At 72.4% G+C, this 56,133-nt stretch carries 50 protein-coding genes, 4 pseudogenes and 1 riboswitch (1 of these 55 only partly in view); of the genes and pseudogenes, 31 read left to right on the top strand and 23 right to left on the bottom strand.

The annotated features are described in order from the left end of the window. Positions 1–32: 32 nt before the first annotated feature. The 5 genes from AGRA3207_RS16480 to AGRA3207_RS16460 all read right to left on the bottom strand — a co-directional run bounded on the left by AGRA3207_RS16480 (position 33) and on the right by AGRA3207_RS16460 (position 4,364). Complete coding sequence (locus AGRA3207_RS16480; protein ID WP_231335518.1) at positions 33–1,928, bottom strand: hypothetical protein; 1,896 nt, start codon at positions 1,926–1,928, stop codon at positions 33–35. Next, entirely contained in the window at positions 1,925–2,356 is a 432-nt protein-coding gene (locus AGRA3207_RS39830; RefSeq protein ID WP_273700050.1) for a hypothetical protein, read from the bottom strand. The genes AGRA3207_RS16480 and AGRA3207_RS39830 overlap by 4 nt, the downstream gene beginning before the upstream one ends. Beyond that, entirely contained in the window at positions 2,340–2,672 is a 333-nt protein-coding gene (locus tag AGRA3207_RS16470) for a Rieske (2Fe-2S) protein (RefSeq protein WP_231335517.1), read from the bottom strand. Before AGRA3207_RS16470 ends, AGRA3207_RS39830 begins: the two co-directional genes overlap by 17 nt. Then, entirely contained in the window at positions 2,660–3,691 is a 1,032-nt protein-coding gene (locus AGRA3207_RS16465) for a DUF6687 family protein (protein ID WP_231335516.1), read from the bottom strand. Before AGRA3207_RS16465 ends, AGRA3207_RS16470 begins: the two co-directional genes overlap by 13 nt. A gap of 112 nt (positions 3,692–3,803) precedes the next feature. Next, positions 3,804–4,364 (bottom strand): 4Fe-4S cluster-binding domain-containing protein, encoded by a 561-nt coding sequence (locus AGRA3207_RS16460; RefSeq protein ID WP_231335515.1) that lies wholly within the window; start codon positions 4,362–4,364, stop codon positions 3,804–3,806. 192 nt (positions 4,365–4,556) lie between these two features. Between AGRA3207_RS16460 and AGRA3207_RS16455 the strand changes: the two genes are divergently transcribed. Then, entirely contained in the window at positions 4,557–5,375 is an 819-nt protein-coding gene (locus tag AGRA3207_RS16455; RefSeq protein ID WP_231335514.1) for an FHA domain-containing protein, read from the top strand. A gap of 28 nt (positions 5,376–5,403) precedes the next feature. On the opposite strand, the gene AGRA3207_RS16450 is transcribed toward AGRA3207_RS16455, so the two are convergent. Next, on the bottom strand, positions 5,404–7,212 hold the full coding sequence (locus AGRA3207_RS16450; RefSeq protein ID WP_231335513.1) for a serine/threonine-protein kinase: 1,809 nt from the start codon (positions 7,210–7,212) through the stop codon (positions 5,404–5,406). Between the two features lie 109 nt (positions 7,213–7,321). Then, entirely contained in the window at positions 7,322–10,573 is a 3,252-nt protein-coding gene (locus tag AGRA3207_RS16445) for an NACHT domain-containing protein (protein WP_231335512.1), read from the bottom strand. A gap of 296 nt (positions 10,574–10,869) precedes the next feature. Between AGRA3207_RS16445 and AGRA3207_RS16440 the strand changes: the two genes are divergently transcribed. Further along, a complete protein-coding gene (locus AGRA3207_RS16440) occupies positions 10,870–11,289 on the top strand; it encodes a DUF7144 family membrane protein (RefSeq protein WP_231335511.1) in 420 nt (139 codons plus the stop codon). 58 nt (positions 11,290–11,347) lie between these two features. Further along, positions 11,348–11,851, top strand: a complete 504-nt coding sequence (locus AGRA3207_RS16435) for a DUF1269 domain-containing protein (RefSeq protein WP_231335510.1) — start codon at positions 11,348–11,350, stop codon at positions 11,849–11,851. Positions 11,852–12,061: 210 nt separating this feature from the next. Here the strand turns inward: AGRA3207_RS16435 and AGRA3207_RS16430 are convergent, their stop codons facing one another. Next, on the bottom strand, positions 12,062–12,697 hold the full coding sequence (locus AGRA3207_RS16430) for a TetR/AcrR family transcriptional regulator C-terminal domain-containing protein (protein WP_231335509.1): 636 nt from the start codon (positions 12,695–12,697) through the stop codon (positions 12,062–12,064). A gap of 109 nt (positions 12,698–12,806) precedes the next feature. On the opposite strand from AGRA3207_RS16430, the gene AGRA3207_RS16425 reads away from it, so the two are divergent. Next, complete coding sequence (locus tag AGRA3207_RS16425) at positions 12,807–13,604, top strand: siderophore-interacting protein (RefSeq protein ID WP_231335508.1); 798 nt, start codon at positions 12,807–12,809, stop codon at positions 13,602–13,604. 23 nt (positions 13,605–13,627) lie between these two features. On the opposite strand, the gene AGRA3207_RS16420 is transcribed toward AGRA3207_RS16425, so the two are convergent. From AGRA3207_RS16420 to metE, 5 genes are all read right to left on the bottom strand, one after another. After that, positions 13,628–15,193 carry a DEAD/DEAH box helicase gene (locus AGRA3207_RS16420; protein WP_231335507.1) on the bottom strand — a complete coding sequence of 522 codons (1,566 nt, stop codon included), beginning with the start codon at positions 15,191–15,193 and terminating at the stop codon, positions 13,628–13,630. A gap of 237 nt (positions 15,194–15,430) precedes the next feature. Continuing rightward, positions 15,431–15,634 (bottom strand): cold-shock protein, encoded by a 204-nt coding sequence (locus tag AGRA3207_RS16415; protein WP_231335506.1) that lies wholly within the window; start codon positions 15,632–15,634, stop codon positions 15,431–15,433. Between the two features lie 390 nt (positions 15,635–16,024). Beyond that, positions 16,025–16,630 (bottom strand): GAF domain-containing protein, encoded by a 606-nt coding sequence (locus AGRA3207_RS16410; protein ID WP_231335505.1) that lies wholly within the window; start codon positions 16,628–16,630, stop codon positions 16,025–16,027. Positions 16,631–16,656: 26 nt separating this feature from the next. After that, positions 16,657–17,043, bottom strand: coding sequence for an STAS domain-containing protein (locus tag AGRA3207_RS16405; protein ID WP_231335504.1), 387 nt, complete (start codon positions 17,041–17,043; stop codon positions 16,657–16,659). Between the two features lie 399 nt (positions 17,044–17,442). Further along, entirely contained in the window at positions 17,443–19,689 is a 2,247-nt protein-coding gene (metE, locus tag AGRA3207_RS16400) for a 5-methyltetrahydropteroyltriglutamate--homocysteine S-methyltransferase (RefSeq protein ID WP_231335503.1), read from the bottom strand. 101 nt (positions 19,690–19,790) lie between these two features. Next, positions 19,791–19,996: riboswitch (cobalamin riboswitch) on the bottom strand. 364 nt (positions 19,997–20,360) lie between these two features. Here metE and AGRA3207_RS16395 point away from each other — a divergent pair. After that, positions 20,361–21,956, top strand: coding sequence for an eCIS core domain-containing protein (locus AGRA3207_RS16395; RefSeq protein WP_231335502.1), 1,596 nt, complete (start codon positions 20,361–20,363; stop codon positions 21,954–21,956). 65 nt (positions 21,957–22,021) lie between these two features. Here AGRA3207_RS16395 and AGRA3207_RS40235 read toward each other — a convergent pair whose 3' ends face one another. Both AGRA3207_RS40235 and AGRA3207_RS16390 read right to left on the bottom strand, forming a co-directional pair. Then, on the bottom strand, positions 22,022–22,393 hold the full coding sequence (locus AGRA3207_RS40235; protein ID WP_420830889.1) for a DUF397 domain-containing protein: 372 nt from the start codon (positions 22,391–22,393) through the stop codon (positions 22,022–22,024). Next, entirely contained in the window at positions 22,365–23,288 is a 924-nt protein-coding gene (locus tag AGRA3207_RS16390; RefSeq protein WP_231335501.1) for a helix-turn-helix domain-containing protein, read from the bottom strand. Before AGRA3207_RS16390 ends, AGRA3207_RS40235 begins: the two co-directional genes overlap by 29 nt. A gap of 391 nt (positions 23,289–23,679) precedes the next feature. Here AGRA3207_RS16390 and AGRA3207_RS16385 point away from each other — a divergent pair, with 391 nt between their 5' ends. The 8 genes from AGRA3207_RS16385 (at position 23,680) to AGRA3207_RS16350 (ending at position 29,992) form a co-directional block, all read left to right on the top strand. Beyond that, a complete protein-coding gene (locus AGRA3207_RS16385; RefSeq protein WP_231335500.1) occupies positions 23,680–23,943 on the top strand; it encodes a hypothetical protein in 264 nt (87 codons plus the stop codon). Between the two features lie 219 nt (positions 23,944–24,162). Continuing rightward, positions 24,163–24,729: a GAF domain-containing protein gene (locus AGRA3207_RS16380; protein ID WP_231335499.1), complete on the top strand. Its 567-nt coding sequence runs from the start codon at positions 24,163–24,165 to the stop codon at positions 24,727–24,729. A 49-nt stretch (positions 24,730–24,778) separates the two neighbouring features. Beyond that, complete coding sequence (locus tag AGRA3207_RS16375) at positions 24,779–25,477, top strand: GAF and ANTAR domain-containing protein (RefSeq protein ID WP_231335498.1); 699 nt, start codon at positions 24,779–24,781, stop codon at positions 25,475–25,477. Positions 25,478–25,644: 167 nt separating this feature from the next. Then, a complete protein-coding gene (locus AGRA3207_RS16370) occupies positions 25,645–26,127 on the top strand; it encodes an STAS domain-containing protein (RefSeq protein WP_231335497.1) in 483 nt (160 codons plus the stop codon). Positions 26,128–26,212: 85 nt separating this feature from the next. Continuing rightward, positions 26,213–27,142 carry a MerR family transcriptional regulator gene (locus AGRA3207_RS16365; protein ID WP_231335496.1) on the top strand — a complete coding sequence of 310 codons (930 nt, stop codon included), beginning with the start codon at positions 26,213–26,215 and terminating at the stop codon, positions 27,140–27,142. 104 nt (positions 27,143–27,246) lie between these two features. Continuing rightward, a complete protein-coding gene (locus AGRA3207_RS16360; RefSeq protein WP_231335495.1) occupies positions 27,247–27,756 on the top strand; it encodes an RNA polymerase sigma factor in 510 nt (169 codons plus the stop codon). After that, entirely contained in the window at positions 27,753–28,745 is a 993-nt protein-coding gene (locus AGRA3207_RS16355; protein ID WP_231335494.1) for a YbgA family protein, read from the top strand. Before AGRA3207_RS16360 ends, AGRA3207_RS16355 begins: the two co-directional genes overlap by 4 nt. Before the next feature lie 41 nt (positions 28,746–28,786). Continuing rightward, entirely contained in the window at positions 28,787–29,992 is a 1,206-nt protein-coding gene (locus tag AGRA3207_RS16350) for a metal-dependent hydrolase family protein (protein WP_231335493.1), read from the top strand. 92 nt (positions 29,993–30,084) lie between these two features. Here AGRA3207_RS16350 and AGRA3207_RS16345 read toward each other — a convergent pair whose 3' ends face one another. After that, on the bottom strand, positions 30,085–30,582 hold the full coding sequence (locus AGRA3207_RS16345; RefSeq protein ID WP_231335492.1) for a hypothetical protein: 498 nt from the start codon (positions 30,580–30,582) through the stop codon (positions 30,085–30,087). Between the two features lie 104 nt (positions 30,583–30,686). After that, complete coding sequence (locus AGRA3207_RS16340; RefSeq protein WP_231335491.1) at positions 30,687–31,367, bottom strand: hypothetical protein; 681 nt, start codon at positions 31,365–31,367, stop codon at positions 30,687–30,689. A 690-nt stretch (positions 31,368–32,057) separates the two neighbouring features. Here AGRA3207_RS16340 and AGRA3207_RS16335 point away from each other — a divergent pair. Next, positions 32,058–34,988, top strand: coding sequence for a WD40 repeat domain-containing protein (locus AGRA3207_RS16335; RefSeq protein ID WP_231335490.1), 2,931 nt, complete (start codon positions 32,058–32,060; stop codon positions 34,986–34,988). Here the strand turns inward: AGRA3207_RS16335 and AGRA3207_RS16330 are convergent. After that, positions 34,927–35,783: pseudogene (locus AGRA3207_RS16330) on the bottom strand (helix-turn-helix transcriptional regulator). The gene AGRA3207_RS16335 and the pseudogene AGRA3207_RS16330 overlap by 62 nt on opposite strands. Between AGRA3207_RS16330 and AGRA3207_RS40105 the strand changes: the two are divergent. Both AGRA3207_RS40105 and AGRA3207_RS40100 read left to right on the top strand, forming a co-directional pair. Next, positions 35,782–36,216 (top strand): annotated as a pseudogene (locus AGRA3207_RS40105) (SDR family NAD(P)-dependent oxidoreductase); the annotation flags it as partial. The pseudogenes AGRA3207_RS16330 and AGRA3207_RS40105 overlap by 2 nt on opposite strands. Positions 36,217–36,269: 53 nt before the next feature. Beyond that, positions 36,270–36,569, top strand: a complete 300-nt coding sequence (locus AGRA3207_RS40100; RefSeq protein ID WP_338028310.1) for an SDR family NAD(P)-dependent oxidoreductase — start codon at positions 36,270–36,272, stop codon at positions 36,567–36,569. Positions 36,570–36,735: 166 nt separating this feature from the next. Here AGRA3207_RS40100 and AGRA3207_RS16320 read toward each other — a convergent pair whose 3' ends face one another. The 3 genes from AGRA3207_RS16320 to AGRA3207_RS16310 all read right to left on the bottom strand — a co-directional run bounded on the left by AGRA3207_RS16320 (position 36,736) and on the right by AGRA3207_RS16310 (position 38,728). Further along, entirely contained in the window at positions 36,736–37,110 is a 375-nt protein-coding gene (locus AGRA3207_RS16320) for a hypothetical protein (protein ID WP_231335489.1), read from the bottom strand. After that, the gene (locus AGRA3207_RS16315; protein ID WP_231335488.1) at positions 37,101–37,328 is read right to left on the bottom strand and encodes a hypothetical protein; all 228 of its coding nucleotides are present in this window, start codon (positions 37,326–37,328) and stop codon (positions 37,101–37,103) included. The genes AGRA3207_RS16320 and AGRA3207_RS16315 overlap by 10 nt, the downstream gene beginning before the upstream one ends. Before the next feature lie 230 nt (positions 37,329–37,558). Next, positions 37,559–38,728 carry a helix-turn-helix domain-containing protein gene (locus AGRA3207_RS16310; protein ID WP_231335487.1) on the bottom strand — a complete coding sequence of 390 codons (1,170 nt, stop codon included), beginning with the start codon at positions 38,726–38,728 and terminating at the stop codon, positions 37,559–37,561. Between the two features lie 576 nt (positions 38,729–39,304). Here AGRA3207_RS16310 and AGRA3207_RS40095 point away from each other — a divergent pair. From AGRA3207_RS40095 to AGRA3207_RS16300, 3 genes and pseudogenes are all read left to right on the top strand, one after another. Next, a pseudogene (locus tag AGRA3207_RS40095) lies at positions 39,305–39,367 on the top strand (DUF397 domain-containing protein); the annotation flags it as partial. 77 nt (positions 39,368–39,444) lie between these two features. Then, a pseudogene (locus tag AGRA3207_RS40090) lies at positions 39,445–39,504 on the top strand (hypothetical protein); the annotation flags it as partial. Between the two features lie 414 nt (positions 39,505–39,918). Then, positions 39,919–40,944 carry a methyltransferase domain-containing protein gene (locus AGRA3207_RS16300; RefSeq protein WP_231335486.1) on the top strand — a complete coding sequence of 342 codons (1,026 nt, stop codon included), beginning with the start codon at positions 39,919–39,921 and terminating at the stop codon, positions 40,942–40,944. Here the strand turns inward: AGRA3207_RS16300 and AGRA3207_RS16295 are convergent. Beyond that, on the bottom strand, positions 40,934–42,178 hold the full coding sequence (locus AGRA3207_RS16295; protein WP_231335485.1) for a DUF3500 domain-containing protein: 1,245 nt from the start codon (positions 42,176–42,178) through the stop codon (positions 40,934–40,936). The genes AGRA3207_RS16300 and AGRA3207_RS16295 overlap by 11 nt on opposite strands. 28 nt (positions 42,179–42,206) lie before the next feature. Next, positions 42,207–42,854 (bottom strand): NAD(P)-dependent oxidoreductase, encoded by a 648-nt coding sequence (locus AGRA3207_RS16290; protein WP_231335484.1) that lies wholly within the window; start codon positions 42,852–42,854, stop codon positions 42,207–42,209. Positions 42,855–42,943: 89 nt separating this feature from the next. Between AGRA3207_RS16290 and AGRA3207_RS16285 the strand changes: the two genes are divergently transcribed. The 12 genes from AGRA3207_RS16285 to AGRA3207_RS16230 form a co-directional block, all read left to right on the top strand. After that, positions 42,944–43,357, top strand: coding sequence for a winged helix-turn-helix transcriptional regulator (locus AGRA3207_RS16285; RefSeq protein ID WP_231335483.1), 414 nt, complete (start codon positions 42,944–42,946; stop codon positions 43,355–43,357). Between the two features lie 141 nt (positions 43,358–43,498). Beyond that, positions 43,499–44,164: a GntR family transcriptional regulator gene (locus AGRA3207_RS16280; protein ID WP_231335482.1), complete on the top strand. Its 666-nt coding sequence runs from the start codon at positions 43,499–43,501 to the stop codon at positions 44,162–44,164. Next, positions 44,161–44,937 carry a nitrilase-related carbon-nitrogen hydrolase gene (locus AGRA3207_RS16275; protein WP_231335481.1) on the top strand — a complete coding sequence of 259 codons (777 nt, stop codon included), beginning with the start codon at positions 44,161–44,163 and terminating at the stop codon, positions 44,935–44,937. Before AGRA3207_RS16280 ends, AGRA3207_RS16275 begins: the two co-directional genes overlap by 4 nt. Further along, the gene (locus tag AGRA3207_RS16270) at positions 44,934–45,578 is read left to right on the top strand and encodes a DUF2848 family protein (protein WP_231335480.1); all 645 of its coding nucleotides are present in this window, start codon (positions 44,934–44,936) and stop codon (positions 45,576–45,578) included. The genes AGRA3207_RS16275 and AGRA3207_RS16270 overlap by 4 nt, the downstream gene beginning before the upstream one ends. Then, positions 45,578–47,026: a 4-hydroxyphenylacetate 3-hydroxylase family protein gene (locus AGRA3207_RS16265; RefSeq protein WP_231335479.1), complete on the top strand. Its 1,449-nt coding sequence runs from the start codon at positions 45,578–45,580 to the stop codon at positions 47,024–47,026. The genes AGRA3207_RS16270 and AGRA3207_RS16265 overlap by 1 nt, the downstream gene beginning before the upstream one ends. Before the next feature lie 32 nt (positions 47,027–47,058). Continuing rightward, complete coding sequence (locus AGRA3207_RS16260; RefSeq protein WP_231335478.1) at positions 47,059–47,403, top strand: cupin domain-containing protein; 345 nt, start codon at positions 47,059–47,061, stop codon at positions 47,401–47,403. Between the two features lie 11 nt (positions 47,404–47,414). Further along, positions 47,415–47,942, top strand: a complete 528-nt coding sequence (locus AGRA3207_RS16255) for a flavin reductase family protein (protein ID WP_231335477.1) — start codon at positions 47,415–47,417, stop codon at positions 47,940–47,942. 76 nt (positions 47,943–48,018) lie between these two features. Continuing rightward, positions 48,019–49,584: a CocE/NonD family hydrolase gene (locus AGRA3207_RS16250; protein ID WP_231335476.1), complete on the top strand. Its 1,566-nt coding sequence runs from the start codon at positions 48,019–48,021 to the stop codon at positions 49,582–49,584. Between the two features lie 299 nt (positions 49,585–49,883). Continuing rightward, on the top strand, positions 49,884–51,509 hold the full coding sequence (locus AGRA3207_RS16245) for an MFS transporter (RefSeq protein ID WP_231335475.1): 1,626 nt from the start codon (positions 49,884–49,886) through the stop codon (positions 51,507–51,509). A 95-nt stretch (positions 51,510–51,604) separates the two neighbouring features. Next, positions 51,605–52,648 carry a hypothetical protein gene (locus tag AGRA3207_RS16240; RefSeq protein ID WP_231335474.1) on the top strand — a complete coding sequence of 348 codons (1,044 nt, stop codon included), beginning with the start codon at positions 51,605–51,607 and terminating at the stop codon, positions 52,646–52,648. A 152-nt stretch (positions 52,649–52,800) separates the two neighbouring features. Then, the gene (locus AGRA3207_RS16235) at positions 52,801–54,510 is read left to right on the top strand and encodes a GH3 family acyl-acid amido synthetase (RefSeq protein ID WP_231335473.1); all 1,710 of its coding nucleotides are present in this window, start codon (positions 52,801–52,803) and stop codon (positions 54,508–54,510) included. Further along, positions 54,507–56,133 carry the 5' portion of a phosphotransferase gene (locus AGRA3207_RS16230; RefSeq protein WP_231335472.1) on the top strand. Its footprint extends 761 nt past the window's final position, so 1,627 of the gene's 2,388 nt are visible here — the first part of the coding sequence; the start codon lies at positions 54,507–54,509; its stop codon lies beyond the right edge, outside the window. Before AGRA3207_RS16235 ends, AGRA3207_RS16230 begins: the two co-directional genes overlap by 4 nt.

Here is a 56,133-nt window from a genome sequence, read left to right as displayed (position 1 = left end):
AGACGCGCGTCAAGAGGAGACGTGCGCCGGGCTCACCGCGGCACCGCCCGCGCCGCCGCCTGGGTGGAGGCCGGCGCCGGGACGAGGGCCGCAGGGCGCCGACCGCCGTCCGGGGACCGCCCTTCTCCGATGAGGCCGCCGTCGACCAGGGACGCCCAGAACCGCAGCTGGTCGGCGTAGTGGAGCAGCTCGGCGACGGCCGTCGCCTCCAGCCGCGCGTGGTACTCCTGCCAGGGGCCCGGCAGGGTCGGCCCCGCCTTCTCGGCGAGGGCTTCGCCGTAGGCGCGCACGTCCGGGTGCGGCGACCGGCGGGCCCGGCGGATGTCGGCGAGCAGCTCCGCCCGCAGCACCCTCCCGAGGGCGGGCGGCACGATGCCTCCCCGGCCCGCCCGCCCGGCCACGGCGTCCCCGGCCGTCCTGAGCCGGCCCGCGTAGCCGGGACCGCCGGCGGCCTCCTCTAGCGCCTCCCGGGCCGCGTGCAGCAGCGGCCACAGGATCTCCTCGCGGAAGAGGTACGACGACAGTTCCCCGCGCCCCGAGTCGGTGACCGTCCCGCGCGAGTGCCGCAGGCCCGTGCCCGCGACGCAGCCCGGGACGCCGAACGCCTGCATGAGGTCGCCGACCGCCACGTCCACCAGCCGCGCGGACGTCGCCCACATCGTCGGCGGGCCCGGCATCCGCCCGGCGGGCAGCCCCACGGCCGTGCCGAAGGCGGACGTCCACCTCCGCAGCGAGACCGTCGGCGGCGGGTCCGCGAGCAGCCGCCGCATGGGCAGCCCACCGGACAGCAGGCTCCGCCTGGCGGGTTCCGGGGTGCGGGGGTCGAGCACGAGATGGTGGCTCGCGCGCGCCCGGAAGTCCGGATGCCCGCACGTGTGGAAATGCACCATCCCCGGCAGCGGGTGGCGCCCGGACGAGGGCCGGCCGAGGACGGTGAAGGTCGTGTCCTCGTAGTCGGCCACCTGTTCCTCGACCGGGTCGGCCTCCAGGTGCGCCGCGTACGCAAGCCGGTCGATCACGTGGACGACGTCGACGGGCTCCTCCCCGGCGTCGGCGGGCGCGCCGTCCATCACGTCGACGAACGTCCGCGGGCCGCCTCCCGGGCGGTCGCGGGTCACGGGCGCCCAGGGCGCCGCGTCCTGTTCGAGCCAGACGACGTCGCGGCCCGCGAACGCCGCGAAGATCGCGTTCGCGGTGCCGGGCAGGCCGGGCGCGAAGGTGCGCTCCGCACACGCCCGCGGGACGTCCGGCCGCGCGGTCAGGCGCCGCCGGAACACCCGCTTCGGCCCGGCGCCGCCGCCGGCCGCCCACTCCCCGAACCGGATCACCTCGAAGCCGAAGGCGAGACCCGCCCACGCGCACACCTCGTCGAGCGCCCGCGCGGCGGCGGGCGCCGGCGCGTCGTCGGCGACGACGACCGTCAGCCCGGCGTGGCCGTACCGGCGCATCACCGCGCAGTGCGCGGCGAGGGCGTCGCGCACGTCGGCGGCCCGCCCGGCGGTGGGCAGGACGACCAGCGGCGGCTCCGGCGCCAGCCGGGACCGGCCCGCGGGCGGGTGGCCGCCCAGCAGGGCGTGCTCGTCGGCCGAGATCCCGCGGACCCGGCCGGCGGCCGAGGCCGCAGCGGGGCGGTCCCCGATCGGACGGCCGACGGGGTGGCCGTCGTGGGCGGTCAGCGTCCCGTCCGGCTCGCGGACGATCCGCAGGCGCGCGGCGAGCCGGACGTTCAGCGCGGACAGCGGCCCGCCGAGCGCCGCCGCGTCGCGCGCCGTCACGGGCAGCGCGGCACGGAGCCCGAGCAGGAACTCGAACAGCTCCTCGGCGCGGCCCTCGTACGCCGCCGCGAGGCCGCCGCGCGGGCGGACGCCGAGGTGCCCCAGGGTGACGGCCCTGCCCTGCGCCCTGACGTCCCGCCACCGTTCGATCACCCTGCCACCCCGCCGAGCACCGCGAACGGGTCATCGCCGTCCAGGAAGTCCTCGGCGTAGCAGTGCAACTGGGCGACGGGCTCGATCACGGCGACGTCGCCGAGACGCGTCCCCGCGAGGTCCTGGAGGTCGTCGGACACCGCGCAGTACAGCAGCAACCGGATCACGGCGCCGGGCGCGACGGCCGGGGACCGGCGGTCGCACCCGGCGGGGGAGGGCACCAGGGCCCGGTGGACGCGCGGCTGCGCGCCGGGCCTCCCGGACCGCAGGATCCGGGCCGCGATCTCCGCGGGCTCCGCCAGCTCCCACTCCCGGTAGCGGCGCTCCAGGCCGAGCCAGGCCGGGGTGCGCTCCGCCGCCGCGCGGTCGGCGAGGTCGAGCAGCCGCCGCGCCGCCGGACGGCCGCCCGCGTCATCCGCCGGTCGCATCGGCGGGCCCCTCCGTCCAGTCGACGACCAGGTCGGGGCCGTCGAAACGGGCGGGCACGACCGGGAGGTCCGCGCACGCCGGCCCGTAGACGGCCCGGCCGTCCGCGATCCGGAAGGCCGAGCGGTGCCACGCGCAGACCAGCAACCTCTCGATCTCGTAGGCGTCCTCCAGCGGCCCCCCGCGGTGCGGGCACAGCGCGTAGTGGACCACGGGCGCCCCCTCGACCAGCCGGACGACGTACGGCCCCCGGTCCGTCTCCACCGGGACCACCCGTTCCTCCGACAGGCGCTCCCGGAACCCGTTCAGCCGTGCCATGCCGTTCCCGCCTCCTTGGACGGGGGAGTCCCCGCCGCCTCGTGCACCCAGCCCGCGGTGGGACGCCACAGCAGCGACCCGTCCGCCCGCGCCGCCTCGAAGAAGGCCACGACCACCCGCCGGACCTCGTCCATCCCCAGGCTGCTCGGCGCGGGGACCTCGTCGCCGGCGTACAGCTGGAGCAGCGGCGTGGCGGTGGCGGGGGACTCGCAGAACCAGGTGCCGTCGCGCTCGCGCGCGTTGAGCTCCCGCGCGAGGAGATCGCCCCTGACCCGGGGCGCCGGGCGCCTGGACTGGAGGTCCACGAAGTTCTCGTAGCGGAAGCGCAGGCTGTGGCGCCCGTCGCGGCGCAGCCGGAGCACGTGGCCCGCGTCCGTCCGGGCGTGGACGGCGTACTCGTGCGCCGGCCGGTCGGTGTCGACGAACACCGCGAGGTCCCCGTGCTCCTCGAACTCCGTCGCGGACCGCAGCGACCGCTCGACGTCCTCCCACTCGCCGGCCCACGCGTCCCGCCAGGCGCCCGGGTCGAGCAGGCACGCCTCGGCGACGTCCAGCATCCCGCGGAACAGCGCCGTCGTGGCCTGCTCGACCGACCGGAACCGCGTCGCCCGGCTGATCTCCCGCTCGGCCGCCAGCAGCGCCAGGCACGCGCGGACGGCCGGGTCGCCCGAGTGGACGTCGAAGTCGCCGCACAGCGCCGTCGCCTCCAGCAGCCCCCGGTGCCGCCACGCGAACTCCGGATCGACCAGGCAGAGGACGCTCAGCAGCCCGTCCACGTCGTAGTGGTCGCAGGTCACGGCGGTCGCACCGGCCAGCAGGCGCTCCCGGTCCGCGGCGGGCCGCCCCAGCAGGCGCAGGACGGACTGCGTGCTGACGTCCGCCTTGAGCGGGGCGGGGGTGCGGTTGCCCGGCCAGTGGCTCAGTTCGAGGACCGTCGACGGGGTCCGGAGGCCGTCCACGAACACGTGCGGCCGGTCCCGCAGCCCGGCGCCGAAGGGGACGTACGGCAGCGCTTCCATCGGTGCTCCCCGGCGGGACGTGGGGCCACGGGTCCGCCGCCGAGGGAACACGCGGGCGGCGTCCTGATCACCCGTATCCCGTGGCGCCCCCCGCGAAACTCACCGCACGCCCTCACCCGCCCGGCGGCGGGGGATCGATGCCGGTGACCACGAACGTCCCGTCCGCGCGGATGACCACTTCGGCGTCCGGGACGGCCTGGAGATCGGCCGCCGAGTACCGGCCGGTGAACAGGTGCACGGTCCTCTCGGACGAGCCGCGCGGCCCCCCGCCGGGACGCCGCTCCCGCTCGGACCGGCCGGCGAGCAGCACGTCCACCCGCTCGCGCAGCGCCGCCGCCCCCGGCATCCGCACGACCTCGTCCCAGCCGTGGCCGGTGAGCAGCACGACCGACAGGGAGGTCTCCTCCCGGATCCGCGACAGCAGCCGCAGCACCGGCCGCAGCTGCCGGAGCGGCTCCCCGCCGCCGACCGTCACGCCCTCGATCAGGTCGCCGAGCATGGTGATGTGCGCGAACATCTCGTCCACGCCGGTCTCGTAGCCGCGGCGGCCCGGCGTGCCGTCCTGCAACCACAGCACTGCGCGCGTGCCGGGCCCGCCGACGCGGCTGAGCGCCTCGAACGCGTGCACCCACAGAGGACCCGGCTCCTGCGGCGCCTCCTGCCGGCGGGTCATGCGCGGTGCCCTCGCCGCTGCCCGTCCGCGGCGAGCCGTTCAGGGACCCCCCGCACTTCGACCTCGTGGAGTTCCATCCTCGCTCCTCGCGTAAGTCTCGCCATCAGGGATGTCCCGGTTCGTCCGTCGCACCGTGATTACACAGCGGTCCCGCCGGGACCCCTCCCGCGCCGTGGCGGCTAGCGTGAGCCCATGGGCACGGCGATGCGGAAGCCACCGGGCAAGGTCGACATCCTTCCGAAGGAGATCGGGAGCCTCGCCACCGGGCTGCCGCCGGCACGGCCCGGCACGCTGTTCGTCATGGGCGCGAACGGCGGCATGCGCGTGTCCCCCGACGCCGGGTTCGACGTCGTGTTCGGACGCTGCGAGCCCGACGTCCACGTCTGCGTCGGACCGGCCGACCCGCGCGTCAGCCGCCGCCACGGATACATCACCCGCGAGCACTCACGCTGGGTGCTGCACAACGTCGGAAAGCTGGCCATCCGGTTCCCCGGCCCGCGGCTCGTCCTCGGCGGGCACCGGGCGGAGCTGCCGGTGGCGTACACGCCGCTGTTCATCGTCGCCCCCGCGCAGGAGCACCTCCTCGAAGTGCGGATCGCCGCCGGGTCCGCGCTCGGCCCGGCCGACCTCCACGAGGTCGAGACCTACGACCCCGAGGACACCGCCGCCCGCGCCGCGCAGGCCGACAAGTGGCGGCTGGACCCGACGGAGAGACTCGTCCTGGTCTGCCTCGCCCAGCGCTACCTCCGGCAGGAGCCCTGGCCGCAGCCGCTCACCTGGGCGCAGGTCGCCGACGAGCTCGGACGGCTCCGCCCCGGCGAGCGGTGGAGCGACAAGCGCGCCGCCCGCGTCGTCACCGCCGTCCGGATGCGGCTCAGCACCGAGGTGGACGGCCTGCTGGAGGAGCAGATCCCGCCGCCGATCGGCAACTCCCTCAACCACAACCTGATCACCGCGCTGCTCATCGGCACCAGGCTCCGCGCCTCGGACCTCGCCGTCCTCGACGGCTGACGTCCCGCCGGGACCCGGTCGCCCCCGGTCAGGCCGCCGGAAGCCGCGCGGTGGCCGCGTCGGCGAGGGCCGTCGCCATCGCGCACAGCCGCCTCGTGGACGGCTCGCCCTGCACGACGAGGTACAGCATCTCGATCGCCTCGTCGCCGTCCTGGTCGGGGTAGGTGCGGTAGGCGACCCGGACCAGGCACGTCCCGTCCCCCTCCCCGTCCGGCGCGACGTACGCGCGCAGGCCCCGCAGCCGGGTCGGATCGCCGTCCTCGGCGGTGAGCGGGGCACCCCGGTCGAACCGCAGCTTGACCTGGATGTCCTGGGTGGTGCTGTGCCATTCGCAGTCCCAGCCCGCGAACCCCACGTCGGGTTCCGCGGCGTCGATGCCGGGGACCGTGTCCAGCGCCTTCCCGTCGAGCAGCCGGCACGCGTCGTAGTGCCCGAGGGACTCGGCGGGCAGCGGCGGCGAGCGCCGGGGGAGCGGCCCCCGTCCGAGCACCGCGACCGCCCGCGCGGCGGCCGTGCCGGCGATGGCGCACAGCGGCGCGGGCCCCTTGCCGGTCTCGTGCGCCAGGACGATGACGCTGGTCCCGCCGTCGGGGGACGGGAGGAGCACCCGCCTGCCGCACTCGTCGCCCTCGGCGCGGTCCTCGACCACGCGGAACCGCCCCGCCGCCCGCACCGGCCCGGTCGGCGCCGGCGGCGGCCCCGCACTGAAGTCGATCTTGAGGTCCACCACGCTCTTGCCCGCGTACACGAGCACGTCGCACCGGTCGAAGTTGCCGTAGTCGATGTCCAGCTCCGTCTTGCCGTACTTCCCGAGCGCGGCGGGATCGGCCAACGCGCAGGGATCGACCGTGTGCGGGTCACCGACCAGCGACACGGGATCCGCCTGCGCCCGGGACCCCTGCTCGTCCCCGAGGACGGACGCCACCAACAGCGCCACCGCCGCCGCCACGACCAGCGCCGCGCCCGCCGCGGCGAGCGGATGCCGCCGCACAGAGGCCACCGGACGCCGACCGGACCGGCGGACCTCCTCCTGCCCGGTGTCCGGGCCGTCCAGGGTCGGGACGGCGTGGACGGGCAGCTCCGCCTCCGCGTCCCCCGCCACCTCCGCCAGCATCCGCCGCGCCTCCACGGCCCCCGGCCGGTCGGCCGGATCGGGCCGCGATAAGACCGCCAGCACCTCGCTCAGCGGCCCGGCCTCCACGGACACCCGGCCCGGCGGCTCCCCGGTGGTCAGCGCGCCGACCGTGAGACCGAGCGAGTACACATCCGACGCCGGTTCCGGCGTGCCACGGAGGACCTCCGGCGCGGCGTAGGCCGGAGTATGGGCGACGGACCCGTTCCGCGTGATCGTCTCGCGTCCGCCCACCCGGTACGCGGCGCCGAAGTCCGTGAGCTTGGCCGTCCCGTTCTCGGTGACGACGATGTTCCCCGGCTTGATGTCGCAGTGCACGATCCCCTCGGCGTGCAGCGCGGCCAGCGCGTCCGCCACCTGCGCTCCGATCCGCGCCGCGGCCTCCGGCGAGGTCGCCGGCCACCCGTCCAGGCTCCCGCCCGGCACATACTCCAGGACGAGCCACGACGTGGACCGCCCCCGCGTCCGCACCCGGACGGCGTCGTACAACGTCACCACGTGCGGATGGCTGAACCGCGCCAATGCGCGGGCCTCCGACCGCAGCCGGTCGAATGACCTGGCCCCGTCGTCCCCGAACCTCGCCCGCTTGAGCACGACACGCCGCCCCAGCTCCGTGTCGTCCGCCAGCCACACCTCACCCGCCCCGCCGCGGATGGGCCCCTTGACCAGCCGGTACCGTCCGGCGACGTCCGCACCCAAGCGCACCGTGACTCCTCTCACCCGGGACGCCGGCCACCCGACGCAGAATCTACTGGGTGACAGGGCGGACACGTACCGTTTTCAGATTCTCCTCACAGCGCCCCGGCGCCCACCCTCAGTTCCGCACCAGGACCAGCAGCTTGTCCCGAGGCGCCGCGTCCTCCGGAAGAGTGCCCGGAGTAAGCGCGATCAACGCGCACAACACCCCGCGCAGGGCATGGCACAACTCCGACGCGGTGTCCCTGACACCGTTGAGGGCCGCCAGAACAGAGGTCGCCGCCCACACGATGTCGCTCTGCCGCACGGGGCGGCTCCTATCCCACAACGGAGAGGCCAGCCGCTGCGCGTTCACTATCAGCGCCGCCAACTCCGGATGACTGGACATTCTCGAAAGCACCACGGCGTGCTCCAGCGACACCGTCAGATCATCGGCGGAGGACCAGGTGGGAACCGGGTTCAGCTGTTCGCGCAGAAACTCCGAGAACGACAGTCCCTCTCCCACTCGCCTGCGCCTGGATGACCCTGGACTGGAGACCGGTTTGACGGAGTTCGCGAAACCACGCGCCAGGCGGCCGCACGCCTGACCCAGGATTGCCGCGACGTCCGCGTCCAGAGCGCCCAGGTCGCTGCCGGCGACCGCACGCGCGAAGGTCAGGTCCCGGTCAAGGGCGCGATCCCGGTCGAGGGCCCGGTCGAGGGCGAGGCACTCGCCGACATCCCGATCCCGATCGATGACGCGGTCGAGTTCGAGGTCCAGGACGCGAGCGGCCCCGGGGCGCAGGTCGAAGCCGACGTCGTGGGGAAGGTCGCGGTCCAGGTTGAGGATGTGGTCGAGATCGTCGACGCCGTTGAGGTCGAGCGCGAGGTCGAGGTCGAGGTCGCGGGCCAGATTGAGGGCCAAGTCGCGGGCGAGGATCAGGGTGAGGTCGCGGGCGCGGTCAAGGGCGAGGGCGCGGGAACGGGCACGATCGAGCACGCGATCGAGATCGAGGGCGAGATCACGAGCGCGATCGAAGCCGCGGGCCAGTATGCGATCGAAATCATGCCCGAAGTCATGATCGGGATCAGTGTCGCGGACAAGGGCGATGTCACGGGCACGGTCGAGGACGCGGACGAGATCGAGGGTGTGGAGAAGCCGGTGCTCGGGGCGGGTCAGATCCCGGGTGCGCCCGTAGACGAGAAGTTGGGCGAAAGTGAGGGCGGAGCGCGGGAAGAGGATGCGGAACAGGAGGTGTGTGTGATCGAGGATAAGGTCGGCATAACCGCGTATTTGCTGGGCCGTGGGACGGTGCGGATGGAGGACCCCTTCGGCGGGGATGAGGCGGATCCGGCTGTAATAGCCGCTCCAATCTGCGTCGGCAGCGTAGAGCGTGGCTCCATGCATGGGATACAAGCCGCTGTTGAGGGCGTGAAGGGCTTCGTCCGAGGTGGGTAGGCGGTAACCGGTGTCATCGGTGAACAGGTTGTTGAGCCAGGTGAGAAACCCCCTGATATCTGCGTCCCACAAGTCGATGACCGGCCCCTCCGGCAGCGCGGTGAGGCCGGTGCGGTTGGCGTAGCGGTTCCACAGCTCATGGGAGACGGGCTGAGCACAGATGTAGGTGCCGTCGTCGTAAAGAGCGTGGGCGTCCTGGAGGGCGCGGGCGGCGGTGACACCGTCCAGAAGGCGGATTTCATCGGGGTCGGTAGGGGTGGTGTTCAGGAGCCTGTCGAGCCGGGCGCGCAGAGCGCGGTCGAGTTCCCGGGCCTCGGTATCGCATGCGTAGGCCAGGTTGAGCGCCGTGACGGTCCGGGCGGTCAGACAGGCTTCGACGACGGGGCTCGCGTCCGCGCGTGCGGCCCACAGAAGGGTGGTCTCCCGCCACCAGAGATCGCTGACATTCTCGATAAGTAATTGGCGCCGGGAGCCTCGCCCGGGGATCAGCGCAGCGGCCAGGTATTCCTGAAGAGTGAGATGTGCGAACCCGTAGCGCCCGTATTGGTGTTCCATGAGCAGATTGCTTCGCCGAGCGTAGGCGAGGAACGCCTCAAAGGTCAGGGCAGGTGCGGTGCGATCCATGACTGGACGGATCGCGCGCTGAGCGTCCTCGACGGGGATGTCCCGCAGCCGGTGCCGCATCATGTACAGGGCCAGTTCCTGGACGATGCGCTCCTTCTTGTCGCCGTCCAAGCCGTCCAGCCCGTCGTCGGTGAGGTTCTTGGCCTCCTGACGGCGGTGGAGCAGGACCTGGCAGACCTCCTCGTACAGGGCGGCCCGGCTGCCGGGGAGGCTGCCGCGGTACCGGTGCACGTTGGCGATCATGGTGAGCAACAGCGGGTTGGCCGCCAGGTCGTAGAGGGTGGGACGACCGCTGATCCGCTGGAAGAGGTCGTCGGCCGCTTGCGAGGCGACCCGGTCGATCTCCTGGGAATCGCCCTGCCTGGCGCGGTGCTCGATCGCCTGATACCAGGCCCGTAGGAAGGCATGGATCTGTGGACTGGTGAACCGCTGCACTTGCAGAACGTCTGCGCTGGCCAACCGGTTGGAGTCGTACCCCAGCGGGCGAGAAGTGATCACAAAGGAGTTGCCGGGGTAACTGCTGATCTGGGCTTCCACCCAGCGCACCACACGGCTGCGGTCCTTCGCGTCGGCGACCTCGTCCAGACCGTCCAGCAAAATCACGCAACGGCGGCGCTGCAGGCGCCGTTCCAGCCACTCCGCCGGGACGACTCCGTTCAACCACTGGGCGGCGAGCGCGATCTCCGGCAGCCGCTTCGGCCGCTCGGCGTTGATCGCCTCAGCGTGTTCGCGCAGGTAAAGAAGGACGGGAATCCGCCGTCGGCGCCACCAATCACGCCTGGGCCGCCGCCACCATCGCTCGGCCATCTCCAACGCCGTATAGCGGGCCAGAGTGGTCTTTCCGGACCCGGCGGCGCCCAGTACCGCCAGCACACATCCCTTCGTCAGGAAGGACGCGAGCGGTGCCCGGCGGCCGACCGCCGCGTTCGGTGTGCGTCCGATGCCGCTGTCTGTAACGGCATCGGCGACCGTCTTGGGCTGGAGCATCACATCGACGTAGACCTGCTGGGTTCGCAGGACGAACTCCGCCTGGGTGGCGAGCCCGATCGTCTCCATCTGGTCGACCGACGAGCGCACGCGTTTCAGGTAGTCGCGCTGCAGTCCCCGGCGCCCCTCGTTTCCCAGAGCCGGTGTCACGGCCTGCGGCGCCGCCTGGACCAAAGCCCCGAGGACCGTGAACACGAGTGCGAAGTAGCCCGAGCTCCAGCTCAGCTTGCCGCCGTCGAGGATCTGGTTGACCGCCACCCCGCCCGCGACCGTCAGCGACGCCGCGATGAGGGCGCGGCCCATGAACCTCAGCCGTCGCATCGCGCACACTCCCGGCAGAGAAGGCCGACCTTTGCGTTCCCACCTAACCGTGCCTGCCTTCCGCGTGCCCGGAGCGTCGCCGATCCGACACGCAATGGCCGAAAAGGGCCGTGGAGGTGTGGGCCCGGCATGGTCCGGCATTCCGGATCCTCGCCCTTCAGAGCCGCCCAACTTTTCGCTAAACGACGGTCAAATGGCACTTGATCGCGGTTTGTGGCTTATGTACCTGCGGGACCCTCCGTGATGCGTCAACATCGCCGGCCGGTCCGGCCGCCTTGACGACGGGAGGTTCGATGATGACCAGAACGGCCCATGGCTCGACCTCGGTGGGGCGTCGCCACCGGACGTCCGGATGGCTGGCGTTCGCGGGCACCCTGGCCCTGGTGGTCGGCGCCTTCAACGTCATCGACGGGCTGGTCGGCCTGTTCGACGACGACTACTACCTCGTCGGCGACAACCAGATCCTGGTGTTCGACTACGACACCTGGGGATGGATCTGGCTGGCCGTCGGCATCGTCCAGATCGTCGTGGGCGCGGGGATCCTGGCGGGCCAGATGTGGGCCCGCGTCGTCGGCGTCGTCCTCGCCGTCGCGGCGGCGATCGGGCATCTGGCGTTCCTGCAGGCGTTCCCGATGTGGTCGGTTCTGACCATCGCGCTGTGCGTCCTGCTGATCTACGCCCTCACCGCACCGCCGGCCGGGGCCCGGGGGACCTGACCGGCCGTCGCGCGACCACCGTCCGGAAGCATCGTCCAGTGAGAACACGGGGGAATTCATGAGTGACCTGATCGCCGTCGCCTACGACGACCTGCCCACCGCCGAGCAGGCCCGTGACAGGCTCGTCCAGCTCCAGCGCGAGCACGTCGTCGAGCTCGCGGACCTGGTGGTCGTCGAACGCAAGGACAACGGCAAGATCAAGCTGCACCAGTCGCGGCACATGGCCGCGGGTGGTGCGATCGGCGGCGCCGCCTGGGGCGGGCTCATCGGCCTGCTGTTCCTCATGCCGCTGCTCGGCATGGCGATCGGCGGCGCGGCGGGCGCCGCGGCCGGGGCGGCGGCCGACTACGGCGTAGACGACGCGTTCATGCGCGACCTGGGAGAGCATCTCGTCCCCGGTGGCGCGGCGCTGTTCGTCCTCGTCGACAAGCGCAACCCCGACAAGGTCATCCCGGAGATGGCGCCCCTCGGCGGGCGGATCATCAGGACGTCCCTGTCCAACGAGGAGGAGGAGCACCTCCGCGAGGCGGTCCTGGCCGCCCGCGCCCACCAGCCCGCCTGACGCGGGAGGGCGCGTTCCGCGTCGTACGACGTTGACCCGGCGTCCCACCGCGCAGGGACCGGCCTTGATGGGACGGTCCGGGCGGTGGGATGTCGGGATCGGCCTGCCGACCGTTGTGCTCAGCGGCGGAAGCGTGTGGCTCTGGGAACGCGGCAGGCGGACGTCACCCGGTCGGCCTTCGCGCCCCTTGCCTGACCGGAGGGACGGCCTCTAGGAGCCGCCGGATCCGGTGGTGAGCTGGTGGCGGATGCCGTTGATGAAGACGGTCAGGCCGTAGGCGAAGCGTTCCTCGGGCGGGACGTCCATGATGGCGTCGAGGGGGCGGACGCCGGTCTCCTGCGCGGACTGCTCGGAGAGGGCCGCGCGCTTGGCCTCCCAGGCGCCGGAGGCGGCGAGTTCGGCCTGGGCCTGCTCCTCGATGGTGTGGCCGAGGATGAAATGGAAGACCGAGAAGGCGATGCATCCTGCCTCCCGCGCCGGCAGGCCCGCCCGGTGCAGGATCTCCATGGCGAGGGTGCCGCTCGCGAGGGTGTTGGGCTCGGCGACGAACGTCCCGGCCAGGACGCGGGCGCCGTCGCGGTGGGCGAGGAGGGCGCGGCGGAGGCGGTGGGCCAGTTCGGTGAACTGCCGCTCCCAGGGCCCGGAGACGACGTCGTCGTCGACGCCTTCGACCAGTTTGTCGGCCATGGCCTCCAACAGCGCCTGCTTGTTGGGGAAGTGCCAGTAAAGGGCCCCGGCCTGGACGCCGAGGTGGGCGGCCAGCTTGCGCATGGTCAGCCCGTCCATCCCGGTGTCGTCCAGGACGGCGAGTGCTCCGGCCACCACGTCGTCCCGTCGTAGCTGCATAGCGTTCCCGCCCGTCCGGCGCCCGTTGACAGCCCCGAGCGTAGCTCCTAGCCTGAACACTGTTCAACTTAAACACTGTTCAAGTTGATCTTTGGGAAGGCGATCTTTGATGATCAAGAGAAGGACGCCCGAGACCCGGCGGCCGCTGCGGACGCGGGTCCTGCGGGCCGAGCGGATCTCCGAGCATTTCGCCGTGGTCACCGTGGGCGGCCCGGAGCTGGCCGACTTCGTGCCGATGGGGTTCGACCAGTGGTGCCGCGTGTTCTTCCGCCGCGAGGGGCAGCGGGATCTGCGGCTTCCCACCGCGTCCGGGAACGGGTGGATGAGGCAGTGCATGCTGATGGGCAAGGCCACACGGCCGTGGGTGCGCAACTACACCGTGCGCGCGTTCCGTCCCGAGGCGCTCGAACTCGACATCGAGATCGTCGTGCACGAGGGGGGAAGCCCGGGGTCGGCGTTCGCGCAGGGCGCCCGTCCCGGTGACGAGGTCGGCATCTTCGACGAGGGGATCACCTACCTGCATCCGGGGCGGGCGCGGCAGCTGATCGTCGCCGACGAGAGCGCCGTCCCGGCGGCGCTGGCGATCCTGGAGTGCGCCCCCGCCGATCTGGAGGCGACGGTGTTCCTGGAGGTCCCGGCCGCCTCCGACATACGGCAGGTCCGTGCCCCCGCGGGGGCCGAGGTCCACTGGCTCGCCCGCGGCGGCCGGGGGCGGCGGCCCGGGGAGGTCGTCCTGGACGCCCTCGGCGCGTCCGGCCCGCCGGAGCCGCCGCGCTACGCGTGGATCGCCGGTGAGAGCAGGCTGGCGACCGGGATCCGGCGGTGGCTGACCCACGAGCGCCGGGCGCCGAGGTCGGACGTCGCGTCCATGGGCTACTGGAGGGCGGGACGCGCCTCGCCCGGCTGACGGGACGAGGCGCGGCCCGTCCGTCAGGTGTTCTGGGTGGACGTGCGGCGCTGCGAACGCCGCTTCGGCGCGGCGGCCTGCTGGTCCCCGCGGCGGGAGCCGTGCCCGGCGGCGCCGTCGCGGCGTGGCTTGCGGGACGGGGCGCCGGGCCGGCCGCCGGACTGCGCGGCGGGCGCCCCGGCGGACCGGGCGCCGGACCGGCCGGCGGATGCCCCGGCGGACCGGCCGTTGGACCGGGTGGCGGACGAGGCCGGGGGCCTGCCGGTGGCCTGCGCGGCGGGGGCGGCGAGGGCCGGGGGACGGGCGCCGGTGATGCGGGCCAGCTCCTGGTCGCCGGGCTGGACGCGGGTGATGCGCGGGGTGATGCCGGCCTTGGACATCAGGTCGTCCATCTCGCGGCGCTGGTCGGGCAGGACGAGGGTCACCACGGTCCCGGGCCGCCCGGCGCGGGCGGTGCGGCCGCCGCGGTGCAGGTAGTCCTTGTGGTCGGCGGGCGGGTCGGCGTTGACGACGAGGTCGAGGTCGTCGATGTGGATCCCGCGGGCGGCGACGTTCGTGGCGACCAGCACGGTGACGTCCTCGGTGCGGAAGCCGTCGAGCGCGCGGTTGCGCTGCGACTGGGTCTTGCCGCCGTGCAGCGCGGCGGCGCGGACGCCGCGGGACGTCAGCTTGCGGACGAGCCGGTCGGCCGCGTGCTTCTTGCCGACGAAAATGATCACCCGGCCGTGGCGGGCGGCGATGTGCACGGTCGTCTCGTGCTTGTCGGTGTCGGCGACGTGCAGCAGGTGGTGTTCCATGGCGGTGACGACCCCGGCCGTCGGGTCGACCGAGTGGGTGACCGGGTCGTCCAGGAACCGGCGGACGAGCTGGTCGATGTTGCGGTCGAGCGTCGCGGAGAACAGCATCCGCTGCCCGTCGCGCGGGGTCTGCTCCAGAAGCCGGGTGACCTGGGGCAGGAACCCCATGTCGGTCATCTGGTCGGCCTCGTCCAGCACGGTCGTGGCGACCTCGCCGAGCCGGCAGTCGCCGCGCTCGATCAGGTCGGCGAGGCGACCGGGGGTGGCGACCAGGACGTCGGCGCCGCGTGCGAGCGCGTTCACCTGGCGGCCGATCGGGACGCCGCCGACCACGGACGCCAGCCGCAGTCCCACGGCGGCCGCGTACGGCGCGAGGGCGTCGGTGACCTGCTGCGCGAGTTCCCGCGTGGGGACGAGGACCAGGGCGTGGGGGCTGCGGGGCGCGGCGCGGCGGCCCGCGGTGCGGGCGAGCAGCGGCAGGCCGAACGCGAGGGTCTTGCCCGAGCCCGTGCGTCCCCGGCCGAGGACGTCCCGCCCGGCGAGCGCGTTCGGCAGGGTCGCGGCCTGGATGGGGAACGGGTCCCTGACCCCCTCGCGGGCCAGCGCCGCCAGGAGCGGCTTCGGCAGCCGCGACTCCGCGAACGACCCGATGGCGGGCAGCGGCGGGGTGACGGCCTCGGGCGGCGCGAACTCGGCGTCGGGCCGCTGCGCGGTCACCGGACGGCGCCGGCCGCGGCCGGGGCGTGATCGGGGGGAGCGGCCGCGGGCGGCCGGTGGGGCGATGCGGGACATGGTGGAGCCTTCCTCGGGTGCGGTGCGTGTCGAGGAAGAGCTCCGCCGGGGTCCCTCGGATCGGGACCGGCGACGAGATTCTCAAGAACGGACCGGGAACGATCGCCGGGCGCGTGCGCCGCGGTCGTCGTGGAAACGGTGACGGGGGCGGACACGCCCCGCGGTCGCGGTGCCGTCCGGGCACCGCGTGGCACATGGCGGGAGGGCCCGGGGGCCCGCCCGCCATGCCGCCGGAGATCAGGAGGGGACGATGTTCTCCGCCTGAAGGCCCTTCTGGCCCTGCGTGACGTCGAACGTCACCTTCTGGCCTTCCTGGAGCTCACGGAAGCCCTGGGCCGCGATGTTGGAGTAGTGGGCGAAGACGTCGGGGCCGCCGCCGTCCTGCTCGATGAAGCCGAAGCCCTTTTCCGCGTTGAACCACTTGACGGTGCCGGTGGCCATGTTTCTCCTTCTGGATCGGTCCTCGACCGCGTGTCGTGTGCGGCCGGGGATGCCGCGATGGCCCATCCGGAAAGATCCAGAACAACAAAAAATGCGCCTGAGGTGAGACCGGCAGGCGCACAGATATGTCTATGGGAACCGCAACTAGTGACACAGTACCACATGAATCTGACGACCGAACGGGCATCCTCGCGGAACCGGCGCCGCGGCGGCGATTTCCGCAGGCGGCGCGCAGGCGGGACGCGCTGAAATCCGGATTCATGCCAATGCGGTCAGCTTTTCGTGCCAATGCGCGCCGGCGGGGACCGGCGAATTGTGGCAGGGAACACCATGGAGAATCCGCCGCCGCCCGCCCGGTGCCGGGCGCGCCCATTCGCCGTCCGGCGACCCTCACGCCTGCGCGGACCTCGGCGGAGGGAGGGTCCGGACGACGTGCGGGCGGCCGGGCTCCGCCTCGTCGGCGCTGTGCGCTTCCGACAGTTCGATCAGCCGGGCGGACATGTCAGCGAACAGCAGCATCTGGCGTGCCGTGACCGGGCTGAACGGCTGGGCCCCCGGGCGTCCGAGGACGGCGAGGACGCCCCGGGTGGCCTCCCCCGTCTCCAGCGGCAGGATCAGGATCGGGCCGGCCGGCAGGGAGGTGAGGGTCTGGTCGGCGGCGATCCGGGCGGACACCGCGCGGCGCGAGCTGAACGCCCGGCCGAGCATCGACCGTCCGCGGCGCACCGTCAGCCCGCGGATCCGGTCGCCGCCGGCGCCGATCGCGACCTCGACCCGCAGCGTGTCGGGGTCCTCGGCGGGCAGCGCGATGAACGCCAGCGGGACGCGGGCCATCGCGCGGGCGTGCGTCGCCAGCAGCGCCAGCATGTCGGGCAGGCGCGTCCCGTTCAGGACGGCCGTCATCAGGTCGAACGACGCCGCCAGCCGCTGCCGGTCCTCCGGCCGCCGGGGGGTCCCCGCGCGTCCCCAGCCGCTCGGCTGCTCGCCTCCGGTCATGTCGTCACCCCGCTCGTCCCCCGTCCTCAAGCCACGGCCGGCTTGGCGCCGGGACGGGCGGGCCGGGCGGCGGTGACGCTGGGACGGATCGTGAAGGCCCGGGTCAGCCCGGTGATGCGCAGCAGCTTGGCCATCTGCGGGCGCGGCGCCGCGAGGACCATGGTGGTGCCCGCCGGCTCCGCCCGGCGGCGCGCGCCGACGAGCAGGGCGAGGCCGGACGCGTCGCAGAACGTCACGCCGGACAGGTCGATGACGACGCGCGGCCCGACGTTGCGCAGGGCCGTGTTCAAACGTTCCCGCAGGGACGGGGTGGACGCTATGTCGAGCTCGCCGATGATGGCGATGACGGTGTGCTCCTCGAGCCGCTCGCGGCTCAGCCCGGCTGCCGGCGGGGCGGGGTCGGTGGCGGGCATGCTGGATCTCCGATCCGGGTCAGTGGCCGCCCGTCGCGGCCCGGGGCCGGTCCCATGGGCGGGGGGAGTCGGCCCGCGCCGGGGTCCACGCGGCGTCCGCGCCACGCACTCCGCGGTCAACGTGACTGCTCCTCGGCGTCACGGACGGTGCCGCGGTGGTTCGGCCTGTCTCTCGGAACCAGGGGGACGCGGGCTTGGCCGCCCGCATCGAGATGACCCCTCGTTCACCATGAGTCTACGCCCTCCGGCGGCCGGACGCCGGGCACGCGCCCGATCACCCCTCTGACCTGGCGATCGGCCGGGCGCCGCGGCGCCCGGCCCAGATCGCCGGACCCGACGGCCGGCTCCCGCCAGGTGAACGGGCGGAAGCCGGCCGGGACGACCACTGGGCCGGGCCGCTCAGCTGGAACGGTCCCGCCGGACGCGGTGCGCGGCGGCGACCAGGTTGCGCAGGGACGCCTCGGTCTCCGGGTAGGCGCGGGTCTTCAGGCCGCAGTCGGGGTTGACCCACAGCCTGGAGGGCTCGACGGCCTGGAGGGCGCGCCGGAGGTTGTCCTCCATCTCCTCCGCGGACGGGACGCGCGGCGAGTGGATGTCGTAGACGCCCGGCCCGATGCCGTTGCCGTACCCGGCGTCGCGCAGGTCGGCGACCAGCTCCATGCGCGAGCGGGCCGCCTCGACGCTGGTGACGTCGGCGTCCAGCGCGCCGATCGCGCCGATGATCTCCCCGAACTCCGAGTAGCACATGTGGGTGTGGATCTGCGTGGTGTCCGCGACGCCCGAGGTCGCCAGCCGGAACGCCTCGACGGCCCAGTCCAGGTAGGCGGCGCGGTCGGCCTCGCGCAGCGGCAGTGCCTCGCGCAGCGCCGGCTCGTCCACCTGGATGACCCGCACCCCGGCCGCCTCCAGGTCGCCGATCTCGTCCCGCAGGGCCAGCGCCACCTGCCGCGCGGTGTCGGCGAGCGGCTGGTCGTCGCGGACGAACGACCAGGCCAGCATCGTGACGGGCCCGGTCAGCATCCCCTTCACCGGCTTGCTCGTCAGCGACTGCGCGTACGTCGCCCACTCCACCGTCATCGGACGCCGCCGCGCCACGTCGCCGTGCAGGATCGGCGGCCGCACGTAACGCGACCCGTAGGACTGCACCCAGCCGTGCCGGGTCGCGGCGTACCCGTCGAGTTGCTCGGCGAAGTACTGGACCATGTCGTTGCGCTCCGGCTCGCCGTGCACGAGCACGTCCAGCCCGATGTCCTCCTGGAGCGCGATGACACGCGCGATCTCGTCCTTCATGGCCTGGACGTAGGCGTCGGCGGGGATGCGCCCGGCCCGCCCGTCGGCGCGGGCGCGGCGGATCTCCGCCGTCTGCGGGAACGACCCGATCGTCGTCGTCGGCAGGTCGGGCAGTCCGAGCGCGGCCCGCTGCGCGGTGAACCGGTCCGCGCGGTCGCCGCGCCGGACCCCGCGGAGGGCGTCCACCCGGGCCCGGACGTCACGGTCGACGGCCGCCGCCGGGGCCGGGACCTCGTCCGGCGCCGGGCCGTCCTCGCGCAGTGCCCGGCCGAGCGCGACGACCTCGGCGACCTTCTGCCGGGCGAAGGCGAGCCGCCCGCGCACGGACGGGTCCAGCGACGTCTCGGCGTCCAGGTCGAGCGGCACGTGCAGCAGCGAGCACGACGTGCCCACCACGACCTGGTCCGCCAGCCCGAGCAGGGTGGCACAGGTGGCGCGGGCCCTGCGGGTGTCGGTGCGCCAGACGTTGCGGCCGTCCACGACGCCCGCCACGACGGTCTTGCGCGGCAGCCCGCCGACCGACGCGAGGACCTCCAGGTTCCCGGGACCAGCGGCGAAGTCCAGGGCGACGGCCTCGACCCGCCCCCTGGCCAGCACACGCAGCGCGTCCGTGCCGATCGTCCCGAAGTAGGTCGCGACCATCAGCCGCGGACGCGTCGGCAGCCCGCCGAGCCGTGCGTAGGCGCGGGCGAACGCGGTGATCTCCTCCTCGGTCCGGTCGGCGACCAGCGCGGGCTCGTCCAGCTGCACCCACGCGGCGCCCGCCCCGGCGAGCCGTTCCAGCAGCTCCGCGTACACCTCGACGAGGTCGTCCAGCAGGTCCAGCGGCCGGAACCCGTCCGGCGCGCCGGGCGCGGGCTTGGCCATCAGCAGGTAGGTGAGCGGCCCGACCAGCACCGGGCGCGTCTCGATGCCGAGCGCCCTGGCCTCCCTGTACTCCACCAGCGGCTTGGACGCGGATCCGCCGGCCAGCCGGAACCGCGTGTCCGGCCCCAGCTCGGGGACGATGTAGTGGTAGTTGGTGTCGAACCACTTGGTCATCTCCAGCGGCGGGACGTCCTGCACCCCGCGCGCCATCGCGAAGTACCGGTCGAGCCCGGACAGATGCCGGTACCGCTCCGGGACGGCGTCGACGAGCACGCTGGTGTCGAGCACCTGGTCGTAGAAGGAGAACGTGTTAGACGGGATCGCGTCCAGGCCCGCATCGCGCAGGCCCGTCCAGACCGACGCGCGCAGTTCGGCCCCGGCCGCCTCCAGGGCGGCGGCGTCGGCGCGTCCGGCCCAGTAGTCCTCGGTGGCGGTCTTCAGTTCACGGCGCGCACCGATGCGCGGATACCCCAGAATTGTCGTGTTCATGGCGGCTTCCCTCGCTGTGCCATGGGCGGACCCGCGGGCGCAGGGACGCGCTGGGAGCGCGCCGCCGACCTTCCCGCGAGGCCGCAGACCACCGCGCGCCGGTCGGCACGCGGGCGGAGGCAGGTCTTCGGACTCGCGGGCATCGCCTCCAGGAGGCGTCCTACTGGCCGTCGCTTCCCAGGCCGTGCGGCCCAGTGCGTATGACGGCGGTCGTTCCCGCTCACCGCTGCGGGGCAGTCCCGGATTCGCACCGGGTTCCCTCTTACGACACTCGTCACCGAGTGAACCATCCGCACCGCGAAGTCTACCGACACGCCATGAACCGCCACCCGACAGGCGCGGCCTTCGTCGGACGAGACGCCTGCCGCCCCATGACCCACCGCCATCACGCGGACGGCGACGGCATCGCCCGCGGACACGACCCGGACGCCCTTCCAAGCCCGCGGAGCCCTTCGATGACGGTTCCTCGCGGCGTCAGCGTCTGATCGGAAGGGCACGGGGTCGTGCCCTTGGTGCTGTCCTCGGCGGCCTTCCCACGACCGCGTGCACCGGGGGAGCGTGGAGGTGCGTCCATTCGTGGGGAGGCGTCCGTGCGGGAACAGGTGCGACCGGGCAGGCGGGGCAGTGAAGAGCGTGCGGCGGATGCCGCTCAGCCAAGGGCGGCGGAACCGATGTCGGCTCTGCTGGCTCTGCAGCGGACGGCGGGCAACGCCGCGGTGACCGCCGCGCTGGAGACCCAGCGGCACGTCCACCACGCCGGTTGCGGTCACGGGACCGCGGTCCAGCGGTCGGCGGTGCACGATGTCCTGCGCTCGTCGGGACGTCCCCTGGGAAGCGGGCTGCGGGACGAGATGGAGCAGCGCCTGGGCGCGGACTTCGGCGACGTCCGCATCCACGACGACGCCGTCGCGCAGCGGTCGGCCGCCGAGATCGGGGCGCGTGCCTACACGTCCGGCTCCCATGTGGTGGTCGGCGCGGGCGGCGCGGACAAGCACACCCTCGCCCATGAGCTGACGCACGTCATCCAGCAGCGCAGCGGCCCGGTGGCGGGCACCGACAACGGCCAGGGACTGTCCGTCAGCGACCCCGGTGACCGTTTCGAGCGTGAGGCCGAGGCCAACGCCAAGCGCGCCATGTCCGTGCCGCTGGCCGGAGCCGATACGGGTGGGGGAGCGCCGCGGACGGCCCTCGCCCTGCAACGCCTCGCCGGGAACACCGCCATGGGGGAGGCGCTTCGCGGGCCCGGGCGAGAGCCGGAGAACGGGCGGCACCAGCTCGATGAGGGACGCGCTCACCACGGCGGGCAGGCGCGGGACCCCGTCGTCCAGCGGGCCCCGGGCGAATACCTCTCCTCCCGGGTCCTGCGGCGCCTTCACATCGCGAACGACGCCATCAGGGATATTCAGGCGGACACCCGGCACGCCGCGAACCAGCAAGCGGCCCTGATCCACACGCTGTACAACGCGTCCCTGCGCGCGGTCGTCCAGCAGCACAACGGCTTCTGGGACTTTTCACGGCTCACCAGCCGGCCCGACGCACGCGATCTGTCGGCGGCGAAGGCCCTGCACGCACGGAGCATGATCTGCGAGTCATCCGCTCAGTGCACGTTCTCCCTTCTTCGGCGCTATGCCCGAGGGGAGACGATCAGGATGGTGATGTCCCCTCAGCAATCCCACTGGTTCGTGATCATCGGCGGGGTGAACGAGGACCCCTCGGAGTGGGTCGTGGCCGACCCTTGGCCCACGCAGGCCCGGGCCGTCGAATGGACGGACCACTTCTGCTACACACCGGACCTGGAGACGGTCTTCATCGACAGGACGATGCAGGCGGACGGCAACGACGAAGCCCGTCATCTCTCCCACCTCATCAGCCTGAACGACGCCGGATGGTATGCGCTGCACTGGGACCTGAGCAGGCTCCGCGGGCGTCCGCTCACGCAGATCGGCGAAATGTTCCAAGCCGCAGGGATAGGGATCAACCTCCACCAGCCCGACCTGGTGGAGCAGCTCATGCAGGGTCTCGCGATGGCCGACTCGTGGTCGACCGACGACATCGGGACGTGGCCGAATGCGGCGCTCGAGGTGTGGTGCCTGGCCCAGATCGACGCGCAGGTCGTCAGACGGCTGTTCGCGGACACCGCGAGCTCGGGGAACACCAGGGACCTTCGCGCGCAGGTCGCCGCCGGAGTCGGAGAGGTCAGGCAGCAGGGCGACAGTTCCTGGATCTGGGACATCCCCCACGCTTACGGCCCGGGTGGGAACCGGTGAACGGCCGTGCCGTGCCGGTCCGGTGAGGGCTCCCCCTCCGGCCGGACCGGCGTGCGGACGACAGGTCAGAGGTCGTAGGCGCCCCGCCCGATGGCGTCGAACAGGTCACGAAGCCCCCGCGGGCTCAACCTGATCACGCCGCTGTCCGACGTCGCCCCGTCCCGAGCCCCAAGAACGCCGACCTCCAGGCGAGCAAGCTCGACGCACCCGTTGTTGGCCTGGCACGCCGCGGAACGGCGCCATGGGACATGTGTGACTGATGTGACCTGAGATAGGCCAAGTGTCCTGTGTGAATTCACTACAACATCCTGCCCGACATCAACCGGCCGAGAGGGCGGAACCTGAGCCGTGGCACAGCAAAAACCGATTGGAGATCCTCCGGATTCGCCGGAGACCGGCGGGGCTTTGTCACCGGGGCGCGTGCAGAGCGCCGTCATCCCCGGCGGGCAGCGCGTCGCGACCTTTTCGTGCCCATTGCTCCTGTGCTTCGAGAATTGCAGCGACCGAGTCCCGCTCCCCGAGGCTGTGGTCCGCCAGCCACCGGCGGAACAACCCGTACTCGTGGACCCGGGCCTCGTCCTGGGCGTGCATGGACTCGGTGCTCTCCACATGGACCACCGAGGGGAACTCCACGCCGTAGGCCGGTTCGAACTCCAGAAGGATGAAGGAGCTCAGTCCCGCGCCGTGGTCGGCGTCGAGTGCCAGCACGCGGAGCGTGACCGACGGGAGGTCGGCGAGCTCGACCAGGTGCAGCAACTGCCGGCTCATCGTCGACGCGGTGCCGACGCGCCGCAGCAGGACCGCCTCGTCCAGGACGACGCAGAGGGAGAGCCGTTCGGGCGGCCGGATCAGCCGCTGGCGCCGCAGGCGGATCTCCAGGCGGCGTTCCACCTCGGCTCGTGGCCGTGAGGCGATCTCGACGTATCCGAGGAACAGCTGCCTGGCGTATTCCTCGGTCTGGAGGAGGCCGGGCACGGTGTCGGCTTCGAACGCGAAAATGGAACTGGCCTCGTCCTCCAAAGCGATGAAGGCCCCCAGCCCGCCCAACTGGCTCTCGGGGTATTTGGTCCACCACCCGTTTCTGGCCGCCTCACGTGCGAGGACGAGCAACTCCTCGCCCAGGTGCGCGTCGGCCCCGTACAGGCGGAGCATCGCACGCAGGTCGGCGAGATCCACGCCGATGCGCGCCCCCTCGATGCGGCTCACCTTGGACGCCGACCAGCCCAGACGCCGGCCGGCCGTGTCCGCGCTGAGGCCGCGTCCCTCCCGCAGGCGGCGCAGGGCCACGCCCAGACGCTGCTTGCGGACGCTCGGGGCCGCTCCCGCTGCCATCCCGTTCACCTTCCGTTCTCAAATGGCGATAATAGTCGAGCCTAGGGAGGTATCGCTTGCAATGAAAGTGCACGCGATAGTTGCACCGTCGCGCGACTGGATCGCTCGCGCCGTTTTTAATAGTGGGCTGAGCTGGACAAACTCCGGTCCGTGGGCCCACGGTGACGTTCTTTCCTTTCCGATACATTGTTGTCAATGCTGCACTGCTTGTGGCCGTGCATGTTGCAGTCGCCGATTCTTCGCGGCATAAGGAATGTAACGGAATCGGTGTCCCGTGCTCCCCGCTCAAGCGCGGATGATCGCGGTTCCGTGGGCCGCGCGGCCGTGGGGGCGCGGCCGGAGAGCGGCACAACGGGCCGAAACCGCCGCGTCGGCGCACGGGTGGAGTGTCATGAGGTGGGCAAGGGCGAGGAGGGCCGCGCGGGTGGGCGGGCCGCTGGGCGTCGTGATCTCGGTGCCGCCGGTGGTCACGGCTGCGGGGGCGCCGATGCTGGTCGGGCTGGCCGCCCTGGCGGTCGTCGTGCTGGCCGCCCTGGGAGCGCTGTGCTGGGTCCTCGCCGATTCCCGCCGATCGGAGTGCCTGGCGATGGTGATCCGCGCCGCGCGTGGCGCTCCGCCCCTGGAGAGGCCCCGCCGTGGTGAGCCCTTTGGATGAGGTGACTGTTGGAACGGGACCGGTTGTCCTTGATCGGCGGGACGGCGGCCCCCCGGCCGTGCGCGCCGGCTTGCCCGGTGCTGGTGGGGGTTAGCTCGGGCGCAGGTCGTGGGCGGAGTGGCTTGGTGGTGTGGGCGCGTGCGGGGCGGGTAGGGTAGGGGACGAAGTTCCGCCCTGTGTCCGCGGATCAGTGCTTTCAGCCTGCCCGAAGGGACCATCGTGGCGAACGAGCGCGACATCGGTGATCATTATGACCATCGGCAGGAACCGCGGGACGGCTCCAAGGGCGCCGGGCGGGGGACGGACGTCCGCCAGCGGTGGTCCGCGGTCGCCGGGCGGCTGGCCGCTGCGCTGCGCTCAATGGCGCTCATCTCCAGGACGGACGGCGTGGCCCTGATGCTGGCCGCCGAGACAAGTGAACTGCGTGCCGTGGGCGGGTCAACGGCGGAGGGCCTGGAGCTGGAGTACGCGCAGCAGGCCGAGCAGGTCGGGCCCGCGCAAGAGTCCGTGGCCGCCGACCACCCCGTCGCCGTGGGGGACCTGGAGCGCCGGGACGGGCCCGGCTACGCGCGTCTGGCGCGCCGGGCGGCGCCGGTGAGGGCGGTGCTGTCGGTGCCGGTCCACCTCGACGGAGGGGTCATCGGGGCCTTGAACTTCTACCGGGTGACCCCGTGCACCTGGACGCGGGACCAGATCGCGGTCGGTGAGCACCTCGCCGACACGGCAGCCGATCTGCTGGTCCGTCTCGCCGCGCATTCCGCGTCGGACGACCACGGATGGCCGTAGTGCTCGCCCAGCCCTCCGACCGCCGGTCCGCCATCCAAGGACATAGATCATGATGCATATCGACACCGAAGCCCTGCACACCAGCCTTGAGTTCCTGCGCAAGACGCCGTACGAGACCGACGTCGTGCGCGCGCTCCAGCGGGTGGTCAGTTCGGTGGACGAGCTGTTCGGCTACGACGGCGCCGGCATCATGCTCATCGACGAGGAGGAACAGCTCCACTACGTGGCGGCCTCCGACGAGGTCGGGCGGTCATTGGAGCAGGCCCAGATCCAGGCCGAAGAGGGCCCGTGCTGGGACACCTACGTCGTCGGCCACCCCGTCTCCACCAAGGACGTGCGTTCCGACGCCCGCTGGCCCCAGCTCGTCGAGGTGCTGGACGAGCGCGTGCGGGCGGTGGCCGGGGTGCCGATACTGCTGGGGGGCAGCCCGGTCGGCACCTTGAACGTCTACAGGTCGCAGCCGTACGGGTGGGACGACTCCGACATCTCGGCCCTGCGCGCCTACGCGGGGCTGATCAGCGAGCTGATGGCCGCCGCGGTGTCCTCGCAGGAGCACAGCGTCACCGCGACCCAGCTGCAGTACGCGCTGGACTACCGCGTGATCATCGAGCGGGCGATCGGCTACCTGATGGCCACCCACAGGGTGGACGCCGTTTCCGCCTTCAACCGGCTGCGCAAGCAGGCGCGTGACAACCGCCGCCGCGTCGCCGACCTGGCCGCCGAGATCCTGGAAAAGGGCGTCTCTTAGCTTCCCTCACCCGTCCGGCAAGGTCCCCCCACCCGTCCGACGACCCCTGACCCGATCTCATCCATCGTCTGCGTGTCCGACCTGATAGGACCGCTCGCTTGCTTTGTCTCGGCCCGGCCCCTGCCCCCGTCCGGTCGCGGAGATTCCTCGTAGCCCATGGAGGCTCTGTGACTTCGATCGACAACACACCTGCCCAACCCGGCACGTCGCCTAGACGGGCGGGCCCGCTCGTCGTCGGCCGGGACGTCTCCGCCGACAGCGTGCTCATGCTGGCCGTCGACGTCCAGCAGGACGGGTCCACGACGGTGCTGCGCCTCAGCGGCGAGCTCGACGTGGCCACCGCCGACGATCTCCGGTTCCACATCCGGGCGGCGGTCGAGGCGCATGCCCCGCAGCGGCTGCTGCTGGACCTGTCGCAGCTCGGCTTCGCCGATTCCAGCGGCCTGTCCGTCCTCGTGTGGGCCCATCAGCTGATGAGCGATCGCGGCCACCAGCTCCGCCTGCACCACCCGCAGCCGCAGGTCATGCGCGTGCTGCACATCACCGGGCTGCACACGCGCCTGCACATCACCGAGCGGGGCGCCGACGGGGCCGGCCGCGCGACCGGGACCGACCGCCGGCACTCGCGGCGGAGGACCGCCCCCGGATAGGCCATGAAACCGGTGCGCGGAGTTCTGGCGAAGACCTGGTAGATCGTACGCTTTGCGATCCGGGACGACGCGGGGAGTCGAGCGCATGGAGAGGCCGGGAGGCCGGGAGGCCGGGCTGGGCGTGGGCGCGGTGGCGCAGCGCCTCGGCGTGGCCGCCTCCACCCTGCGCACCTGGGACCGCCGGTACGGGATCGGCCCGAGCGGGCGCAGCCCCGGTGGTCACCGGCGCTACACGCCGTCCGACCTGGCGCGGCTGGCGGTCATGCAGCGGCAGATCCTCGCCGGGGTCCCGCCCGGCGAGGCCGCCCGGGTCGCGCTGGACGAGCCGCCCGGCGAGCCCGCGCCCCGGGCGCACGGCGCCGGCGGCCGCCGCGTCCCCCTGGCCGGGACCGCCGCCCCGCCGCGCGCGGCCGCGGTGCGCGGCCTGGCCCGGGCGGCGATGGCGCTGGACCAGCCCGCGATGGCCGGGACCGTCCGGGACGCGCTGCGCCGGGACGGGGTCGCGGCGGCGTGGGACGGGCTGATCGTCCCCGTCCTGGCGGGCATCGGGCGCAAGCACAGGGCGACCGGGGAGTGCGTGGAGGTCGAGCATCTGCTGTCCACGGTCCTCCTCGGCTGCCTGGCGGAGCTGACCACCCCCTCGGGCGCGGCGGACGGCCGTCCCGTGTTGCTGGCGTGCGCGCCGGAGGAGCAGCACAGCCTGCCCGTCTACGCGCTGGCCGCCGCCCTGGCCGAAGCCGGCGTCCCGACGCGGATTCTGGGGGCGCGCGTGCCGCCCACCGCGCTGGCCGCCGCGATCAGGCGGGCCGGTCCGGGCGGGGTGTTCATCTGGTCGCAGACCGCCGAGACCGGCGAGCCCACCTGGCTGGACGGGCTTCCGCCGTCCCGTCCGCCGTACCGGCTGGTGGTCGGCGGGCCCGGCTGGGCGCGCGGCCGGCTGCCCGCCTCGGCCGCCCTGGTGGGCACCATCCCCGAGGCCGTCGCCGAACTGATCTCCTTGCCGTCGCACTCCTAGGCCACCGCTGATCTCCCCTTCCTTTGTGTCGTCCTGGTTGCGCACGCCCAGAATTTTGACTATGAACAAGTTTTGAATCGATTCTTCTGGAGACGACGCTGCACATGACCCCTGCACAGACCCTGGGACAGCGGCTCGCACGCGGCGACGAGGCGGCCCTGGCCGAGTGCTACCGCACGCTCGCGCCCCTCGTCCGCCACCACGCGGGCCGGCTGGTGCCCGGCCACGCCGTGGACGACGTCGTCCAGCTCGTGTTCCTGGAGGTGTGGCGGTCGCGGCGGCGCTTCGACCCCGCGCGGGGCCTGGAGCCGTGGGTGATCGCGATCGTCCGCAAGCGCGCCATCGACCAGCTGCGCGCCGAGGCGCGCCACCACCGCCGCGCGGTGCCGCTGGAGGACGCCGCGGCCGTGCCCGACGCGGCGCCTGCGCTGGACGTCGCGCACGACGTCCGCAAGGCGCTGGCGGTGCTGCCCGCCCCGCAGCGGCAGGCGATCGTCCTCGCGCACTTCGGGCAGCTGACCCAGCGGGAGATCGCCGACCGCCTCGCCGTCCCGCTCGGCACCGTCAAGGCGCGCACCGCCCGCGGGCTGCGCCGCATGCAGGAGCTGCTGTGACGCCGCTGCCGCCGCCCGGACCGGCCCCCGGCGGCCATCCGCGCCCCCGCCTCGCGGTGTCCAGCTGCCTGCTCGGCGCACCCGTCCGCTACAACGGCGGCCACAGCCGCGACCGGTTCCTCACCGGCCCCCTCGCGCACCACGTCGACTGGGTGCCCGTCTGCCCCGAGATGGAGATCGGCCTCGGCGCCCCGCGTCCCACCCTGCGCCTGCTCACCGACCAGCACATCGTCACCAAGGACGGCGCCGACCACACCCGCGCGATGACCCGGCTGGCCGACGACCGCCTCCGCGACATCGCCGACGTCGACGGGTACGTGTTCAAGTCGCGTTCGCCCAGCTGCGGCCTGCTGCGCCTGCCCCGCTACGCGTCCGGGGGGCCCGGCGAGCGCACCGACGGCCAGCCGGTCGACCGCCGGGGCCGCGGCGTGTTCGCCACCCTGGTCACCGACGCGTTCCCGCACCTGCCCGCGGAGGAGGACGGCCGTCTCCGCGACCCCGTCCTGCGCGAGCACTTCATCGAGCGCGTCTACGCCCGCGCCCGCCTCCGCGAGCTGTTCGCCGGGGACTGGCGCCCCCGCGACCTCGTCGCCTTCCACAGCCGCCACAAGCTCCAGCTCCTCGCGCACGCACCGTCCGCCTACCGGGAGATGGGACGGATCGTCGCGCAGGCCGGCACCCGCGACCGCGACGCGCTGGAGGACGACTACCGCGACGCGTTCGACCAGGCCATGGCCGTCCGCCCGGGGCGGGGCCGCCACGCCAACGCGCTCCTGCACGTCCTCGGCCCGCTCAGCGAGCACCTCAACGACGCGCGGCGGCAGGACATCGTCGCCGCCATCGAGTCCTACCGGCAGGGCGAGGCGCCGCTGAGCGTCCCCGTCGCGCTGCTGCGCCACCACGCCGAGGGAGAGCACCTCGCGTACCTGGCCCAGCAGACCTACCTGGACCCCTTCCCCGCCGACCTCGTCCTCCGCCACCACCTCTGACGCCCTACCACGACGATCGTGATCGTCTGTACGGTTGGACCGTGCCCGGACTGCTGCTGCGCGACGCCCGGCTGCTCGACGTGGAGTCGGGCGAGTACCGGCAGGGCGACCTGCTGTGCCTGGACGGCCGGATCGCCGGTCTGGGACGGCCCGTCCCCGCCGACGCGGACGTCCTGGACCTGGACGGCGCGGTGGTCCTGCCCGGCCTGATCGACGCGCACGTCCACGTCACCGCCGCCACCGCCGACCTCGGTGAGCTGGGCTTCTGGCCCCCGTCCTACGTCACCGCGCACGCCGCGCGGATCATGGCGGGCATGCTGGAGCGCGGGTTCACCACCGTCCGGGACGTGTCCGGCGCCGACTTCGGCCTGGCCGACGCGCAGGCCGAGGGCCTGATCCGGGGGCCGAGGCTCGCGTTCTGCGGCCACGGGCTCAGCCAGACCGGCGGCCACGGCGACATGCGCGCCCGCGGTGACGACACCCCCGCCGACCTGCGCTGCTGCCTGGGCGGCGACCGTGTCGCGGACGGGGTGGACGCCGTCCGCGCCGCCGCCCGGGACGAGCTGCGCAAGGGCGCCGACCACATCAAGGTCAACGCCGCGGGCGGCATCGCCTCGCCCACCGACCGCATCGACTCCACCCAGTACTCGATGGAGGAGCTCCGCGCGATCGTCGAGGAGGCCGAGGCCGCCAACCGGTACGTCGCCGCGCACGCCTACACCGCGCGGGCGGTGAACCGGGCGCTGGAGGCGGGCGTCCGCAGCATCGAACACGGCAACTACATCGACGACCGCAGCGTGGACCTCCTCCGCGAACGCGGCGCGTACCTCGTGCCGACCCTCGCGACCTACTGGGCGATGGAACGTGACGGCGACGCCTACGGCCTGCCGGAGGCGAGCCGCCGCAAGGTCGCCGGAGTGCTGGAAGCCGGAATGGACGCCCTCGACCGCGCCCACCGGGCCGGCGTCGCCCTGGTCTTCGGCACCGACCTGCTGGGCCCCGCCCACCGCTACCAGAACGAGGAGTTCCGGCTCCGCGCCAAGGTCCAGGAACCCATCGACGTGATCCGCTCGGCGACGACCACGGCCGCCGAGCTGCTGGGCAGGACCGGCGAGCTGGGCACCCTCCAGGACGGCGCGCGGGCGGACCTGATCGTCCTGGACGGCGACCCCCTGGCCGACATCAGCGCCCTGGCAGACCCCGCCAACATCCGCCACGTCATCCAAAACGCCCAGGTAGCACACTGACCGTTCCGGCGGGATCATCCGCCGGCCCCCACCGGATCTCAGGGTGGGGCCCCGCCGATCCTCCATCGGCGGGGCCCCGGTCATGCCGCTCGTCAGGTGATCCAGCTACCGGCGGCGCAGTCGGACTTCGTCACCCAGTAGTGGGAGGAGATGTTGTCGTTGAGGGTCTTCCTGGTGGACGGGACGCTCAGGAAGTAGTTGTCCCTGAGGTCGTCGGCGAACATCTCGTTCGGGGAGAGACAGGCGTAGCCGTCCAGGAAATCGAGGCCGACGTTGAGATAGAACGCGACGACATCGCGGCCGCCGAGGGTACCGGCGTTCATCACCGAGGAGGCGCGGTCGTTGTCACTGCTCTGGAATGGGCCCGCCCCGTCGGCCCAGTTCGTGTCGTTGCCCGCGGTCTTCCCGAGGAGGGTGCCCTGGCAGTCGAGGTCGGCCCAGGCGTACATGTTGCCGTTGCGCCCCGGCCACGCCCGGTTGCAGCCCTGTACCGGCGGGCGTGCGCCGTCCGCCCGGGCCGTCACGGCCGGGACCGCCGACGCGGCGACGGCCACGACGAGCGCGGCGACCGCCCTACACCATTTTCGCATTGTTCCTCCTGGTTGTTTGCCTCGACAGAGGCGTGGTGATCCACGGCCGGTCGCCGTGGAAGCGGATGGGCGGGGTCGTGACCGTCGACGCGGCGGGGGCCGGTCTAGCCGGGGCGGGGACCCACGAGCCCTTGCGCGCGTGCCAGCGCCGTCCAGCGCAGACGGCGGTAGGTGTCGAGGTCCTCGCCGTACTCGCCGGTCAGCTTCCCGAGGTAGTAGGTCTCCCGCTCCCGGCCGACGGACTTGAGCGAAGTGCTGAGCGCGCACTTCGCGTCCGCCACCGCGATCTCCGTCTCGGCCTTGAAGGCCCTCTCGAAGGCCCTGCCGGTCCGTTCCCGGGTCTGCCTCTGGGCCGCTTCGCGGGCCCGGCCGGGATCCGCGTAGGGGTGGCCCGCCCGGTGCATGCAGGCGGACCAGAGCCGCAAAGCCGCCCGGAAGCGCTGGTCGGCCATCATCCGCGGCACGTAGATCACACGAAGGTTGCTCGCGATCTTGTCCACGCGGAACCAGGTCGTGAGGTCGCCGTAGAGCAGCCTCTGGGCTTCGCCCGCGCAGCCGCCCGCACGGCGGCGGATCGTCCCGCCGCCGGGGATCCTGGCCGTCAGGACGGGGGTGTCCGGACCCCCGTCCAGAGCCTGGTCGTACGCTCGGCCGCGCTCGCCCGAGATCGAGCGGCGGTAGCCGCCGTTCGGATCGTGCGTCCTCGCCCACGTGGCCTTGGCGTCGATACGGCTGCCGTAGCCGTACTCGCGTGCCCAGGTGACGTCGTCCTGGACGTAACCCATCGTGCGGCTCTCTTCGAGAGTCAGGGGGTGCCACTCCCAGTAGGGGAAACCCTGCCGGTTCATACAGCGGCGGACCAGCCATTGTTCGGCATCGGAAATGCGCAGTTCCTCGGCGTCCGTGAGTTCACGGTGCGGAGCGGGCACAGCAGAGTCGGGGTCCCGAGGACGGCAGCCCGCCGTCGCAACGCCGACGAGAACAGCCGTTGCGGTGAGGACCGCCCCTGGACGCCGCATTCGAAAGTACCCCCGGATCGTGAAAGCACCGGCTTTCACTTGCGTGTGATTGACGGCGCGATGACAGAAGCGCTCCGGGCGCTGTGATCATCGAGCCGACTCCCCGTGCACGGCTGAAAGATCCACCCCGGCCGTGCGCTCCTTGAGCCTTGGTGCCGCGAGATTGTGCATCAACCCCTGCCTTTCGGTGGACAACCGGGTGCCGGACGCCGGCGCTCCGCCTGACAAGTGAGTGATCTGGACGGTTGGTCAAAGTGGGATTCTCAATTGGACGGAGTTGGAATGGTGGCCGCATGCGGACGCCCTCTGGCGGGTTGCCGAATTCCCCTGCGTGAAGGTAAAGAGTGATCTTCTTTCGCCATCCGAACAGGCGGAGAAGGGGTATTTACTGTCCTTGTCCGGTCAGGTTTTCCGAACTGGTTGCTCCGGTCGAACCGGTGGAGGTGCACTCGTGTGATGGGTCGTAGAGAGAGTCCACTCGATCCGTCGGCGGGGCCGGTGGAGGAGTTCGCCCAGACGTTGCGGAACCTGCGCGCGGCCGCCGGCCGGCCGGGCTATCGGGAGCTGGCCCGCCGGGCGGGCTTCTCGGCCGCGGCGCTGGCAGCGGCGGCACGGGGCGAGCAGCTGCCCAGCCAGGCGGTGACGTTGGCCTTCGCGCAGGCGTGCGGAGGCGACCGGACCGAGTGGGAACAGCGCTGGCGACTGGCCGCGGCCGCGGTCACCATGCAGGAAGAGGAGGAAGGGGCCGGCGACGTCACGTCCCCATACCTGGGGCTCGCCGCCTACCAGCAGGCGGATGCCGGGTGGTTCTTCGGCAGGGAGCGCCTGGTGGACGATCTGTTGCGCCAACTGGCCGCGGACCGGCTGGTGGCGGTGCTGGGTTCTTCAGGCAGCGGGAAGTCTTCACTCCTGCACGCCGGCGTGGCCGCGCGTGCCGTCGGCCATGGCTTGCCGGGACTGGCCGGACGGGTGCGGGCAGTGATGCTGACTCCCGGAGCCGATCCGATGCGGTCGTTCACCCACGCCGTCCTGCAAGCGTCGGGAAGGCGGGCAACGCCGTCGGCGGATGCGCCCGAGCCGGATATCACCGAGGCGGCCCAGACGCTGGAGAGGACCCCGCACCTGGGCGACGGGCAGGCCGACGGCGATCTGCTGGTCGTGGTCGACCAGTTCGAAGAGGTCTTCACCCAGTGCGCCGCCCCGGACGCGCGAAAGCGGTTCATCGACCTGCTGGTGTCGGCGCGGCGGCCGGGCAGCCGGGTGCGGGTGCTCCTGGGGATCCGGGCGGACTTCTTCGCCCGGTGCGCCGAGCACCGCGTCCTCGCCGAGGCGCTGCGGGAGGCGACGGTGCTGGTCACGCCGATGACCGCGGCCGACCTGCGCGACGTCATCGTCAAACCGGCCGCGCTGCGGCGTGTGACGGTCGAGCCCGCGCTGGTGGCCACCGTGATCGCCGAGGCCGCGGGGCAGCCCGGGGTGCTGCCGCTGGTGTCGCACGCGCTGCGGGAGACCTGGCGGCGGCGGCGCGGCAAGGCGATGACCCTGCACGCCTACCAGGCGGCCGGCGGCATCGACGGCGCCATCGCCCGCACCGCCGACCACTTCTACGCCGCGCTGCCGGCCCCGCACCAGGACATCGCACGCAGGATCCTCCTCAGGCTGATCGCCGTCGGCGACGGCCGTCGCGCCACCCACCGCCCGCTGCCCCGCGCGGATCTGGACGGCAACGGTCACAGCGCCGAGACCGAGGTGGTGGTGGGACGGCTGGCCGCGGCCCGGCTGGTCACCGTCGACGACGACAGCGTCCAGCTGGGTCACGAGTCGCTGATCGACGCGTGGCCCCGGCTACAGCGGTGGGTGCAGGAAGACCGGGACGGGCTGCGAATCCATCAGCAGCTCACCGATGCCGCCAAGACCTGGCACGGCCTGGGACGTGACCCCGGGGCGCTGTACCGCGGCGCGCGTCTGGCCTTGGCCGAGGACTGGGCCGGCACCCACGAGCCCCACCTGACCTCGGAAGAGCGCGCGTTCCTCACCGCCAGCATCGCCGCCCAGGCCGAGGAGGCGGCCGTGACGCGCCGCCGGGCCCTGCGATTACGCCACCTGGTGCTGGTGCTCACGGCGCTGTCGGTCACGACCACGGTGACGACCGTCTCCGCCGTCCGGGCGCAGCACACCATCACCCGCCAGCGCAACGCCGCCCTCGCCCAGAACGTGGCCGCCGATGTTCTGGCGTCGCAGAACAGCGACCGTCCCCTGGCGGTCCAGCTCGGGCTCGCCGCCTACCGCATGGCACCCACCGTCCAGACCCGCAACAGTCTTCTCAGCGCACTCACCCCGCCGCGCATCCGCCACGCCAAAGAGATCACCTCGATCGCGCTCAGCCTGGACGGACGCACCCTCGCCACCGGCAGCGGGGACCGCACCATCCGCCTGTTCGACCTCACCGATCACCGGCGTCCCGTCGAGCTGGCACGGCTCCCCACCCACACCGACGGGGTGTTCCTGGCGCTGAGCCCGGACGGCCGGACCCTCGCCGCCGGGAGCTGGAGGACCCTCGGGAGCGGCAACTGGGACCGCACCGCCAGGCTCTGGGACATCACCGACCGCCGTCATCCCGCCCACGTCGTCACCCTGCCCGGCCACACCGAGACCGTCGACTCGGTCGCCTTCAGCCCGGACGGGCGATTGCTGGCCACCGGCAGCGGCGATCACACCACGCGGCTGTGGCGCATCGACCCGCAACGGCACCCCACTCACCTGGCCACACTGACCAGTCACGCCGACGGCGTCTACACCGTCGCCTTCAGTCCCGACGGCCGGATGCTGGCGACCGGCGGCAACGACGACACCGTCCGGGTGTGGAAGATCAACGACCCGGCCCACCCCGTCGAGTCGGCCGTCCTCACGGACCACACGGACGCCGTCGAATCGGTCGCCTTCAGCCCGGACGGGCGATTGCTGGCCACCGGCGGCGACGACCACACCACGCGGCTGTGGCGCCTCGACCCCCCGCGGCTCCCCGCACGGCTCGCCACGTTGACCAGCCACACCGACGGTGTGTACCACGTGGCCTTCAGCCCCGACGGCCATACCCTGACGACCGCGGGTGACGATCGCACCACCCGGCTGTTCGACATCACCGACCCGGCACGCCCCGTCGAGCTGGCCGTCTTCTCCGGACACACCAACGCCGTCACCTCGGCGGCCTTCACTCCCGACGGCCGCACAGTGATCACCGGCAGCTGGGACGGCACGTCCCAGTTCATCGACACCGATCTCCACCGCACGCTCACCCGAGCCTGCGACCACGCACGGCCGACGATCACCCGCGCGCAGTGGGACCGGTACCTCCCCCATCTCCCGTATCGGCCGCCCTGTCCGTAGATGCGGACAGCCGGCGGAGGGTGCGGGCCGAGGGGGATCCGGGGTCGGCCGTGATCAGGACGACCTCCTGGTCGTCCTCGGGGACGAGGAGGATGTCGCAGTTCAGCCGGAGCCTGCCCGCCGGGTGGTCGAGGACCTTGGTCCGGTGGCCGGGGGCGTGGACCGGGCGGGTCTCCCACAGCCGGCGGAACTCCTCGCTGCCGGTGCGCAGGTCGGCCAGCAATGCGGCGAGCCGCGCGTCGCGTGGGTAGCGGTCCGCGGACCGGCGCAGCCGTGCACCACGACGCACCCGAACTCCTCGGCGCTGGAACTCTCGTGGGCGCGTCCCTCGCCGAGGAAACGGCGCCGCGCCAGGTTCACCGTCCTTCGCCCGAGGTCGCCGCCCAGCAGCGCCCGGGCCAGCGGGTTCCAGGCGACGACACCGTAGTACGGGTCGGTGACGATCGCGCCGGTCTCCGGCAGCCGCTCCAGCATCCGGGCCACGTGCGGCCGGACGCGCCGGACGGTGGCGGGCGGCGGCGCACCCGTCCCGGCCAGGTGGAACAGATGGCTGCGTTCGGCCGGCGTCAGGCGGAAGGCCCGGGCCAGCGCGTCCAGGACGCGGGCCGACGGACGAGGCCCGCGGGCCTGCTCAAGGCGCACGTAGTAGTCGACGGACATGTGCGCCAGCTCCGCCACCTCCTCCCGGCGCAGCCCGGGGGTGCGGCGCGGGGAGGACGAGGCCAGGCCGAGATCGTCCGGGCGCAGGGCCGCCCGCCGCTCCCGGAGGAATCGGGCCAGTTCCTGCCGCGCCATGATCTTCCTCCCGTGCCTGGTACAGGTCGTCCCTGGCAGGGGCGGGCACGGCCAGGGAGCCGTGGCTTGCATGAACGATCGCACAGCACTCGTCACCGGAGCCAACAAGGGCATCGGCAAGCAGGTGGCCCGCCTGCTCGCGGCGGAGGGTTTCGCCGTGTACGTGGGTTCCCGCGACGCCGGACGCGGGCGCCGCGCCGTCGAGGAGATCGGCGACGCCGCGCGTCTCCTGGTCCTCGACGTCACGGACCCCGACGGCATCGCCGCGGCCGCCGGGCACATCGGCAGGCTGAACGTCCTGGTCAACAACGCGGGCCGTTCGCTCTCGCCCGCCCCGCCGACCGAGACCGGCGCGGACGAGCTCCGGCGCACCTACGAGACCAACGTGATCGGCGTCCTCGCGGTCACGAACGCCTTCCTGCCCGCCCTGCGCCGTTCTCCGCACCCCCGCATCGTCAACGTGTCCAGCGGGACGGGATCACTGACGTGGAGCACGAGCCCGACCCCCAGTTCGCCACCGGCAGCGGCGGCGCGGCGGCGTACCGCTCGTCCAAGGCCGCCCTCAACGCCCTCACCGTCCTCTACGCCCAGACGCTGGCCGACGAGGGTTTCAAGGTCAACGCGCTCGCCCCCGGCCTGCGGGCCACCGACCTCGACCCCCGGGCGGCAGCGGCGGGCGGGGACCCGGCGGAGGCCGCCCAGGGAGCGGTACGGCTGGCCCTCCTCCCGGACGACGGCCCGACCGGCGCGTTCTTCTCCTGGGACGGCACCACCGTCCCATGGTGATCATGGTGTGGTGCGGGTTCTGGGGGGAGTCCACCCCGGTCGCGTCCCCGGGGCCCGCCGCCCGCACTGCAACGTGCGGGCCGTCTGGGAGAGCCCCGGTGACGGTTCCGGGGCTCTCGGTCCGCGTGGCGGGCGGGGGCGGGCCTGCCACGCGGACGATCTGGGGTTACCCGTCCGCCTGGAGGAGTTCGCGGGCAGCGGCCACAAACGCGGAGCTCTCCGCGGCACCGTTGGCGTTCACCTGGTGGGCGAGCTTGTGGGCGGCGTCCCGGATCTCGCTCACCGTCTTGGGGTGGTGGCCGGTGTCGTCCAGCAGGCGGCGGACGCACAGGGAGACCTCGTTGAACGCCACATCGAACGCCTCATCCGCCGGTGCCGCTGGAGTTTCGTCGAGCGTTGCCTCCGCTTCTTCGCGGGCCGCGTCGGTGATGCGCCGGATCATCGCTTTGGGTCGGTTCTGGGACGCCATGACTTCTTCGAAGGCCGCGGCGGCGATCTGCGCCAGCCGCGCAGGCCGCGCCACAATGTCACTCATGAGCACATCGCCCGCCAGATGATCCGGGCCGCCGCATCCAGGTCGGACGCCCGGGCGAACGCGGGTTTTCCTGGGCATGCGAGCCACCAGTCGCCTTCGCGGTAGGCGACCTCGACGAGCAGCGAATGCGTGTTGTCCACGCGGACCACCTGCAACATAGGGGTCCCGCCCTCGTCCACGATCACCGCGGCCAACTCCCGCACCCGCGAGAACCGCGCTTGCAACCCCCGAAACGTCCTTAGGCGTTCGGGATTGACCGGTTCGATGATCGCCGCCAGTGGGGAACGGACGGCGGCCTCGCACGGTCCGTCCAAGGGAACGGGAGGGCGCCGGTTGAGTGGGCGGTCCCTGGTAGGCCGCATGCGGTGAAGTCCCATGCCGAAGACGGTAGGGAATGCGGTTCGGCCCAACAATGGCACTTCGGATTTGACGAACCTGGAAGTGCCACCCAACGCTACACGGTCATATGGAGAAAGTTGGCGAATTCCCGCATGTCTGGCGTAAGCGTGCGGCGGCGAGAAACGATCTGTCCGAAAATGTCCTCCGCGTAGCACTGGTTGGAGATCCATTCTGGAGCGTCGAGCCTGATCCCTTGCAGGACGTCGAACGCTTCCGCATGTTGCCGGAGAGTGACGCGAGCCTGTGCGACGTCCAGAAGGTGCCGGTTCCGGTTGTTCGAGGTCGGCCGAAGATCCGATACCGGGATCTGCGAGGACATCGCGATCACGCGGTCCGGACGGTCCTCCACCATGGCGTTCTCCGCCCGTTTCATGGCGACCGTCAGAGGCCCGAACGCCCGCAGGAAGTCATTGGGCGGGGAGTATTCCGCCCCCATGGCGACCGCCGCCGTACGTGCGAGCCTGATGGCGTCCTCTGCGTCTCCCGGCTGGGCGTTTCTGGCGGCGGCAGTGGAAAGCCGGACGAGCAGCCAGCCCCACGCGGACAGTTCCGCCATGGTCGCCCGTGAGATGCGGGGTTCGACGTCGTCCGCCCATGCGCTCGTCAGCGCGAGGGTTTCCGCCAAGTGGCCCTGGCGAAGCTTGAGCCAGGCGAGCGTGCTGATGATCGCCGCTACGTCGAACCCGTCCGACGCATCGTTCAGCGCCCGATGGAGCGCTGTCTCCGCCATGTCGAACTGGCGTGTCTGGGTGAGCAGCCAGCCCGTGTGATGGAGAACCCGCGCCCGCACCGGCCGCGCCTCGGCCCCCAATTCGTCAGCGTCGCGTAGAAGCGGCGGCAATGCAGCGGAGAGCTTGGAGTACTGGTCTCCCGAAAACAGGGGCATCAGCGCATGGAACGCCTTGGACACGCCTTGGACGGTTGGCGGCTCATCGAGTGAATCGCCGTGCAACCCTTGCAGCGCCCTATGAATCGGCTGCCATTGGCCGGCATTGCCGGTGTCAGTGCGATCGCCGGTCGGAGGAGCGATCAAGTCGGACGTCGGCACGCGGAGCGCGGCGGCGAACCTTCGCAACGTCTCAAGCCGCATGCCTTCCTTCTCTCCCTGTTCGATCTTGCGGACGAGGGAGAGGGACACACCGGCGAGTGTGGCGAGTTCCTTTTGTGTGAGGCCACGCAGCTTCCGTGCGGCTTGCAACCGCTGTCCGACGTTGCGAGTGCTCATGCGTCCAGGCTAAGCACTGCCCACCCCCGATGGCGGAGGAACGGTGACGCCCGCCGCCCGTACTGGAGTGTGCCACTTGGCAGTGCGGGCCGTCTGGAAGAGCCCCGGTGACGGTTCCGGGGCGAACGCGGGTTGTCTGGGGCATGCGAGTCACCAGTCGCCCTCGCGGTAGACGACGTCGACGAGCAGCGAACTTGTGTTGTCCACGCGGAGCACCTGCAAGATTGGGGCCCCGCCCTCGTCCACGATCATCGCGGCCAACTCCCGCACCCGCGAAAACCGCGTTTGCAACCCCCGAAAGAACTTCAGCCTTCTCCGGGGTGAGGCGCCGTCACCTCCAGGATGGGAGATTCGCATTGGGACGGCCGGAGCCCGCGTCGGGCGAGACGGCGCGTTCAAAATCACGACTTTGGACGGGGTCGATTCCGCGTACGTGGAAGCCGCCGGTGAAGGGGCGACTATTCCAGGATGCGACAGATGTACTCTCTTACCGAGCACGGTTCGACCGCATCGGAGATGAGGCCCTACCCGTGCGCGCATCGTTGGAGCTGATCAAGCAGTGATGGAGGGTCTTGAATGACTCCCGTATGGCGCAAGTCCTCGTATAGCGGGACAGGCGGCAGTCAGAGCGATTGCGTCGCCGTCGCGGCGCTCGCGCGTAGCGTCGGTGTACGAGAGACTCCGAAGACCCGGATGGCCCCCGGCTCGCGCTCTCCGCCGCGGACTTTCGCGACTTCGTTTCTGCGATCAAGCGCGGCGACCACGACAGTCCCTGATGGAACGACGGCACTGACCCCGGCCACAAAGTGTGGCCGGGGTTTGTCCTGTCTGCGGGACTTTGCCGTCAAAATTAATGTGCCAGCGGGTAGTCGGAAGAGGAATCTATCTGCGGAGGCGGTGGTGCAAGGCTGATCGTCTGATTTCAATGAAGGGCACAGCTATGGAGGGAGAAGGATGGGGAAGCACGGGACGGGTGGCGATGAGCGCGACAGTAGCAAGGGGAAGGATAAGCAGGGCACCTTCGTAGACCCCGCCAAGGGGGGCAAGGATAAGGGCAACAAGGGCAAGTGAGCGGGTACGAGGGGTTGAATCGGGGGCTTGTGGGGGAGTTGGTGGGGGGTGGTGAGCTGGCTGATGGGTGGCGTGAGGCGTTTCTGAGCACTCCTCGGCATCTGTTCGTTCCTGACGTCGTGTGGGACGACGGCGATGATGGCGTGCTGCGCGCGTCCTCCCGTGCTGAGGATCCGGCGGGGTGGCTGGCGGCCGTGTATGGCGACGAGGCGATCGTCACGCAGGTGGACGACGGTGCCGCGTCGGATGATGGGACGGGGCGGCGGGTCACCAGTTCGATCTCCAAGCCGTCCATCGTCGCCAGGATGCTCGGCCATCTTCAGTTGGAGGCCGGTATGCGGGTGCTGGAGATCGGCACCGGTACCGGCTGGAACGCGGCGCTGCTCGCGCGTGTGGCCGGGGAGCGGAATGTCGTCTCGGTCGAGGTGGACGGCGGGCTGGCCGAGCGTGCCCGCAAGGCGCTCGCGGAGGCGGGGCTCTCGCCTCTGGTGGTCACCGGCGATGGCGCGGAAGGTCATGCACGGGGCGCGCCATATGACCGGGTGATCGCTACGGCATCCGCGCAGACCGTCCCCTACTCTTGGGTCGCCCAGACGCGGCCCGGGGGCATCATCCTGGCCCCGTGGGGCAACGCCTATGACAACGGCGCCCTGGTTCGGTTGACGGTCGATGCGCATGGAGCGGCATATGGTCCGTTCGTCGACAACACGGTCGCGTTCATGTGGCTGCGTGCTCAGCGGGTACCGCGGCCGGGGCCGCCGGTGGATCTGGCGGGTGCGTCCGAGTCGTCCACGACCCTGCATCCGGACGCGGTCGCCTGGGACGACTACGACGCCAGGTTCGCCGTGGGCCTCCGGCTGCCGGACGTGACCGTGCGGTTCGCGGATGCCGACGGTGACGACTTCGCGTTCTGGGCGTCCGCCGGTACGTCCTGGGCCTGCGTCGACGTCACCGGCGGCCCCGTCCACCGGGTGCGTCAGAAGGGGCCGCGTTCACTGTGGACGGAGATCGAGGCCGCTCACCGATGGTGGGAGGAGAAGGGGCGGCCGGGCACCGGACGGTTCGGCCTCGCCGTCACCCGCGATCGTCAGTACGCCTACCTCGACGTGCCCGACGACCCCGTCTCCAGGTGCGTCAGCGCCTGACGCCCTGCTGTGGATGGTGGCGGGCGAGGTGGCGGCGCAGCAGGTCGCGTCCGTAGTCGCCGCCGTTGGGGGTGCGCACGATCGTGTGGACGTGGAACGGCTCGGGCTGGTCGTTGTCGAGGAAGACGCCTTCGTGGCAGTCGTATTCGATCAGGACGACGGGGCTGTGGACGCGGTAGTAGAAGGCGTCGTCGTCACCGCTGCCGCCGATCCAGGCGATGTGCGTGTCGTCGAGATGGCGCTCGATGCCTTCCATGAACGCGGCGGCGGGGCCGTCCGGGAGCCGTTGCACGTAGGTCTTCACCAGGTGGAGCAGCGAGTTCCGTTGCCTGGGGGAGAGCCCCTCGGCCGGTAGCCCGGCGTAGGGGATGACGCGGTTGTCCTGGGCGGGGCCGCCCAGGTGCCTGCCGTTGACCGGGTCCGCGAGTTCGGCGGGCAGGTCCTGCAACCGGATCGATGGGTGGAGGACGGCCCGGCGTGCCTGGTCAGGGCGCAGGCCGCGCAGCAGGTCGAGTCCGGCCGTCCGCTGCTCGTCGAACAGGCGCAGGCCCTTGTGGGCACCGCGGTCGGCCTCGGTGGGCTCGGCGCCGATGAAGGCCGGGGTGAGGACCATCTGCCGGCCGATGATGAAGCAGTGAACGTCGAGGTGGTGGCCCCACAGTTGCCATCCCCACGGCTCCGTCGCCGACGGTGTGCCGAACACGGCGACGAAGTAGCCGTACTCGGTGAGGGAGTCGCGGTACTGGCCGATCAGCTCGCCGAGCGCGGCGTTGAGCTTCATCGCCGTCCGGGCGTCGGCATAGCCGGTGGCGGATAAGGACGCCTCCAGCATCGCGAGCGCGCGCTCGCGATGCGCGGGCCCGAGGTCCTCCAGGCGCAGGCCGTGCGGATCCCAGGTCGGATAGGCGTTGGTCCACATCCGCCATTCGTCCGCATCGACGGCGAAGAGGACGTCTTCGCGCTGTGCGGGGGTGAGGCAGTCGAGGAAGGCGGTCGCTGCCTTGCTCGCTGGCTCGGGATTCCAGCCGGTGTCCTGGAGGGCGAACAGCTCGGGGACGACGTGCCCGTCCGTGGTGATCCCGGTCAGCGGTTCTTGTGCCCTTTCGAGGACGGGCGGGAACAATTCCTGCGCGTCGAGGTCCGGCGGAAGGCCCGAGAGATCCAGCCGGCCGTTATGGATCGGCAGTCCGAGGACGGGGCCGAATCCCCGGTAGAGCGTCTTTTCGTCGTCCATGATGGGGAATTCCTTTTCCGGTCTCGGCCTAGTGGCCGAGGTTGACCTGTGCCCTGTGGTGGTCGCCCTTCTCGATCAGGTCGACGAACCCGAGGGCGTAGTCGGCGGCGGAGATCCTGCCGCCGTCGTCGGGCTGGACCGCGACGTCGTCGCCGAGCCGGTAACGGCCGAGTCGCTCGCCGGGCATATGCGCGCCGAACCTGAGTGCCGGGCTCACGAAGACCCAGTCGAGGGTCGGGGGCGTGGCCGGGAGGTCCTCGATGATGAGCGCCGCCCCGGCGCGGATCTCGTCGTGGAGCTCCGCGGGGATGTGGCCGAGGTCGGTGACGAAGCGGTCCGCCCCGGGGGCGGGACGCAGCGACGAGTGGCCGCCGACGACGAACAGGGGCACGCCCGCGGCGTCGGCCAGCCGCATGATGGTGCGGCAGACGTCGCGGAAAGCAGCGGCCAGCGGGCCGCGTGGGGCGAGTGCGGCCACGACGACGTCCGCGCCGTCAATGGCCGCCGAAAGCGTGGCCTCATTGGTGGCGTCACCTTGAATATATGTGACGTCCGGAATTGGTGCTTCGGGAAGTGAGCGGCTCAGTGAGGTGATTCGGTGACCGCGGGCAGCGGCCTCCGAGACGATGGCCGAACCGGCATAGCCGGTGCCGCCGATGACGGTGATACGAGACACGGGATGCCTTTCTCCGATGACGGGTGGCGTCGGATGACGCCTTTTGATTACGGTATGAGTGAAGCTCTCCGATGGGAAGAAGGCACCTTGTGGTAACCACCTCGGACAGGCCGGTGCTCCACGGCACCGACTACCGCGCAGACTGCCCGGCCCGCCACATCCTGGACCGCATCGGTGACCGTTGGACGGTTCTCATAGTGATCGCCCTCTGGGACGGCGAGGCCCGCTTCTCGGAGTTGCTCCGGCGCATCGAGGGCATCTCGCAGAAGATGCTCACCCAGACCCTCCGCGGGCTCGAACGGGACGGGCTCGTGCGCCGCACCGTCCACCCCGAGGTCCCGATCCGCGTCGAGTACGCGCTCACCGAGGCGGGCCGGACCCTGCGCGGGCCGCTGCGCGCGCTCCAGGAATGGGCGCTCGCGCATGTCGGCGACGTGTCGGCGTCGCAGGATGCCTACGACCGTGCGCATCGGCCTCCTGACTCCACGGATCGCGACGGGTAGCACCGCGATACCGGCCCCGACACCGGCCCGCTGCCTGCGGCCGCAGCGCTGTAGCAGTGGGCGAAGGCCGTCCTTCAGCTCGCTGACCTGCGGGTTCGCCGCTCTTGTGCCTCATGTCGACGTGATGTATACATTACGTCTATGAGTCGTACGCAAGGTGCGCGGGAAAGTGCGCAGGACGTCACGTACCGCTGGCTGAAGCGGCATATCGGGTCGTTGCCCCGGCACGAGGGCACCTTCCTGACCGAGGCGGAGGTCTGCGAGGCGACCGGGACGTCGCGGACGCCCGTGCGGGAGGCGCTGCTGCGGCTGGAGACCGAGGGCTTCCTGAAGATCATGCCGAAGAAGGGCGCGTTCGTGCCGCCCGTCTCGGACGCGGAGATCGAGGCGGTGATGCAGGCCCGCGAGCTGGTCGAGGACTGGAGCGTGCGCCGCGCGGCGCCGCTGGCCGAGGAGCTGGCGCCGGAGCTGGACGCGCTGATCGAGCGGCAGCAGGGCCTGCTGGACGATCCGGTCGAATTCATCGAGTGCGACCGGGCCTTCCACCGCGCGATCGTCACGCGGGCGGGCAATCCGGTGCTGGCCGAGTTCTACGAGTCGCTGCGCGACCGGCAGGTCCGGATGGGCCTGCGGGCCATCGCGTCGGCGGAGGACCGGGCGCGGGTCGTGCTGTCGGAGCACACGGCGATCGTGGACGCGATCCGGGCCGCCGACCCGCTGCGCGCGGCCGAGGCGCTCGCGGCGCACCTGGGCGGGACGCTGCGGGTCCTGCGGCTCCCCGCCGTGGCGAACTGGGACGGACGATGACCCGCGTCGCGCTCGTCCAGGTGGAGAGCCCGGCGTCCGAGCCGCCCGCGCGGCGGCGGGAGCGCGTCGGGCAGATGGTGGCGGACGCGGCGGGCGCCGAGCTGGTGCTGCTGCCCGAGCTGTGGCTGCCGGGCTACTTCGCGTTCGACCGCTACGAGGAGCTGGCCGAGCCGCTGGACGGGGACACCGTGGCGGCGGCGCGGGAGTGGGCCGGGGAGCTGGGCTGTTTCCTGCATCTGGGCAGTGTTCTGGAACGGTCCCCTGTGGGGCGGCTGCACAACACGGCCGTGCTCATCGACCCGGAGGGGACGATCGTCCACACGTACCGGAAGATCCACGTGTTCGGGTACCGGTCGCGGGAGGCGGAGCTGCTGACGCCCGGACGGGGCGTGGAGGTGACCGCGTCGCCGCTGGGGCCGCTGGGCTCCACGACCTGCTATGACCTGCGGTTCCCCGAGCTGTGGCGCGACCTGGTGGACGCGGGCGCGCAGGCCGTGGCGGTACCGGCGGCGTGGCCCGCGGCGCGCCGGGGGCACTGGCGGCTGTTCACCGAGTGCCGGGCGGTCGAGCAGCAGGTCGTGCTGCTGTCCTGCAACGCGGTCGGCACGCAGGGGGGCGTGGAGCTGGGCGGCGCCGGGCGCGTCGTCGACCCGTGGGGGACGGTCCTCGCCGAGGGCGGCGACAAGGAGGAGATCGTGCGCTGTGACGTCGACCCGGGGATCGTGACCCGGACGCGCGAGGAGTTCCCCGTCCTGAAGGACCGGCGGTCATGAGGCTGCGTCTCGGCGCCGGGGACCTGGAATGCGCGCCGCGGCACCTGATCGTCGCCGGGTACACCGGGCGGGACGAGGCGGCGGTCCGCGCGCACATCGAGGAGCTCGCGGCGATCGGCGTGCCGGAGCCGCCGGCCGTGCCCGCGTTCTACCGGCTGGACCCCGCCCTGCTGACCATGGAACCGGTGGTCGCCGTGGACGGCGGCAACACCTCCGGCGAGGTCGAGCCCGTGCTGATCCGGCACGAGGGCCGCCTCTACCTGGGCGTCGGGTCCGACCACACCGACCGCGACATCGAGCGGACCGGGATCGCCGAGTCGAAGGCCGCGTGCCCGAAGCCGCTCGGCGGGGAGGTCGTCCAGCTGCCGGACGGCGACGCGTGGGACGGCATCCGCGTCGAGTCGTCCGTGGACGGGCGGCCCTACCAGGCGGGGACGCTCGCGACCCTGCGCACCCCGCGTGACCTGCTGGCCCGGCTCGCGGAGGAGCTCGGCGAACTGGACGGGGACGTCGTGGTGTTCGCCGGGACGCTGCCGCTGCTCGGCGGCGCGTTCGTCCCGGGCCGCCGGTGGCAGCTGGCGCTGACCGTCGGCGCGACCACTCTGACCTGTGAATACGAGACGAAATGGAGGACGGCCTGATGCGCACCGGAGCCGAGTACCTGGCGGCGTTGAAGGACTCGCGGGAGATCTACCTCGACGGCGAGCGGGTGCAGGACGTCGCGGACCACCCGGCGTTCGCGCCGATCGCGCGGACGATGGCGGAGCTGTTCGACCTGGCGGCCGACCCGTCGAACGGGATGACCTACCGCTCGCCGGAGACGGGCGGCGAGGCCAACCTGGTGTTCTCCATCCCGCGCAGCCGGGAGGACCTCACGGCCCGCCGCCACGCGATCGAGACGTGGGCGCGGCACACGCACGGCTGGGTGGGCCGCAGCCCCGACCACGTGGGCTCGTTCATCTCGGCGTTCGCGTCGTCGCCGGAGTCGTTCGTCACCGACCGCCGGGATTTGTCGTCCGGCGTCACCGCCTACCACCGGCGGGTGCTGGAGGAGAGCCTGTACGTCTCCTACGCGATCATCCCGCCGCAGGTGTCGCGGGCGACGACCGCGCACGCGTGGGACGGGGAGTTCATCCAGGCGGGGGTCGTCGAGGAGCGGCCGGACGGGATCGTGGTGCGCGGCGCGCAGATGCTCGCCACCGGCGCCGCCGTCGCCGACGAGATCTTCATCTCCTGCATCAAGCCGCTGACGCCGGACGACCGCGACTTCGCCGTGGGCTTCACCGTCCCGGTGGAGGCCGACGGGCTGAAGCTGTACTGCCGCCGCCCGTACGCGACGGCGGGCAGCGGCTACGACTACCCGCTGTCCACGCGCTACGACGAGACGGACGCGCTGGTCGTGCTGGACGACGTGTTCGTCCCGTGGGAGCGGGTGTTCGTGGACCGGGACGTGGACGGGCTGCGCCGCCAGTTCTTCTCCACCGGCGCGCACGTGCTCGGCAACTGGCAGGCCCAGATCCGCTTCGTGGTGAAGCTGCGGTTCATCGCCGGGCTCGCCGGGAAGATCGCCTCGGTCAACGGGGTGGACCGGATCCCGGGCGTCCAGGAGAAGCTGGGCGAGCTGGCGGGGCTGGCGTCGCTGGTCGAGTCCGCCGTGCTCGCGGCCGAGTACAAGGCCGAGCCGGACGGGAACGGGATGTGGCGGCCGAACGCGCGGGCCGTCTACGGCGCGATGGGCCTCCAGGCCGAGCTGTACCCGCGGGTCCTGGCGATCCTGCGCGACCTCGCGGGCGGCGGGGTGCTGCAACTGCCGTCGAGCGTCGCCGACCTGCACGATCCGGCGATCCGTGCGGACATCGACCGGTACGTCCACTCCCCGGGGGTGGAGGCCGTGGACCGGGTGAAGCTGTTCAAGCTCGTCTGGGACGCGGTCGGGTCGGAGTTCGCGGGACGCCACCACCAGTACGAGATGTTCTACGCCGGCGCGCCGTTCGTCGCGAAGGGCTACGCCTACCGCAACTTCGGCTACCCGGAGGCCGTCGCGGACGTCGAGGCGTTCCTCGCCGGCTACACCGACACCGCCGCCTGACGCGGCACGGTTCTGAAACGGACACCAATCCCATGGCCAAGCCGGAACACGAGTTCTTCCCCGCCGAGAAGGTCGGCTTCACGCCCTGCGCGGGGGACGTCCCCGAACTGACCGAGCGGATCCTCGCCGCCGACGCCGGCGGCGGGGTCGCCACGCGGATGCTGCGCTTCGAGCCCGGCACCGACACCACGCCCAACGGCGTCCAGGCGCACGACTTCTGGGAGGAGGTCTACATCCTGGAGGGCTCGATCACCGACCTGCGGCTCGGTGAGACGTTCACCGCCGGGATGTACGCCTGCCGCCCGCCCGGCATGGAGCACGGGCCGTGGCGCAGCGAGGACGGCTGCCTCACCTTCGAGGTCCGCTACCGCGTATGAGGGAGGCAGTCATGTCACCGACCACCGGGCCCGGGGTCCTCGACCCCGCGGACATGCGCCGCGTCATGGGGCGTTTCACCACCGGGGTCGCCGTCATCACGACGCTGGACGCCGACGGCGACCCGCACGGGATGACCGTCAACTCGCTGACGTCGGTGTCGCTGGAGCCGCCGATGATCCTGGTGTGCTTCGGCGCGCGGGCCCGCACGGCCCTCGCCGTCGCCGCGTCCGGGCGGTTCGCCGTGTCGATCCTGGCCGCGCGCCAGGAGCCGATCGCGCGCCGGTTCGCCGGACGGGGCGAGGACCACTTCGCGGGGCTGCCGCTCACCTACGGCGAGCACGACGTCCCGGTCGTCCCGGACGCGCTCGCCCACCTCGAATGCGCCGTCGAGCGGCGGATCACCGCCGGGGACCACGTCGTGGTGCTCGGCGCCGTCCAGCGGACGTGCGACCGGGACGGCCCGCCGCTGGCCTTCCTCGGCGGCCGCTTCGGCGACTTCACCGGCCGTGGCCACGAGGCGCCCGCCTGGTTCTTCTGAGACGTCCCGCGCCTGTCACCCACCTGCTCGTTTCCGACCCCACCCGGCCCTCGCGCGGCCGGACGAGGAGTACGCCATGCCCTCGATCGATTTCCCGCTCCCCGCTCCAGAGCTCCTGGAGGCGCCGATGAGCGACGGGGCCCGCCTGTCGGTGCTGCGGTACGCGGCGTCGCGCGGCCCGGCCCCCGTGGTCGTGGTCATCACGCCGTACCGCAAGGAGTCGGCGATGCACCTGGAGCTGCTCCAGGTGCCCGTCCGCGAGGGCTACGAGGTGCTGATCGCCGACGTCCGCGGGATCGGCGGCTCGACCGGCCCCTACCACGGCGTCCTGTCCCCGCGGGAGGTCCAGGACGGCGTCGAGCTGCTCGAATGGACGGCCCGTCAGGAGTTCTGCGACGGCCGGACGGCCATGATCGGCGGCTCGTACTCGGGCCTGAACCAGCTGCTCATCGCCGCCCGGCGGCCCGAGGGCCTGCGGTGCGTCGCGCCGTGGATCGCCCCGACCGACTTCTACCGCGACATGTGGAAGCGCGGCGGGATCCCGTCCCACACGAACTGGGGTGCGATGGCGTTCATGTCCGCGCAGCGCGCCGACACCCGCCGCGAGGGGCTGCGGAACTTCTACGGCGAGATCGTCGGGGAGGACTTCGACACGGAGCTGTTCCACCGCAGCACGCCGGACCTGTCCGCGATCGAGGTCCCGGCGCTGTTCCTCGGCGGCTGGTACGACTACTTCCTGCGGGGCACCGTCCGCGGATTCCAGCACGCGGGATGCCCGAAGCGGCTGGTGGTGGGCCCGTGGAGCCACGAGCCGTTCCTGTCGGACGAGCAGAGCGGCGAGCTGGCGTCCTGGCTCGGCCACTGGCTGCGCGGGGAGGGCCCCGACCCGACCGCCGAGGGCGCCAACGTGCGCCTGTCCTGCCTCGGCTCCGACGACTGGGAGGTCCGCGGAGACTGGCCCGCGGCCGACGAGATCCCCTGGACCCGCTGGCGTCCCGTCGGCGCGGAGCACGCCCTTCCCGTCGAGGCGTGCCTCGCCAGCACGCCCCCTCCGCCGCCGTCCACGGTGGACACGATGGTGGACACGACCACCAACTCCGGGATGCGCCTGTGGGGGGAGTCGGCCACCTTCGACCTGACCGCCGCCGAACGTCCCGCGAGGCTGCTCGGCCCCGTCGGGCTCCGCGCCGTCCTGCGTGCCGGGGACGGCTGCGCCGACGTCGACGTGCACGCCCGCGTGTCGGTCGTCCGGCCGGACGGGCGGGTCCACCCGGTCACCGAGGGCCGCCTCCGCGCGTCGCACCGGGAGGTGGACGTCAAGCGGAGCCTGCTCGACCAGGACGGCGACGTCATCGTCCCCTGGCACACGCACACCGGGGGACTGCCCATCGAGCCGGGGGTGCCCTTCACGCTGCACGTGGAGGTCTACCCCGTGCACATCCGGCTCGCGCCCGGCGAGCGGCTCCGAGTCGGGCTGACCGTCGTCCGGGCCGACGAGTCCACGGAGCCCGCGCGGATCATGCTTCTGCCCGAGACGACCGTGTCCCTGCCGACGACCGTCCCCGATTCCCTCTCCACGATCCGGCCGCCATTTTCCGCCATTTCGGCGGAGGGATATGGGCAGGGAAACAGTCGGCCCTGACTACGGTGCGGGCATAACTCGTCACAGTGTCGATGGATCATGGCCCGGAATGCATCATGCGCAACTCTTCTATGCGCAATCCTGGCCTGATCGGGTCAACTCCTGGCAGGCCCTTGCGCTCTTACTGCAAACTGATCTGGACCTGACGGGGGTTGGTCCGGACGATGAAGTTCATTGGTGAGAATTGCATGCGCGCCCGGCGGTCGGCCGTGAGGCGCGAAGGCGGAGGCCGGGACGCCCGGCCCCCGCGGCGGTCCCCGGACACCTGACGCCGCCTCTGGCATCGAGGGGACCGGGGGATGGGACCGACACATCGGATCGCCGCGCTGGCGTGCGTGTGCGCGACGACGTTCATGATGGTGCTCGACATGACCGTCGTCGCGGTCGCGCTCGCCGACGTGCAGCGGGATCTGCACGCGGGGCTCGCGGGACTTCAGTGGGTGATCGACGCCTACGTGGTCCCGCTGGCGGCGCTGCTGCCGGTCGCCGCCGCGCTCGGCGACCGGTTCGGGCGGCGGGCGGTGTTCCTGGGCGGCACGGCCGTGTTCGGCGCGGCGTCGCTGGCCTGCGGGTGCGCGCCGGCGGTCGGGTGGCTGGCCGTGGCCCGCGCGGTGCAGGGCGCCGGCGCGGCGATGATGCTCGGCGTCGCGCTCGCGCTGATCGCGGACGTCTTCCCGGAGCGGCGGCAACAGGCAGTTCCGGGGGGTGTGGGGGGTCGTCCCCCCACAAGGGACAGGGCAGTTCCGGGGGGTGTGGGGGGTCGTCCCCCCACAAGAGACCGCGACGTCGCGCTGGGCGTGTTCGGCGCGACGGTGGCGAGCGCGATCGCGATCGGACCGCTGCTGGGCGGGTACCTCGCCCAGCAGGCGGGATGGCGGGCCGTCTTCCTGATCAACGTGCCGATCGGCGTCGCCGTGCTCCGCGCGGGGTGGCGGCGGCTTCCCAGGCCGGTGGAGCGCGGCGGGGGGCCGGTCGACTGGGCCGGGACCGCGACGCTGACCGCCGCGCTCGTCGCGCTGGTGACGGGCTGCGTCAGGGCGGGCGAGGACGGCTGGGACGACCCGCCCGTGCCGGTCCTGCTCGGTGCGGCCTGCGTGCTGCTGGCCTGCTTCGCCGTCATCGAGCGGCGCGTCGCCGTCCCGGTGGTGGACCTGCGGTTGTTCGCCGACCGCACCTACGGCGCGAACGCGCTGGTAGCCCTGCTCAACCAGGGTGCGGGCGTCGCGGCGGCGACCTACCTCGCGCTGTACGCGCAGCAGGTCCGGGGGCTCGGCCCGCTGAGGACGGGGTCATGCCTGCTGCCGTTCGGGGTGGCGGCGTTCCTGTCGGCGCTGCTCTCGGCGCCCCTGCTCGGGCGGGTGCCGTCGCGGTGGGCGGTCGGCGGCACGGCGGCGTTCACCTCGGCGGGCCTGGCGCTGCTCACCGCGCTGGATGCCGCGTCCGGGTGGACGGTGGTGATGTGCGGGCTCGCGGTGACGGGCGTCGGCCTGGGGGCCGGCTCGACCGTCCTCAACCAGGTCGCGGTGCACGGGGTGGACGCGCGCCGGGCGGGGATGGCCGGCGGGGTCATCATGGCGCTCCGCCAGGTGGGGACGGCGTTCGCCGTGTCGGCGCTGGGCGCGGCCTACCAGCACACCGCCGCGGTCCGGGCGGGTCGCGACCTGCGGGGGACCGCCGCGGCGGACGAGGCCGGGCGGGTCGCCGCGGCCATCGCCGACGGTGAGGCGCTGGACGGGACCGGGCTCTCCCCCGCCGCCGCGGCCGTCCTGCGGCACGCGTCGGTCACCGGCCTGGACCGTCTCTTCACCGTGGCCGCCGCCGTCACCGCGGCCGGGGGCCTCGTCGCGCTGCTGTGCGTGCGGGACGTCCGGAGGCCCCCGCGGCCGGAACCGCGCCCCGCCGGACGGGCGGCGGACGCACGCTGACTCTGGAAAGGAGCTGATCCGTCATTTCGAACGACCAGGCCGGGGAGGGCCGATTACTCATCGCGCCTATCACGATCACACCGACAAAACCGATCTTGCCCACCCATGCGAAAGGGTTCCTGTGGGTGGACGTGCTGTACCGGGCCACCCGCTCCCTCCGCGATGTGACGTTTCTGTGGAACACGCGCTCCGCCTGCCTGACCGGGCAGACGATGAGGTACTGGGAATATCTCGACCGGACATTCGGTGACATCGATTTCAGCCGCCATTCCGCGCAGGATCTGGGCGGGCTGTACGTGAAGGCGCACACGGAGCCGAGGCCGCCGTTCGCGGCCCTGCGGCCGTACGCGGAGCGGGCCGAGCGGGGGTGGATCCACCCCGCGAGCCTGCGGATCCTCCGGACATGGGCGGAGCAGCTCGACCTGCTCCACGTGACCGATCCCGGGTTCTTCCTCGACCGCCCTTACCGCCTGACGTCCGACGAGCTGATCGCGATGCTCGCCGACCGGGGCCTGTGCCTGGACCACCGCCGGTACGGCGGGCCCGCCTACCTGGACGGCACCCGCTGGGGGATGCCGCTGCGGATGGTCGTCGGCGAGGACGGGCACGCCAACTACCTGCTGATGGTGCTGCGCGACCTGGTGCCGGAGATCGCCGGGCACGACCGGGTCCTGCTCGTCCACGATGAGGGGATCGGCCCCGACTACGCGCTGGTCGAGCGGATCCTCCGGCACCTGGGGGCCGCCACGTCGCGGCTGGCGCTCGGCCGCGTGCCCGTTCCGGGGGTCGCCGGGACCAGCAAGGCGGGCGGCTGGGCGGGCACCGCGCTGGACGAGCTGTCCGCGCTCTGCCTGCGCCACGTCGACCCCGACGTCTACCGGCTCGGGATGCGGCTCTACTTCATCGCGACGTCGCAGCGGCAGGCGGGCGTCCCGCTCGACCTCCGGCTGCTCCGCCGCGCCATGGGCCGGGCGTCCGCCCTCCTCACCCGCGCGGACGGCGGGACCGGCCCCGCGGAGGAGCTGCGTCCGCACCTGACCCCGTCCGGCTGGGTCAGCCCCTACGCCCTGACCTGCCGGATCCTTGAGAAGGGTGGCCGCCGGCCCTCCCGCCTGCTCCTCGACGACGTCTTCCTGTAGCCCCGCCGCCGTGGCCGTCCCGCGCCGTCGCTCCGCCCCGTGCCCCGCGTCGCAGCGCCGCGCCCCGCGCCCGGCCCGCAAGCCCCGGCCCGTAGCCCATCAGCAGTGTCAGAAAGGCCGAGCACATGCAGTCATCGACAACGAGATCCACCGTGTCCGCGACCCCCGCCGGGAGGGCGTCGGACTTCCGCCGCCGCGCCCGCGCCGAGCTGGCCGGGTTCCGCGAGGCGCTGGCCGATCCGGAGGCGGCGCAGTCGGCCGTCCTCGCCGCGGCGGTCGAGGCGAACGCGGAGTCGGCCTTCGGCCGCACCCACGGGTTCTCCTCCGTCCGGAACGCGGACGACTACCGCGCCGCCGTCCCGATCCGCGCGCATGAGGAGCTGGCGCCCTGGCTGGACAGGGTCATCAACGGCGAGCCGGGCGTCCTGTCCAGCGAGGACCCGATCGTGTACTTCTCCAGCAGCGGCACGACCGGCGTGGAGAAGCGGATTCCGGTCACCGTGGGCTATCTGCGGCAGAGCTTCCTGCCGTTCTACTTCGCCGGGCTGGCGACGGCGGTCGAGTACCATCCGGGGCTGACGGCCGCGGACGACTCCGTCCTCAACCTGTGGCAGGACCCCTACTCCCGGATGGGACGCACCGAGGGCGGCCGGCCGCACATCGGCCCGAGCCAGATCGACTACAAGCGGATCGGCGAGGACCTCGCCACCGGCCTCGGCAACCGCGCCCCCTGGAGCAGGCTCCCCGAGGAGTTCGACGGGAGCGACCCGTGGGAACGCACCTACCTCAGGCTGCGGCTGGCCGCCGAGCACGACGTCCGCGCCGTCGTCGCGGTCAACCCGGCCATCGCCGCCGCGCTGCCGTACCAGCTCGGGCTGTGGTGGCCGAGGATCGTCAAGGAGATCCACGACGGCACGCTCGGCGGGACGCCGTTACGCGACCCCGACCCGGCCCGCGCCCGGCTGATCGAGGACGCGGCGCGCCGCTCCGGGACCGTCCGGCCCTGCGACCTGTGGCCCCGGCTGGAGGTCCTGCTCGCCTGGACCACCTACGTCGCGCGGCTCTACCTGCCCTGGGTGGCGCAGGAGTACGGCCCGCGCGTGCGGGTGCTGCCGACGCCGCTGGGCTCGTGCGAGGGACCGCTGGCCGCGCCCGTGGACCGTCACCTCACCGCCGCGCCGCTGGTGACGCCGTCCTGCTTCTACGAGTTCGTCCCGGCCGAGGACGAGGTCCGCGGCGGGTCGCCGACGCTCCTGGCCCACGAGCTGGAGAAGGACCGCGACTACCACGTGGTGCTGTCGCACGTCGGCGGGCTCTACCGCTGCGCGACCCGCGACGTCGTCCGGGTGGCCGGCTTCGTCGGCCGGACGCCGCGCGTCGAGTACCTGGGCCGGGACGGGACGCTGTCGGCGGCGGGGGAGCGGCTCCGGGAGCATCAGGTGCTGCGGGCCCTGTCGGGCGCGGTGTCCGACACCGGGCTGGAGGTCCGGAACATGACATGGCGGCTGGATCCCGCTCCGGCCGCGGCACCGGCCCACCAGGCGGCCGTCGCCGTCCAGGGACGGGTCGCCGACACCGAACTGCGGGCCCTCACCCACGCCCTGGACACGCGGCTGGCCGAGGAGTCGGCCGACTACGGGCGGGCCCGGGACGAGGGGGCGCTCGGCCCGCCCGGCGTCGTCCCGGTCTCGCCGGAGCTGTTCTTCGAGGACTGGCGGCGCCGAGTCGAGGCGGGTGAGCGGCCACCGCGGGTGAAGGACCGGGTCTTCCAGCCGTCCTCGCCGCTCTGGGACCGGCTGTCCGAGGAAGCGCGCACTGGAGAAGTGCGCATCGGAGAAGTGCGCACGGGAGAAGTGCGATGAGCGCGCGCATCGAGGAGATGCCCGGACGCGGGCAGTACACCGAGGCGGCCCGGCGCGCGCGCCTGGACTGGCTGCGCCGCACCACCGGCGCGCCGCTGGGCACGCTCGACGGGGCGGGCATCCCCGCGCGCGACCTGATGGGCAACGTCGAGAACTACGTCGCCACCGTGGAGGTCCCGGTCGGGCTGGCCGGGCCGCTGCTGTTCCGCGGCGACGCGGCGCGCGGCCCGGTCACCCTCCCGCTCGCGACCACCGAGGGCGCCCTGGTCGCCTCGGCGGCCCGCGGCGCCAAGGCCCTCACCCGCGCCGGAGGCGTCGAGACGCGGGTGATCGCGCAGCGCATGACGCGGGCGCCGGTGTTCGAGTTCGACGGCCTCGCGGCCGCGGACCGGTTCGCCCGGTGGGCGGCCGGCCGCCACGCCGAGCTGTCCGAGCAGGTCGGCGCCGTGTCCCGGCACTCCAGGCTCGTCGGGCTGGACCCCGTCCAGATCGGCCGGGCCGTGCACCTGCGCTTCGTCTACGAGACGGGCGACGCGGGCGGGCAGAACATGACGACGGCGGCGACCTGGCACGCCTGCCGGTGGATCAACGACCGGCTCGCGGCGACGCCCGGCCTGGCACCGGTGTACTTCGCCGTCGAGGGCAACATGAGCGGCGACAAGAAGCTCACCCACCTGAACATGATCGCGGGCCGGGGGACCCGGGTGGCCGCCGAGTGCGTGCTGGACCGGGAGACGGTCCGGGCGGTGCTCAAGACCACGCCCGAGGCGATCGACCGGGCGTACCGGATCGCGGTCCCGGCCGCGCAGCAGTCCGGGATGATCGGGTTCGACGTGGACGCCGCCAACGTCATCGCCGCCGCGTTCACCGCCACCGGCCAGGACATCGCCGGCGTCTACGAGTCGTCCGGCGCCCTGTTCTACGTCGGCCTCGACGGCGACGGGCTGCGCGCCACCCTGCTCCTCCCCGGCCTGCTGGTGGGGACGGTCGGCGGCGGCACCGGGCTGCCCCGCCAGCGCGACTACCTGGAGGCCCTCGGCTGCGCGGGCGACGGCGGCATGCGCCGCCTCGCGGAGATCATCTGCGGGTTCGCGCTGGCCGTGGACCTGTCCACGATGGCGGCCGTCACCGGCGGCCAGTTCGCCGACGCCCACGAGCGGCTCGGCCGCCCGCACCGCGTCGACTGGCTGACCCGCGCCGACCTGGGCGCGCCGCTCCTGCAACCCCTGCTGGCCGAGGCGATGGAGTCGCCGGGGCTGAAGGTGTCCGAGGTGACGGTGCTGCCCGGCGACGCGCCGTCCGGGCTGCTCACCGAGATCGCCGCGCGCGGGGAGTCCCGCAAGCTGACCGGGCTCTTCCCGCTCAACGTCGCCTACACCGCCCCCGACGGCACCGCCGGGCGGCTGGACCTGGTCGCGAAGGTCAAGCCGCTGGACGACGAGGTGATCATCGAGGCGGCCAAGCTGGCGGCGCTGTCCGGCGGGACGCTCGCCGACCTGTACGCCACGTGGCGCGACTGGACGGGCTTCAAGGACGTCCACACCCGCGAGGCCGCCCTCTACCGCAGCGGCGACCCCGCCCTGACCGGGGTCCAGCCCGCCGTGTACGGCGTGCACGTCGATC

The sequence above is a fragment of the Actinomadura graeca genome (genome assembly GCF_019175365.1).
Lineage (GTDB): Bacteria > Actinomycetota > Actinomycetes > Streptosporangiales > Streptosporangiaceae > Spirillospora > Spirillospora graeca.
Note: the sequence above shows the minus strand (reverse complement) of the source record. Positions and strands in the feature narration are given on the sequence as shown.

Bases quoted from the DNA above. Each gene is read 5' to 3' on its own strand.
- AGRA3207_RS39830 (WP_273700050.1), bottom strand. From the start codon at position 2,356: ATGCGACCGGCGGATGACGCGGGCGGCCGTCCGGCGGCGCGGCGGCTG.
- AGRA3207_RS16470 (WP_231335517.1), bottom strand. From the start codon at position 2,672: ATGGCACGGCTGAACGGGTTCCGGGAGCGCCTGTCGGAGGAACGGGTG.
- AGRA3207_RS16465 (WP_231335516.1), bottom strand. From the start codon at position 3,691: ATGGAAGCGCTGCCGTACGTCCCCTTCGGCGCCGGGCTGCGGGACCGG.
- AGRA3207_RS16460 (WP_231335515.1), bottom strand. From the start codon at position 4,364: ATGACCCGCCGGCAGGAGGCGCCGCAGGAGCCGGGTCCTCTGTGGGTG.
- AGRA3207_RS16455 (WP_231335514.1), top strand. From the start codon at position 4,557: ATGGGCACGGCGATGCGGAAGCCACCGGGCAAGGTCGACATCCTTCCG.
- AGRA3207_RS16445 (WP_231335512.1), bottom strand. From the start codon at position 10,573: ATGCGACGGCTGAGGTTCATGGGCCGCGCCCTCATCGCGGCGTCGCTG.
- AGRA3207_RS16440 (WP_231335511.1), top strand. From the start codon at position 10,870: ATGACCAGAACGGCCCATGGCTCGACCTCGGTGGGGCGTCGCCACCGG.
- AGRA3207_RS16435 (WP_231335510.1), top strand. From the start codon at position 11,348: ATGAGTGACCTGATCGCCGTCGCCTACGACGACCTGCCCACCGCCGAG.
- AGRA3207_RS16430 (WP_231335509.1), bottom strand. From the start codon at position 12,697: ATGCAGCTACGACGGGACGACGTGGTGGCCGGAGCACTCGCCGTCCTG.
- AGRA3207_RS16425 (WP_231335508.1), top strand. From the start codon at position 12,807: ATGATCAAGAGAAGGACGCCCGAGACCCGGCGGCCGCTGCGGACGCGG.
- AGRA3207_RS16420 (WP_231335507.1), bottom strand. From the start codon at position 15,193: ATGTCCCGCATCGCCCCACCGGCCGCCCGCGGCCGCTCCCCCCGATCA.
- AGRA3207_RS16415 (WP_231335506.1), bottom strand. From the start codon at position 15,634: ATGGCCACCGGCACCGTCAAGTGGTTCAACGCGGAAAAGGGCTTCGGC.
- AGRA3207_RS16410 (WP_231335505.1), bottom strand. From the start codon at position 16,630: ATGACCGGAGGCGAGCAGCCGAGCGGCTGGGGACGCGCGGGGACCCCC.
- AGRA3207_RS16405 (WP_231335504.1), bottom strand. From the start codon at position 17,043: ATGCCCGCCACCGACCCCGCCCCGCCGGCAGCCGGGCTGAGCCGCGAG.
- metE (WP_231335503.1), bottom strand. From the start codon at position 19,689: ATGAACACGACAATTCTGGGGTATCCGCGCATCGGTGCGCGCCGTGAA.
- AGRA3207_RS16395 (WP_231335502.1), top strand. From the start codon at position 20,361: ATGTCGGCTCTGCTGGCTCTGCAGCGGACGGCGGGCAACGCCGCGGTG.
- AGRA3207_RS40235 (WP_420830889.1), bottom strand. From the start codon at position 22,393: ATGACGGCGCTCTGCACGCGCCCCGGTGACAAAGCCCCGCCGGTCTCC.
- AGRA3207_RS16390 (WP_231335501.1), bottom strand. From the start codon at position 23,288: ATGGCAGCGGGAGCGGCCCCGAGCGTCCGCAAGCAGCGTCTGGGCGTG.
- AGRA3207_RS16385 (WP_231335500.1), top strand. From the start codon at position 23,680: ATGAGGTGGGCAAGGGCGAGGAGGGCCGCGCGGGTGGGCGGGCCGCTG.
- AGRA3207_RS16375 (WP_231335498.1), top strand. From the start codon at position 24,779: ATGATGCATATCGACACCGAAGCCCTGCACACCAGCCTTGAGTTCCTG.
- AGRA3207_RS16365 (WP_231335496.1), top strand. From the start codon at position 26,213: ATGGAGAGGCCGGGAGGCCGGGAGGCCGGGCTGGGCGTGGGCGCGGTG.
- AGRA3207_RS16360 (WP_231335495.1), top strand. From the start codon at position 27,247: ATGACCCCTGCACAGACCCTGGGACAGCGGCTCGCACGCGGCGACGAG.
- AGRA3207_RS16345 (WP_231335492.1), bottom strand. From the start codon at position 30,582: ATGCGAAAATGGTGTAGGGCGGTCGCCGCGCTCGTCGTGGCCGTCGCC.
- AGRA3207_RS16340 (WP_231335491.1), bottom strand. From the start codon at position 31,367: ATGGGTTACGTCCAGGACGACGTCACCTGGGCACGCGAGTACGGCTAC.
- AGRA3207_RS16335 (WP_231335490.1), top strand. From the start codon at position 32,058: ATGGGTCGTAGAGAGAGTCCACTCGATCCGTCGGCGGGGCCGGTGGAG.
- AGRA3207_RS16310 (WP_231335487.1), bottom strand. From the start codon at position 38,728: ATGAGCACTCGCAACGTCGGACAGCGGTTGCAAGCCGCACGGAAGCTG.
- AGRA3207_RS16295 (WP_231335485.1), bottom strand. From the start codon at position 42,178: ATGGACGACGAAAAGACGCTCTACCGGGGATTCGGCCCCGTCCTCGGA.
- AGRA3207_RS16280 (WP_231335482.1), top strand. From the start codon at position 43,499: ATGAGTCGTACGCAAGGTGCGCGGGAAAGTGCGCAGGACGTCACGTAC.
- AGRA3207_RS16275 (WP_231335481.1), top strand. From the start codon at position 44,161: ATGACCCGCGTCGCGCTCGTCCAGGTGGAGAGCCCGGCGTCCGAGCCG.
- AGRA3207_RS16270 (WP_231335480.1), top strand. From the start codon at position 44,934: ATGAGGCTGCGTCTCGGCGCCGGGGACCTGGAATGCGCGCCGCGGCAC.
- AGRA3207_RS16265 (WP_231335479.1), top strand. From the start codon at position 45,578: ATGCGCACCGGAGCCGAGTACCTGGCGGCGTTGAAGGACTCGCGGGAG.
- AGRA3207_RS16260 (WP_231335478.1), top strand. From the start codon at position 47,059: ATGGCCAAGCCGGAACACGAGTTCTTCCCCGCCGAGAAGGTCGGCTTC.
- AGRA3207_RS16255 (WP_231335477.1), top strand. From the start codon at position 47,415: ATGTCACCGACCACCGGGCCCGGGGTCCTCGACCCCGCGGACATGCGC.
- AGRA3207_RS16250 (WP_231335476.1), top strand. From the start codon at position 48,019: ATGCCCTCGATCGATTTCCCGCTCCCCGCTCCAGAGCTCCTGGAGGCG.
- AGRA3207_RS16245 (WP_231335475.1), top strand. From the start codon at position 49,884: ATGGGACCGACACATCGGATCGCCGCGCTGGCGTGCGTGTGCGCGACG.